Raw genomic sequence first — 57,671 nt, 5'->3', positions numbered from 1 at the left:
CCGCGCCCGCATCGCCGAACTCGAGGCCGGGATGAAGGCGATCGCGCCCGAGACGGGCATCGAGATGGAAGTCACCTCCTTCACGCCCGCGCTCGGACCGGAGCAGCGTGGCGAGGCGGAGGCCCTTTCACGCCGGCTGACCGGCGACAATGGCAGCCATGTCGTCGCCTATGGCACCGAGGGCGGGCTGTTCCAGGCGGCAGGCTGGTCGACGGTGGTCTGCGGCCCGGGCGATATCGCCCAGGCTCACCAGCCCGACGAGTTCATTACGGTAGCCCAGCTCGATGCCGGGGCGCGGTTCATCCGTGGCGTAATCGCCGAATTGGCACGCTGAGAGATATCCGACGCCATGAACGTCCGTTCCTGGCGTCGATTTTGATGGTTGCGTGTGAGCCTTGGGTTCGGTGCGCAAGAAAATGCAATCTGGAGCGTTTCTCATCAGCCGTACTGGACGCCGCTCACGAAGCGTCATTAATCTGCCATCTTCTTTCGCCGGGCGCTTGGGAGGCGCCCGGCGGGAGCCGCTCCCGGGAGGAGTGGGTAGCAAAAACGATTGGGAGCGATCGAATTATGTCATTCAAGACGAACTGCCTCGCCGCGGTTGCGGCTCTGGCGCTGATGTGCGGCGCCGCGCAGGCACAGACACTGCGCTATGCCAACCAAGGCGAGCTCAAGTCGCTCGATCCCTATACCGTCAACGAGACCACCACCAATGCCCATCTCGGCCACCCCTATGAGGGCCTGACGGCGCGCGGCAAGGACCTCAAGATCGAGCCCGCCCTCGCCGAGAAGTGGGAAGTCTCCGATGACGGCCTGAAATGGCGCTTCTTTCTGCGCAAGGGCGTGAAGTTCCACAATGGCGAGGATTTCACCGCCGATGACGTGATCTTCTCGGCCGAGCGCGTCCGCGCCCCCGGCTCGAACTTCACCACGCGCATTCCGACCGACGCCAAGTTCACCAAGGTCGATGATTACACGATCGACGTGACGCTGAGCTCCCCGAACCCGATCCTGAATGCCCAGTGGGACACCTGGTACATCATGTCGAAGAAGTGGGCGGAGGCGAATAACGCCGTCGCTCCGACACCGGCAGCGGCGACGACGCCGAGCCACGCCTCGCTCAATGCCAATGGCACCGGCCCGTTCAAGATCGAGAGCCATCAGCCCGGCGTGAAGACCGTCTTCAAGGTCAACGAGAACTGGTGGAACAAGAAGGTCGAGCACAATCTCAAGGAGATCGTGTTTACGCCGATCGCTTCTGATGCGACCCGGGTCGCGGCCCTGCTCTCGGGCGAGGTCGACGTGATCGAGCCGGTTCCGATCCAGGACATCCAGCGTGTCAACAGCGCCGGCAATGTCCAGGTCATGACCGGGCCGGAACTGCGCACGATCTTCCTCGGCATGGACCAGACCCGCGACGAACTGCTCGAATCCAACGTCAAGGGCAAGAACCCCTTCAAGGACCCGAAGGTTCGTCAGGCTTTCTACCAGGCGATCGACATCGAAACGATCAAGAGCCGCGTCATGCGCGGCCTGTCGACTCCGTCGCCGCTGATGATCGCGCCGGAACTTTTCCCGCACGCCGGCTTCACGCGGGCCAAGTTCGACACCGAGGCCTCCAAGAAGCTCCTGGCCGAGGCCGGCTATCCCAACGGCTTCGAAGTCGGCATGGATTGCCCGAACGACCGCTATGTCAATGACGGCCAGATCTGCCAGGCCGTGGTCGGCATGCTGGCTCGCGCCGGCATCAAGGTGAACCTGAACGCTCAGCCGAAGGGCCAGTACTTCGCCAAGGTGCTGAAGTCGGGCGGCTACAAGACCTCGTTCTACCTGCTCGGCTGGACCCCCGGGACCTTCGACAGCCACAACGTGCTCAACGACATCCTGGGTTGCCGCGATGTCGCCGGCTCGTCGCGCGGAGAGTCGAATCTCGGCGGCTACTGCAACAAGAAGGTCGACGCGCTGACCGACAAGATCCTGGTCGAGCCCGATACCGCCAAGCGCGACGCCATGATCAAGGAAGCCTTCAAGATCACGGTGGACGAGTTCGCCTATATCCCTCTGCATCAGCAGGCTCTCGCCTGGGGTGTCTCGAAGAAGGTCAAGCTGACCCAGCGCGCCGACAACTCGGTCCTGCTCTATTACGCCACCAAGGAGTGACGTGAGAGGCGCGCGGAGCGATCCGCGTGCCTTCCTTCATCCTCATCGTCATCCCGGACAGACGGTGCAGCCGCGCTGAACCAGGATCCGTTGCAGCGCATGGCGCTCCTGCTGGATTCTGGATCTCCGCGTCCCCCCAGCCCGGGATGGCCGCGCGTTTTCCGACCTCGGCAAACCGGGGATTCAAGGCGGCCATGTTAGCTTTCATTCTGCGTCGGCTGTTTCAGTCGCTTCTCGTCATGCTGAGCGTGGCGCTGATCGCCTTCGCGATGTTCCGTTTCGTCGGCGATCCGGTGAACCAGCTCGTCAGCCTCGACACGCCGCAGGCGCAGGTCGAGCAGATCCGGCGCTCGCTCGGCCTCGACGACCCCGTCATCGTCCAGTTCTTCCGCTATATCTACAACGCCGCCCGGCTCGAATTCGGCGTGTCCTACCAGTTCCGGCTTCCGGTGATTTCGCTGCTGGGTGACCGCGCGCCGGCGACGCTCGAACTCGCCTTCATGTCGGCCCTGTTCTCGCTCCTCGTCGGCATCCCGATGGGTGTCTACACCGCGCTGAAGCGCGACAGCTGGCTCGCCAAGATCTTCCAGGCAGTGTCGCTGATCGGTATCAGTCTGCCGACCTTCCTGATCGGCATCCTCCTGATCTACCTGTTCTCGGTCACGCTTGGCCTGCTGCCATCCTTCGGGCGCGGCGAGGTCGTGAAGATCGGCAGCTGGTGGACGACAGGCCTGCTGACCGTGTCCGGCCTCAAGGCACTGATCCTGCCCTCGATCACGCTCGGCCTGTTCCAGATGACGCTGATCATGCGCCTCGTCCGCGCCGAGATGCTCGAAGTGCTGCGGGCAGATTACATCAAGTTCGCCCGGGCGCGTGGGTTGCGCACCCGGACGGTCAATTTCGGCCATGCGCTCAAGAACACGCTGGTTCCGGTCATCACCATCGCCGGACTGCAGCTCGGCTCGATCATCGCCTTCGCCATCATTACCGAGACGGTGTTCCAGTGGCCGGGTATGGGCCTGCTCTTCCTGCGGGCCGTCCAGAACGTCGATATCCCGATCATGGCTGCCTATCTGATGCTGATCTCCTTCCTGTTCGTCAGCATCAACCTGGTCGTCGACCTGCTTTATGCCGCCGTCGATCCGCGCCTGCGCGCGACGATCGGTGCGCACTGAGCTGGCGGAGAGTTGAAACCATGAGCATGACCACTCAGCCGCCCGCTTCGCCCGAGAAGATCCCGACCCGCTGGGAACGCTTCCTCGACAGCGACATTCTGGCCAGCTTCCTGCGCTCCAAGGTGACGATGGTCGCTGCCTTCGTCGTGCTGCTGCTGTTCATCGGCGCGGCCTTCTCCCCCTGGATCGCACCGACCAATCCCTTCGACCCTGCCTCCGTCTTCCTCGCCGACGCCAACATCCCGCCGGCCTGGCAGCAGGGCGGGGAGGCCCGCTTCATCTTCGGCACCGACGACCAGGGGCGGGATCTCTATTCGGCCATTCTCTACGGCCTGCGCGTCTCGCTGGTGGTGGGCGGCCTCGGAGTGATCCTCGCCGCCTCGATCGGCATCACGCTCGGCCTGCTCGCGGGCTATCTCGGCGGACGTGTCGATTCGCTGATCATGCGCATCGCCGATGTCCAGCTCACCTTCCCGGCGATCCTGATCGCGCTTCTGATCGATGGCGTCGTCCGCGGTATCTTCAAGAGTGCCGCGCGCGAGGACACCGCGATCTATGTTCTGGTCATCTCGATCGGCCTGTCCTTCTGGGTGCAATATGCCCGCACCGTGCGGGGCTCGACGCTGGTCGAGCGCAATAAGGATTATGTTCAGGCGGCACGCCTCGTCGGCCTGCCGGCGCCGCTGATCATGCTGCGCCATGTCCTGCCCAACGTGATCGGCCCGGTTCTCGTCATCCTGACGATCAATCTGGCGCTCGCCRTCATCACCGAGGCGACGCTTTCCTTCCTGGGTGTCGGCCTGCCGCCGACGCAGCCCTCGCTCGGCACTCTGATCAGCATAGGCAACCGCTACCTGTTCTCCGGCGACTGGTGGATCGTCGCCTTTCCCGGCGTGACCCTGGCGATCCTGGTGCTGGCGGTGAACCTGCTCGGCGACTGGCTGCGCGATGCGCTCAATCCGCGGCTGAGGTGACCCGATGACCGTCCCCGTTCTTTCCGTCCGTGACCTGACCGTCGAGTTCGTGACGCGGCGCGGTACCTTGCGCGCGCTCGACAAGATCTCCTTCGATATCGCACGCGGCGAAGTGCTCGGTGTCGTCGGCGAATCCGGCGCGGGCAAGTCCGTCACCGGTTCCGCGATCATCGGCCTGATCGATCCGCCGGGGCGCATCGCCGGCGGGGAGGTCGTGCTGTCGGGCGAGCGCGTCGACAATCTGCCGCCCGAGGCGATGCGCAGGATCCGCGGCAAGCGGATCGGCATGATCTTCCAGGATCCGCTGACCAGCCTGAACCCGCTCTACCGGGTCGGCGAGCAGTTGATCGAGACGATCCGGACTCATACCAGCCTGAGCGCAGCGGATGCCCGCGCGCGCGCCATCGCCCTGCTCGACGAGGTCGGCATCCCGGCGCCGGAGCGGCGGATCGACGGCTATCCGCACGAATTCTCCGGCGGCATGCGCCAGCGTGTCGTGATCGCGCTCGCGCTCTGCGCCGAGCCCGAGTTCATTATCGCCGACGAGCCGACGACTGCGCTCGACGTCTCGGTCCAGGCCCAGATCATCGCGCTGATCAAACGCCTCTGCAGTGAGCGCGGCACTTCGGTGATGCTGGTGACCCATGATATGGGCGTCATCGCCGAAACGGCCGACCGGGTCGCGGTGATGTATGCCGGCCGGATCGCCGAGATCGGCCCGGTCCGCGATGTCGTCAAGGACCCGCTCCACCCCTATGCGAAGGGGCTGATGGGCGCGATCCCGTCGATCGAGGGTGATGCCGACCGCCTCGTGCAGATTCCCGGCGCGATGCCCCGGCTTTCGGCCATTCCGCGGGGATGTGCCTTCAATCCGCGCTGCGCTCATGCCTTCGCCCGCTGCCATGTCGAGCGGCCCGAGCTGACCAGGGTCGGCGACCGGCAGGTCGCCTGCCATCTCTACGACCAGCCCAATGCGGAGATCGCAGCGTGAGCCAGCTCCCTCCGCCTAACGCCGCCTTCGTCCAGGTCCGCGACCTGAAGCGCGTCTTCGACGTGTCGAAGCCCTGGCTCAACCGCATGCTCGAACGCGCGCCGAAGCAGTATCTGAAGGCCGTCGCCGGGGTTTCCTTCGATATCCGCAAGGGCGAGACCTTCGCGCTCGTCGGTGAATCCGGCTCGGGCAAGTCCACCGTCGCGCGCATGGTGGTCGGCCTGCTGCCACCCTCGGGCGGTACTGTCAGCATCGCCGGCATCTCGATGAACGACGTTGCGGTCGCGCAGGAGCGTCAGCGGATGCGTCGGCGCATCCAGATGATCTTCCAGGATCCCTATGCCAGCCTGAATCCGCGCTGGCGTGTCGGCCGGATCATCGCCGAGCCGATCCGCGCCTTCGACATCATCGAGGGCGAAGGCGACATCAATGCCCGCATCGGCGAATTGCTGACGCTGGTCGGCCTGCATCCCGATGACGCCAAGAAGTTCCCGCACGAGTTCTCCGGGGGGCAGCGCCAGCGCATCGCGATCGCACGCGCGCTCGCCTCGAATGCCGAGTTCATCGTCTGCGACGAGCCGACATCGGCGCTTGATGTCTCCGTGCAGGCGCAAATCCTCAACCTGATGCGCGATCTGCAGCAGAAATTCGGGCTGACCTATCTCTTCATCTCGCACAACCTCGCCGTGGTCCGGCATATGGCGACGCGCATCGGCGTGATGTATCTCGGCCGGCTTGTGGAAGTTTCGGAGGGCAAGCAGCTCTTCTCGGCCCCGCGCCATCCCTATACCCGCATGCTGCTCGATGCGGTTCCGGATCTCGCCATGGTCGGCAAGGCGCGCGAGGGCGTGAAGGGGGAAATCCCGAACCCGATCAACCCGCCCTCCGGCTGCACCTTCCATCCGCGCTGTCCGCTGGCGTTCGACCGCTGCAAGATCGAGAATCCGCCGGTGATCGACGGTGTCGCCTGCCATGCCGTGAACGGCGACCGGGCGGCGGCGGCCTGAGCCGCGCCGCTCAGGGGGCGATCAGGAGGAAGCAGGCCCGCCGGCCTTTGGCCTGCTGTTCGCTGCAGGCTGCGGCATCAATGGCGCGAGCGGTCGCTCGGTCCGGTATTGCCCGCGGGCAATCGCCGTGAACATCAGGGCGACGGAGGCGAGCGTCATCAGCCACCAGGTCTGGAAGGTGGCAAAGCCCAGAACGGCAAGCGCGAAGGCCGTGACATAGGCAGCAGTGACGCCGGCGGCGAGCGCTCCCGCCATCTGGCCCGCGGCCTTGATCGCAAAGTACAGGCAGATCGCGGCCGAAGCGGCTCCGACAAGGCCGAGCTCGAACCAGAACTCGAACAGAATGGTCGTCGGCGTGTCTTGAGGCAGGCCACCCGTCAGGCGGCCGCGCAGCACGGTGTCGAGGCCGTGCCCGGTGATCAGCTGAACCGGTTCGCGGCTGACGATGTCGGCCCAGATGCCGAGGGTGAGGGCGAGATCGTCGGGCAAGCGCGATGCGATCGGCATCAGCAGGAAGGGCAGGAGCGGCGCCAGCAACATCAGCCCGGCAACGATAATGGCGATGGCGCGAGCGGCGACGACCCGATTGGCGCTGATCGCTCCGAAGGCCACCGTGCCGCAGATCATCGCCACCGCCTCGCCATCCTCGAAGCGGGTCATGGCAAGCAGGCCGACGGCGAGAGCGAGGCCCAGTGCGCTCAAGCCGCGCGCACGCGAGAGGAGCCAGGCGAAGGCGGGCCACGACATGATCAGCACGACGCTGACGCCGCGTTCGACGCCCGGAGAGACGCCAGCGGCGCTCATGTTCCCGGCGACCAGCAGCGCGAGAGCAAACAGCGCGGCGATGCCGGTGCCGAGCGGCACGAGATTGAGGTTCGAGGCGCGCATGCGTTCCGGGAGCGCCGCGGCACCGCAAAAGCCGAGCGCGACGGCAAGAACCAGATTGGTGGCCTTCTCGGTCGCCGAAAGCGTGTAGGGGCTCCAGACCAGCGAGAGCAGGGCCCAGGCCACGAGCCCCATCAGGATCATGCCTGGCCGGCTCAGCAGGGAATCCCTCAGATTCCTGCCGAACTGGCCACGCTCCTCGATCAGCGAGGAAATGATGAGCAACGCAACCCCGATCGGCGCGAGCACGACGGCCGCGCGACGCGACACCAGCGACGCTATCGGTAGCGCCAGCGCAAGCGTGGCGAAGCCGATGCGACGCAGCAGCAAGGCTGCGTCCGCGGCGGGGTCAATCGGGGCATTGGCGTTGTGGCGGATCATGGACGGCAACCGAACAAACGGCTTTGACCGGAGAACACGCCGGACGTCAGCCCCGCAGCACCCTAGCTTGTGGCGGCCCGCGCGACTGTAGGTGCGCTGCAACAGTGAGCCGGCATCTGACGCAGGGCCATGACGCCATCATAGCACCTTGCGGTCACGGTTCTGGCTGCGGATGATATTTCGTGGGATGGAGGGACGATGAACACGCTTGCCGCAATCGTCTATTCCTCCGGTTTCCAGATCGATGCATTCATGGTTGGCCTTGCCAGCCAGATGAAGCGGCAGGGGTTGAAGCTCGGCGGTGTCGTCCAGCACAACGGCGATGATTGCGGGGATGGCTGTCACGCCATGGCGCTGGAGGACCTCGCGAATGGCCGGCGCTTTCCGATCAGCGAGGATCGTGGTGCGGGCGCGTCGGGTTGCCGGCTCGACGTCGCCGGCCTTGCGGCAGCGGGAGGAGCGGTCGCGGMCGCTCTGACGGGAAACATCGATCTCGTGATCGTCAACAAGTTCGGGCGGCAGGAGCAGCTTGGTCAGGGCCTGCGCCAGGAGATCGCGGCCGCGGCGCTATCGGGCCTGCCCGTGCTGATCGCCGTTCGCGAGGATTTCGTTTCGGCCTGGCGTGAGTTTGCCGGCGATGACTGGACCCCATTGCCGCCTGAGGGCCGAGCGGTGGAGACCTGGGCTGCGGATCGGCTCGGTGTGCCGGCGTGAGGCCCGGCGCCGCCGATCGCGAACGCGAGATGCGACGCTTGCGGGCCATGGCATGACCATCCCTCCAACGCTTGGTCTCCTCCTCGCCGGCGGGCTCGCGCGCCGCATGGGCGGTGGCGACAAGCCGCTTCGGCTGATCGCCGGGCGCAGCATTCTCGCCCATGTCGTCGATCGCCTGGGGCCGCAATGCGACGGACTTCTGATCAATGCCAATGGCGACCTGTCGCGCTTCGCTGAATTCGGCCTGCCGGTGGTCGCCGACAGCGTGCCCGGTTTCGCCGGGCCGCTGGCCGGCATCCTGGCCGGGCTCGACTGGATGGCCGCGAACCGCCCCGGACATGCCTGGATGGTCAGCGTTGCGGCAGACACCCCCTTCATCCCGCGTGATCTTGTGCAACGGCTCCATGTGGCGCGCGCAGCGGGCAATGTTCCGCTGGCCTGCGCTGCATCGGGCGGCTGGGACCATCCGGTGATCGGGCTGTGGCCGGTCGCGCTGCGTGACGACTTGCGGCATGCACTCACGGTCGAGGATGAGCGAAAGATCGGCCGCTGGACGGCGCGCCATGGTGTTGCGGCGGCGGAGTGGCCGGTCGATCCGGTCGACCCGTTCTTCAATGCCAATCGCCCTGATGACCTGGTCGAGGCCGAGCAGCTTCACGCGCGGCTGAGCGATGCGTGATGGTGGGTTGGGGCGCCCGCTGCACCAGCTTGCCGCAGAGCCCGGCTCTGAGGGCGCGTGCCGGCTTCGCTACGGAAGCGCGAAGGTGCATTGGAAACCATCGAACAGCGTCAAACAGGCGCGCCGAGGCATGGATCTCAGGTTTCTGCGCCCGATGGCGTCAGCACGGGCCAATCGCTCTCGTCAGCCTTCCAGCAGCGCTTTGAGACGCCTCAGATCGCTCGTGACCCAGTCGGCATCGCGGGCGAAATCGTCGTCGCTCATCTCGGCCCGCTTGTAGAGAGTGAAGATCACCTCGCTGCCATCGCCATTGGCGAGGGCGCGCATCGGGTTGTGCATCGGCTCCCCGTGATCGGGGATCACGGCATGGTCGAGCACACCGTAAGGATTGGGTTCGCTGAACAGGATGCGCATCAGGCCCAATGGGGTCTCGGCAGCCCAGGTCATGCCTTCGATATGCCTGAAACTATGGCCCAGCCCTTCGGCCCATTTCGGGAAGTTACGGGGCTCTGCCAGAAAGCCGTAGACCTGCTCAATCGGCCTGCCGATCGAGATGCTGATATGGCGCGCGGGCTGAACGGGCATGGAACGACCTCCTTTCGGTCAACCTAGAACAAAAGAAGAACATTGGCAAATGCCTGGAGCCGCCCCGGTATCCGGCCGGGGCGGCTGGGCGCCGGTGCGGAGGGCCGATTGATTACGCCAGCCGGGGTGGGCATGCGATCCGCGCCCGCACCTGGGGTGAGGCGAGGCAGGTGGCGACGGCCTCGTAGCCGGGAGTGCCGGGGTAGGGGGAGACACGGACCGGTGGGCTGTGATTGGCAGGGCAGAGGATGATCGCCTCGTCGGACCCAACGGCTGCCAGATCCAGAATCGCGCAGGAGCGCGTGAGCATGAAGAGCGGCCGTCCATGCGGCCCGCGGCCGCGCAGATGGGCGATCAAGGCTTGCTGGGTGGCCTGATCCAACCCGTCCTCGATCATGTCGACGACCAGGACCGCGGGACCCTCCGCTTCCAGTTCGGCGACCAGGGCGGCCAGCGCACCAGACATCCGGGCGCCGTCGTCGACGAGCCGGGCCAGGGTCCTGGCGACCCGAGACTTCAATGCCGGATCGGAATCCATGTCTGCCCGGCCGATTGCGCCGTCAGCCGCGATCCGATCGAGCCCGAGGAAGGCCGCATCGGGCAAGACCTCGGCCAGGCGCCGGGCCAGCCGCGTCTTGCCGCTGCCGAGCGGGCCGACAATGTAGGTCAGCGGCAGGATTTCGCGCAGCTCAAACCGTTCGCCGCCCCAGGGCCAGGGCAGATCGAAGGCGACGCCGCGTTCGATTGCGGGCTCCAGCAGGCGCACCAGTTCTCCGGCCGCGGGTGCCTGACCTCTGGCAAGGTCAGTCCGCAGGCTGCGGACCTTCTCCAGCGTTCCTGCGAGCTGACGGGCACGCTCCTCGAGCGAAGCCTGGTGAGCCGCCAGGGCCGGTTCCAGCTCCTGGGCATCGCCTCCAAGCACGCGCGCCACCTGGACGAGGCTCAGCCCAAGCGCGCGCAATGCGGCAATCTCGGCGGCACGAGCCATCTCGGCGGGGCCATAGGCGCGCCACCCGGCCATGGTGCGGACCGGGGCGACCAGTCCGCGCTGCTCGTAGATGCGCAACGCCTTGGCGGAAACACCAAGCCGCCTGGCCGCCTCGGCCGGGTTCAGGAAAGGAGTGCAAGAGCTCACGAATCACCTCGTTACCGGCTGACCGCTGCCCTTATCGGGGCGGTCCCAGGGGCCGGGTCAACAACGCGCTCGCGATGTCTGGCCGCCTCCACGCTCGCGGCATGAGGCCGGAGGCGAGTGTCCGCTCGCCGCCGAGTTCTGATTTCGGGCCGGGGGGCGGTGCCTCTATTCGATGACGATGCGGGGCGCGGCCCGGGTCTTGCCACTCAGGCCCGCCTGAACCTGCCTCGCAATGGCCAGATAGGCCTTGGCATGGGCGCTTTCTGGGTCGCTTGCCACGATCGGCCGGCCGGCGTCCGAGGTCTCGCGGATCGGCATGGCAAGCGGGATCTCGCCAAGGAAGGGCACGCCCAGCCGCTCTGCCTCGTGCCGCGCCCCGCCATGGGCGAAGATGTCGGAGCGGTGGCCGCATTCCGGGCAGACGAAATAGCTCATGTTCTCAACGATACCGAGGATCGGCACCTCGACGCGCTTGAACATGGCGACGCCGCGACGGGCATCGAGCAGAGCCAGATCCTGAGGCGTCGAGACGATCACTGCGCCCGCGAGCGGTGTCTGCTGCGCCATGGTGAGCTGCGCGTCACCCGTGCCGGGCGGCATGTCGACGACCAGCACGTCGAGTTCGCCCCAGGCGACCTCGCGCAACATCTGGGTGATGGCCGAGATCACCATCGGCCCACGCCAGATCATCGGCGTCTCCTCGTCGATCAGGAAGCCGATCGACATGATCTTCAGCCCATAGGCCTCCATCGGTGCCAGCGTCCGGCCGGAGACCAGGCGCGGCTTACCGGTGATGCCGAAGATCTTGGGCACGGAGGGACCGTAGATATCGGCGTCGAGTACGCCGACCTTGAGGCCGAGCATCGCGAGCGCGACCGCGAGATTGGCCGTGGTCGTCGACTTGCCGACGCCGCCCTTGCCGCTGGCCACCGCGATGATCTGCTTCACGCCGGGCACGCCGGCGGCCTTTGGCATCGGCCCGCCGGGACCTGGCTGGCCGTGCGCCTGCTGGCGTGCCTGCGCGGCGGCAGAGGGCGCCGGTCGCGACGGCGCCTTGTCTGCCGTGAGCCCGACCAGAACCTGGGTGACGCCCGGAATACCGCCGACCGCGCTTTCCGCGGCCCTTCGCACGGGTTCCATCGCTTCAGCCTCGGTCGGATCGATGCCGATCGCAAAGATCACCTTGCCGCCGTCGATCAGGATTTCCGCGATACGGCCGGAAGCGCGCAGCGATTGGCCGCTCGCGGGCAGTTTCACCAGCTCGAGCGCGCGCAGAATGTCGGATTCGGTCAGGGCCACGAAGGCGTACTCCGGCTGGCGCGGCGTCAGGCCGCAGCTTTGCGAATGTGGAAGACGAGAAGTTCGCCCTCGGAACGGCTGAGCTCGATTGCGTCGCCCGTCTCGCGCATCAGGTTGGGAATGTCGATCGCCGCCATGGGATCGGTGCACTCGACGACGAACAAGGCTCCGGCGTCGGCGCTCCTCAGCGCCTTGCGCACGCGCAGTGTCGGCAAGGGGCATTTCAAGCCGCGCAGATTGAGGGGGATCGAGATCATGGGCCGAGCCTGTCGAATACGCAGTGCTTCATATGATGGCTTCTTGCGCGGGAGCAACCACCGGCCCTTCGCCGCAGCGGAGCGCGAGAGGCCTTGCTGCCCTGTCGGCATCGCACGGGGCGCGATGATCGCGGGCATGAGCCGTGGCGGTCCCATCCACTTGGCTTGACCGGGGAGGGGGCGTGCCAGATGACAACAGGGTGCCTTTGTGCCCGATCGTGTTTTGGGGGATTCAGCTTTGATGCGTGTGATCGGCCTGGCAGGGTGGAGCGGTGCCGGCAAGACGACCTTGCTGACGCGCCTGATCCCGGAACTTGCACGCCGCGGTGTCTCGGTCTCCACGGTCAAGCACGCGCACCATGGCTTTGACCTCGATAAGCCCGGCAAGGATTCCTACGAACACCGTCAGGCGGGCGCGCATGAGGTGCTGATCTCGTCCGAGCGCCGCTGGGCGCTGATGCATGAACTGCGCGGCGAGCCGGAAGCGCATCTGCCGGATCTGCTCCGGCGACTATCCCCGGTCGATCTGGTGATCATCGAGGGGTTCAAGCGCGAGCCGCATCTCAAGATCGAGGTGCATCGCGCAGCCAACGGCAAGCCGCCGCTGCACCCGGGCGACCCCATGATCGTCGCGATCGCCTGCGACAGCGCATTTCCCGAGGCGGGCTGCCCTGTCGTGGATCTCGACGACATCGGCGCAATCGCAGAGATTGTGCTTTCTTGCGCCGAGCCGCTCACCGCCATTCTGGCTCGCGTGCAGCAACAGGGTTGAGGGCAGAATGGCGCAACTCAGCGAGGATACTTTCGCCTTCGGTGGCCCCTTGATGAGCATCGAGCAAGCGGCTGACCTTGCGGGCCAGCGGATTCGGCCGGTGGAGGGCACGGAGCAGGTCGCCTTGGCCGACGCCGATGGTCGGGTTCTCGCCAGCGATGTCGTGGCCGGCCTCGATCTCCCGCCCTTCGCCAATTCTGCCGTGGATGGCTATGCGGTCCGCTTCGTCGATCTGGCGTCGGCAGGAGAGACCCGCCTCGCGCTCTCAGGCCGGCTTGCCGCCGGCACTGACGCGGCGGGCATTGCAACTGCAGGCGTGGCCGTCCGGGTCTTTACGGGCGCGCCGATACCGGAAGGAGCCGATACCGTCTTCATGCAGGAGGATGTGACAGCGGAAGAAGGCTTCGTCCGTCTGCCCGGAGGCCTCAAACGCGGTGCCAATGCCCGACCGGCCGGCGAGGATATCGCGCGTGGAGAGACCGCCCTGTCGGCAGGCCGGCGCCTGCGGCCGCAGGATCTCGCGCTGCTGGCTGCGCTCGGTCATGCCTCTGTCGACGTTCGCCGCCGGCCGCGTGTCGCGATCTTTTCGACGGGCGATGAGCTGGCGGAGCCGGGCCTGCCCCTGCCGCCGGCCGCGATCTACGACGCCAACCGCGCTGCGCTGCGTGCCATGGTGGCGCGGGCGGGGGCGGATGTGGTCGATCTCGGCATCCTGCGTGACGAGCCGGGCAGCCTGGCTGCGCGCCTGAGCGGCGCGGCCCGGAGTTGCGACCTGATCCTGACTTCCGGCGGCGTCTCGATCGGAGAGGAGGATCACGTCAAGGCGGCGGTCGAACAGGTCGGCGCGCTGGTCTTCTGGCGTATCGGCATCAAGCCGGGCCGGCCGGTGGCCATGGGCGTCATCGAAGGCGTGCCGTTTATTGGCCTGCCGGGAAATCCGGTTGCCGTGTTCGTCACCTTCGCCTTTGTCGCACGCCCGGTCCTGGCACGGCTTGCCGGCTCGGCCCATGTTGCCCCGGTGCCGCTGCCTGTAAGGCTCGGCTTCCCCTATCGGAAGAAGCCCGGGCGGCGTGAGTATGTCGGTGTTTCGCTCGCTCCTGGAGCGGACGGTGTCATGATCGCGTCCAAGCATCCTCTGGACGGGGCCGGGGTCATGACCTCGCTGACGCGCACGCACGGGCTGGTAGAGCTCGCGGAGGACCTGACATACCTCGAGTCCGGAACCCTCGTGCCGTTCCTCGCCTATGATCTCCTGGTCGCGTAGCGCCGGGTTTAGATCATCGGACCGGAAATCGTATCCGGTCCGATGGCCTAGCTTTTCGGGCCAATGCTCAGTCGCGCCGGAAAATGACGCTGGAGAGCCAGCCCAGAAGCAGCGCCATGGCCGCCGTGGCCAGTCCGTAGAGGAGCGGATGGTCATGTGCGCCGGTCGCCAGCCGCTGCTCGATGCCGGTCTTGATCACCTCGAAATTGGTGGTCTGGCGCGCCAGCATGGCGCCGCCTGAATAGAGCGCGATCTCGATCTCGTAGGAGCCGGTCGGTGCGGTGGCGGGCACATCGATCGGCGCGCTGAACAATGTTTCCGACAGGAAGGTGACGCCGCGCTCGTCCTGCGCATAGAGACCCTTGTCTTCGAGGATTCGGATCAGCGCCTGGCGAAAGCGCACAGTGCTCTCCTCATAATAGAGCTCCGGCGGCAAGTTGCGCTGGGTGTTGGCCAGCCCGATCCTGTCGCGCCGCGCCGCATCCTCGTTGACGATCTCGTTCAGGGGCCGGTTGCTCGACACCATCAGGAATATCGGGCGATCGACGAAGCGCCGCTGCGTCCGGTTGATCCAGATCGGCCCGAGCCGTTCCTTCTCGCGGACGATCAGCATGCGCTGTGGCCCACGCACCGTCACCACGATGTCGTAAGGGTCGCCGCGCGCCACCGTCCGCCCGCCGCGTTCGACCAGGCCGAAGACCGTCAGTTGATCGCCGGTATAGTTCGAGGAGATCTGGATCTGATGGCTAGACACGGATGCGATCAGCGTTTCGGCACGCGGGGCAGTGGCCGCGATGGAGGTCAGCAGCAACGCAGCGGCCAGGGACCTGAAGCCCTTCATCGCGCGCTCTCCGGCAGGACTACCGAGAAGGGGTCGCTGGGCGGGATGAACAGCTCGATCGCGAAGCGCAGGCCCACCGACAGGATCAGCAGCGCAAGCAGCAGACGGAAGGAGTCGACATTCAGGTTGCGCGCCGCGCGGCCGCCGAACTGGGCCCCGATCACGCCGCCGACCAGGAGCAGTGCCGCCAGGATCAGGTCGACCGACTGGTTTGTGAGGGCGTGCAGCATGGTTGCGCCCGTCATCGTCACCAGGATCTGGAACAAGGAGGTGCCGACGACGACCGCCGGCGGGATGCGGAAGAAGTAAATCAGCGCCGGCACCAGGATGAAACCACCGCCCACGCCGAGCACGGCGCCGATGAAGCCGATGACGATGGCGAGCGCGGCGATCGGGATGACGCTGGCGTAGAGCTGCGAACTGTGAAAACGCATGCGCCAGGGCAGCTTCATCCATTGCGGATGTGTGCCGGCCTGACGGCGCCGGCGTGCCGGCTTGCCCGCCTTGGCGCGCAGCGCCGAGCGCAGCGCGTCATAGAGCATCAATCCGCCAATGATGGTGAACAGCGTCACATAGGACAGGGTGATGACCAGATCGAGCTGACCGAGCCGGCGCATCGAGTTGAAGAACAGAACGCCGAAAATGGTGCCGATGATGCCCCCGCCGACCAGGACGCTGCCGAGCTTGAGGTCGAGCGCCTTGCGGCGCCAGTAGGTCAGGACGCCGGTCATCGACGAGCCGGCGACCTGGGCGGCCACGGTCGCCACGGCAACTGCCGGAGGGATATCGAGGAAGATCAGAAGAGGGGTCAGCAGGAAGCCACCGCCGACCCCGAACAGGCCGGAGATGAAGCCGACGGCACCGCTCAGACCCAGCACCATCAGGATGCTGATCGGCAGTTCCGCGATCGGGAGATAAATCTGCACCTTTGCCCTCGTGTGCCGGCGCGGCATGAGATTCGGCGCCGGCTCGTCCCAGATTGCACCAATCCGGTTAGGCAAATCCTTATCGTGGACGAAGAAGGTGTTGCGGCCGGATCGGCTGAAGTCGCGATCAACCTCTGATGGCTGCGTAACGCGTCGAAACCATGACAGGCAGGCCAGGGGCCTGCCTGTCATGCATTAGCTGCGAGCTGGCTTTGCGGGCTTCCTGACGGCCGCGCTTGTATTGTCTTCCCAACCCTGTGCCGGTGCCGCAACCTCGTTGGCGCCAGGCTCGAGCACCTTTGCCTTCCAGGAATCGACAGCGAGCTTCGCCGCTGCCAGGTCGTTGGGGTTGAGGCGTCCGGCGACTTCGTCACGCTTGCGGGCCGCATCGTCGTCGCCCTGCTTGGCGGCGATGGCGAACCAGAGATAGGACTGGCTGAGATCGGCTGGCACGCCGAGGCCGCGGCCCAGCAGAACGGCGAGATTGTATTGGCTGTCGCGCACGCCTGCGTCCGCGGCGCGGCGGAACCATTCCGTCGCCGTCGCATAGTCCGCCTTGCCGTCGACGCCCTCGGCATAAAGCACGGCGAGATTGTGCATGGCCTTGGCATTCCCGCGCTCTGCGGCACGGGAGTACCAGACCCGCGCCAGTGCGATGTCGCGCTGGGTGCCCACGCCCTTCTCGAACATGTTGGCCAGTCGGAACTGCGCTGGCGCCAGCCCGGCGACCGCGGCGCGTTCGAACAGGCGCAAGGCCAGTTTCGGATCGCGTGTCGCGTTGCTGCCATCGGCCGCGCGGCTGGCGAGCTCGTAGACGGCACGGGCATCACCTGCCTGGGCGGCCTTGCGCAGGCCTGGCGTTCCAAATCCGGCAGGCAGGTCGCCGAGCCCGGTGACGGCCTGAACCGGGTCGGGCGCGGTCGCTGGCGGCAGCGCGGCGGTTGCCGTCGGTTGGGTGGTCGAGCTGGTGGTTTCGGGAGAGCCGAGAATCGGGGCTGCCGGTCCCGCGAAGGCGGCGGCCGGGCCGAGTTCGACCGGCGAAAGCACCGAGCTCTGATCCTTCGTGGGCTTGGCTGGAGCTTCCGGGGCGGCGGGTTCCGGGGCAGCGACGGCGGGAGCGGAGGCAGGAGTCTGAACGGTTTCGTTGCCGGCGGCCTTCGTCTTCGGGCTTTGCAGTGCGCCGGTGACGACATGGGCGGTGCCCATGGCAAGAACGACAGCGGCCAGCCCGAGCAGGAGCGGGCGGCGACGCTTCTCCATGATCTCCTTGAGCTTGCCGCCCTTGGAGGTGCTGGTGCCGCTGCGCTCGGCTTCCGCCGCGGGCACAGAGGCTGCGGCTTCGGAGGCCGCCTTTGCCGAACGCCGTGCCGCAGCGATCAGGTTCTGGCGGACCGATTGAGGATCCTGGGCTGCCGCGGCCGGAGCGGCCGGTGTGTCCTGGCGCGGCCGGCCCGAGCCCGGTTCGAGCGGCAGGTCATGGGACCTGGCGGCAGGCGCTTCTGCTGCGCGTTCCGCCGGCCGGGTCGTCTCCAGCCGGGCGCCAAAGCGATCCTCGATCGCGGCGCTCATGCTGGCAGGAAGTGCAAGGCCACGCGTCGACGGCATGGTGGAGGGGCGCGCCGCGGCCGCCGGGGCCGGTGCGAGCGCGACCTCCTTCCGCTCGAGGCCGAGCTCGGCTTCGAGGCTGGCGAGGCGCGAGATGATCGTCTCGAGGGTCTGATGGACGGCGCCGATCGCGTCCTGCGTCTCCCGGCCGGAGGCGGCGTTGCTCTCGCGCAGTCCGGAAACCAGGGTGCTCAGCTCAGCAAAGCCTCCCGCCTGAGCGGGGGGCTTGCTCGCCATATCGGCCATGGCGGTGCGTGCGGCACGTTCGGCCGCGGCTGCGGTGTCCTCGCGCACGGTCTGGAGGTGTCGCACGAGGTCCTGCAGCGTGCGCTCGATCCCGGTCTCGGCCGAACGCGTCGCGACGGCCTCGTCGAGCCGGCTGGCGAGGCCGGCGATCTGCTGTTCGAGTGCATCGAAGGAATCGGATTCGGCGCCAGGGCGTCCCGCCTCGTCGATCTTCTCGGCGAGGCTGCGCAACATGTCCTCAACCGGGCGCATGTCGACGCGCGCGACCTGTACGTTGCCGCCGTCATGGACCATCTGGGTCAGGTTGCTGGAGGCTGCGAGACTCTCGATCCGGGCAGCCAACCCTTCGATCTGCTTCATGACTGCTGCCGGGCCGTGATCCGCCAGCGTCTCGATCTGGTGCTGCAGGCTGTCGATCCGGTCCGCGAGCTGGTTCGGCTGCCGATCGGAGACATCCTCGAGCTTGATGATGAGGGCCTCAATCCGGCGCGACAGCTCGTTCGATGCCGGAGAGCCGGAGGCGCCGATCTCGTTGAGCCGCGCGAAGAGTTGCTCGGTCTGAGACGTGATCACCTCGGGGCGCATCACGGGCAGCGAATCGACCTTGTCAGCTAGCGCCTCGACCTGCCGCGACAGCGAAAGCAGCGGGGCGGGATCGCCGAAACGGTCGGTGAGCAGGGCGTCGCGCACGTCCTCGATCGCCTGGGACAGGCCACGCATCGAGAGTGCATCAGGCTGCCCGTCGCGCAGCCGGGCGACTTCGCCCGCCAGAGCCGAAACCTGATGCGAAAGATCGCCGAGGCGGTTATCGCCGGTGCTCGTGGCGAGCAGTTCACGCAATTCTGCGATGTCGCGAAGCACAGGGGTCAGTGCAGCGCGGTCGCTGCCGCGCGCCGCGAGTGCGTCGACCTTGGCGGCGAGATGCGCGAGCTCCAGCTCGAAACGGGCATAGCTCTCGCCGGAATTCTCGCGGGCGAGGCGGGCGACTTCGGTTTCGATCCGCGCCAGAGGCTTCAGGATAGGCTCGATACGGTCGTTCCGGTCCAGCCGCTCCAGCTTCGAACCGAGATCGGCAATCAGCCTTTCCAGTGCGGGCGTTTCGACCTGGCGTGACGCCGCAGCCGGGGAGAGGCGCTCGGACATGAGAGAGGGATGGTCGCCCCTGGCGCCGACCCTCTCGCCCAACGATCGGAGATCCTGCCGCAAGGCCGCGACCCGGCTCTCGCTCAGGCCTGTCCGGCCCGAGGCGGCGGCTTCGGGATCGGTATCCAGCATGCGCTGGCGCGTGCGGATATCCGTCACCGCTGCGGCCAGGCCATCGCGATTCAGGGCCGGGCGGGCGGCGGCAGCCTTGCTCTGGGCATCAACCGCCTTGCGCTCGATCTCGGCAATGCGCTCGCCCATGGTCTTGATCGCGTCGGCGATGACGTTGGTGGCGCGTTCCTGACGCTCGGCGTTACTGCGCTCGCCGCTGACGAGACGGTTCTCGGTCTTCTCGATCCAGCGCGCGATCGAATCCAGGGCGCCGGCCGTCTTGGCGCTCGATTCCCGGGTCATGCGCTCGGCGAGGGCGGCCTGCGACAACGCGGCCTCGATCTGGCCCCGCGACATCTCGGGAGCAAACTGCGGCGCCGCAGCGCTTGCTGCGGCCTGCGAGGAGGTTTCCATCTGCCCTTGGGAGAGCTTGGCGAGGCGCTCGGACAGCGCTGCGATGTCGAGCTGCTCCAGAGGGGCGGCTGTCGGCTCGCTCTCTTCCGCCTCGACGCGAATCTTGTGGTCCAGCCATTCACCCAGGGTCATTCCGGCGCGCCGCGCCGCGGCCTTTGCGGCATCGCGGGTGCGCGGATCAACGCCCTTGACGCTCCAGGGCAAGCTATTGGCCATGATCTCGCTCGCCTAAGGGGACCGGTCTTCAGTCGGGATGCGCAGCCCCCTGGCGCCGCAGCTTCCCCGCGCGAAACAGGCGATCGTGAAGATTCAGTTGCCGCTGACGACGGCCTGGCTCGCAGACCCGACTTTTGGCCGTCACGGTAAACGGACGGTTAATATCCGGGGGCCGGCCGTTAATTTTTTGCAAACGCCCGGACAGGGGCAGCACGAATGCCGGGCTCGTAACCGTAATTTACCCCCAATTGGCCGATATTACCTGACGCTAGGAGATGGGGCGAGCTATTCCCCCTACCCAACGGAACTTCGTCGCCACCGATGCCGGCGGTTCCCTGCGTCCAAACTTTTTAAGGAACTCCATGTCGCGCCACAGCAATGCTATGGCGGCCGGCTCTTCAGATACCGGCCGCACATCGTCGACGCCTACTTCCAGTGAAGCCGACTCGGCTGGTGGTTTCACCATCAGCGACCTTGCCCGCGATTTCGCGGTGACCCTGCGCACGCTTCGCTTCTATGAATCGCGCGGTCTCCTTGCTCCGGCCCGCTCGGGCATGACGCGCATCTATTCCGGCCGCGATCGCTCGCGGCTTGCGCTGATCCTCAAGGGCAAGCAGCTCGGTTTCACGCTGGTTGAAATCCGCGCCATGCTCGCCAATGAGGAAAAGAAGGGCGAGGCCGGCGCAGAGAAGTCGGCTTCGGTCGGCGGGCTGCAGCTCACCCGCGGGCAGATTGCCGAGCAGCTCGAATTGCTGCGCTCGCAGCAGGTCGAGATCGAAGGCGCGATCGCCGAGCTCGAAGCGACGCTTGCGGGCCTCGACAAGGCCTGAGCGCCTCACGGCACGGATTATCGATCATTTGATCGGGATTGACGGCTCCGGACTTGTGTCCGGGGCCGTTTTGTCATGCGCTGCGGATGGGAAACGCGACAGGGTGCGGCAACAAAATGGCCCAGCCCTCTTCACAAGTCACCCATAGATTGTTTATATATAAACTATCTGATGAATGGCTGCCCCGGATCGCATTCTGCAGGCGGCCGCGCTGCGCGAGAGGGAGGACACCATGCCGGTCTACAAGGCGCCCGTCGAAGACACCCTGTTCCTGCTCAACGACGTCTTCAACATCGAACGCTACAACAACCTGCCGGGTTTCGCGGATGCGACGCCCGATGTGGTCGCGGCGGTGCTGGGCGAGGGTGCCAAGCTCTGCGAGGAAGTGCTCCAGCCGTTGAACCATTCCGGCGACCAGGAGGGCTGCAAGCGCAACCCTGACGGATCCGTGACGACGCCAAAGGGCTTCAAGGAGGCGCACAAGGCCTATGCCGAGGGCGGCTGGATCGGACTTGCCATGGATCCCGAATATGGCGGCCAGGGCCTGCCCTATACGCTCGGCGCCGTGATGAACGAATATGCCTCGGCGGCGAACATGGCGTTCTCGATGTATCCCGGCCTGACCATGGGCGCGATCGCCGCACTCTACGTGCACGGCACTGAGGAGCAGAAGCGCACCTATATCCCGAAGATGGTCGAGGGTGTCTGGTCGGGCACGATGAACCTGACGGAGCCGCATTGCGGCACCGATCTCGGCCTGATCAAGACCAAGGCCGTGCCGAATGGCGATGGTTCCTATGCGATCTCCGGCACCAAGATCTTCATCTCGGCCGGCGAGCAGGACATCACCGAGAACATCATCCATCTCGTGCTCGCCCGCATCGAGGGGGCTCCCGCCGGCGTCAAGGGCATCTCGCTCTTCGTGGTGCCGCGCAACGTGGTCGGCGCCGACGGCGCGGTCGGCGAGCGCAACGGCGTCTCCTGCGGCTCGATCGAGCACAAGATGGGCATCCACGGCAATTCGACCTGCGTCATGAACTATGACGGTGCCAGGGGCTGGCTCATCGGCACCGAGAACAAGGGCCTCAACGTCATGTTCGTGATGATGAACGAGGCCCGCCTCGGCGTCGCGATCCAGGGGCTCGCCCAGTCCGAGGTCGCCTATCAGAACGCTGTTGCCTATGCCAAGGACCGCCTCCAGGGACGGGCGCTGACCGGCGCCAAGGAGCCGGACAAGGCTGCCGATCCGATCATCGTCCATCCCGATGTCCGTCGCACGCTGATGTCGATCAAGGCCTTCAACGAGGCTGCGCGCGCCTTCGTGCTGTGGAACGCGCTGAAATCCGATGTCGCCCACCGTTCTGCCGATGCCGCCGAACGCCAGGCCGCCGACGATCAGCTTGGACTGATGACCCCCGTGCTCAAGGGTGTCCTGACCGATGTCGGTTTCGACAACGCGGTGAAGGCCCAGCAGATGTATGGCGGCCATGGCTACATCGCCGAATGGGGCATGGAGCAGTTCGTGCGCGACGCGCGCATCGCCATGATCTACGAGGGCGCCAATGGCGTGCAGGCCATGGACCTGATCGGCCGCAAGCTCGGCCGAGACGGCGGCCGCGCCATCATGGCCTTCTTCAACGAGGTCGGCGGCTTCATCAAGGAACATGGCGAGGACGAGGGGCTGAAGCCGCTGCTCGCTCCCCTGCTGGCCTCGCTCGGTCATCTCCAGCAGGCGACGATGTGGTTCATGAACAACGCCCTCGCCAAGCCTGACAATGCCGGTGCCGGCGCAACCGACTACATGCACCTGCTCGGCCTCGTCTCGCTCGGCTATATGTGGGTGAAGATCGCCAAGGCTGCGCAGGACAAGCTCAAAGCCGGTGCCAATGGCGCGACCGAGCGGATGAACACCAAGCTCGTCACCGCGCGCTTCTTCATGGAGCGCACCCTGCCGGAGACGGCCGCGCATCTGGCACGGATCACGGCCGGCGCCGATTCCACCATGGCGCTCTCGGCAGAGCAGTTCTGAGCAGACCAAAGGTCATGCCCGGGCTTGACCCGGGCATCGCTTGCAGATTGCCTTCGCTTCCAGATGGCCGGGACATGCCCGGCCATGTTGGCGAAGTCCCAACAACGAGCCGCCATTGCGGCGAGCCCCGGGAGGCCTTGATGGCTGACGCATTCATCTACGATCACGTTCGGACGCCGCGCGGCAAGGGCAAGGCCGACGGCTCGCTGCACGAGGTCACGGCGATCGAACTCGGCACGCAGGTGCTGCGTGCGATCAAGGACCGCAACAAGCTCGAGCCCAAGCTGGTCGAGGATGTCGTCTTTGGCTGCGTCGATCCGGTCGGCGAGGCCGGCGCCGATATCGCGCGGACCGTCGCGCTCAAGGCGGGGTACGGCAAGGAAGTGCCGGGCGTGCAGATCAACCGCTTCTGCGCCTCGGGCCTCGACGCGGTGAACCTTGCCGCGGCGCAGGTCATGGCCGGCCAGAAGGAGATGGCGATCGGTGGCGGCGTCGAGAGCATGAGCCGCGTCGGCATGGGCGCCTCGGGCTTCGGCATTGCGGTCGATCCGTCCGTCGCGATCGACACCTATTTCATGCCGCAAGGCGTCTCGGCCGATCTGATCGCCACGAAATACGGCTTCTCGCGTGACGATGTCGACGCCTTTGCCGTGCGCTCGCACAAGAAGGCCGCCGCCGCCTGGGCTGAAGGCCGCTTCAGGAATTCGGTCATCCCGGTCACCGACGTTAACGGGCTGATTCTCCTCGACCGCGACGAGACCATTCGTCCGAATACGGACATGCAGGCCTTGGCAGCGCTCAAGGCATCCTTCGTCCAGATGGGCGAGATGGGTGGTTTCGATGCCGTCGCGACGGCGGCTCACCCCGATGTGGAGTTCGTCAATCACGTGCATCACGCCGGCAATTCCTCCGGTATCGTCGATGGTGCGGCTGCCGTGCTCGTCGGCTCGAAGAAGGGCGGCAAGGCGGCTGGCCTGAAGCCGCGCGCCCGCATCCGGGCCTTCGCCACTGTCGGTTCCGATCTGGCGCTGATGCTGACCGGGCCGGTCGACGTCACGGAGCTGGTTCTGAAAAAGGCCGGCATGACCACAGGGGATATCGACCTGTTCGAGCTGAACGAGGCCTTCTCCTCGGTGGTGCTGCGCTATCAGCAGGCCTTCGACATCGACGACGCCATCCTCAACGTCAATGGCGGCGCCATTGCGATGGGCCATCCGCTCGGCGCCACGGGCGCGATGATCCTCGGCACTGTGCTCGACGAACTCGAGCGCACGAACAAGCAGACCGCACTCGTCACGCTTTGCGTCGCCGCCGGCATGGGCGTCGCGACCATCATCGAACGCGTCTGATCGGCACGAAGGGGAGAGAACCTATGAACCTCACCAATTTCCGCTTCGAGACCGACGCCGACGGCATTGCGACCCTGATCTGGGACATGCCCGGCCGTTCGATGAACGTCATCACCCCCGAGGTCATGGCCGAGTTGAACCAGGTCATCGACCATGTCGTCTCGAGCGAGGCGATCAAGGGCTGCGTCATTACCTCCGGCAAGGAAGCCTTCTCGGGCGGTGCGGACCTGACCATGCTCCAGGGGCTGCGCGACCTCTATGTCGGGCTTGCCAGGGAGAAGGGCGAAGCGGCTGCGATGCAGACCTTCTTCGACGAAAGCCGCAAGCTCTCGCTGCTCTATCGCAAGCTCGAAACCTGCGGGAAGCCGTTCGCAGCCGCCATCCATGGCGTCTGCCTCGGTGGTGCCTTCGAACTTGCGCTCGCCTGCCAGTATCGTGTCGCCTCGGACGATGCCTCAACCCGCGTCGGCCTGCCCGAGATCAAGGTCGGGCTCTTCCCCGGCGCCGGCGGTACGCAGCGTGTCTCGCGCCTGATGCAGACCGGCGACGCGCTGCAGATGATGTTCAAGGGCGAGCAGATCAAGGCGCTGCCGGCCCGAAACAGCGGCCTCGTCCATGCGGCCGTGCCGCGGGATCAGATGCTTCAGAACGCCCGGGAGTGGCTGAAGGCCAATCCGCAGGCCAAGGCGCCCTGGGACGATCCCAAGTTCAAGCTGCCTTCCAACAAGGTCTATTCGCCCGCCGGCATGCAGATCTGGCCACCGGCCAACGCGATCTATCGCCGCGAGACGAATGACAACTACCCGGCCGCACGCGCCATCCTGAGCGCAGTCTATGAGGGCCTGCAGTTGCCGATCGATCTCGGCCTCAGGGTCGAGAGCCGCTATTTCGCAAAAATTCTGCGGACGAAGGAGGCGGCCTCGATGATCCGCACGCTCTTCGTCTCGATGCAGGAGCTGAACAAGGGGGCTCGCCGCCCGGCCGATGTCCCGGCGAGCAGGCTGAAGAAGGTCGGCGTTGTCGGCGCAGGCTTCATGGGCGCGGGCATCGCCTATGTCACCGCCCAGGCAGGCCTGGACGTCATCCTGATCGACCGCGACATCGAGGCGGCCGAGAAGGGCAAGGCCTATTCGCATAAGCTGGTTTCCGACCAGATCATGAAGGGGCGCGCCAAGACGGCCGACCGCGACGCGCTGCTCGGCCGGATCATCGCCTCGGCGGACTATGCCGATCTCAAGGGCTGCGATCTCGTCATCGAGGCCGTGTTCGAGGATCCGAAGGTCAAGGCCGAGGTCATCGCCAAGGTCGAGGCGGTGGTCGGACCAAGGACGATCTTCGGCTCCAATACATCGACGCTTCCGATCACCGGGCTCGCCCAGCACTCGCAGCGCCCGAAGAATTTCATCGGCGTGCATTTCTTCTCGCCGGTCGAGAAGATGCTCCTGGTCGAGATCATCATGGCCAAGAAGACCGGCAAGAAGGCGCTCGCCATGGCGCTCGATTTCGTCCGCGCCATCAGGAAGACGCCGATCGTCGTCAACGACACGCGCGGCTTCTATGCCAACCGCTGTGTCGGCAACTACATCCGCGAAGGCCATCTGATGCTGATGGAGGGCGTGCCCCCGGCGATGATCGAGGCCGCCGGCAAGCAGGCCGGCATGCCGGTCGGTCCGCTGTCCCTCAATGACGAGGTCGCGGTCGATCTCGCCTACAAGGTGCTGAAGGCGACCAAGGCCCAACTCGGCGAACAGGCGGTCGATCCGGCGCAGGAAAGACTGCTCACCGAGATGGTCGAGACGCATGGCCGCCTCGGCCGCAAGAACAGGAAAGGCTTCTACGACTATCCGGAAGCCGGCCCGAAGCGGCTTTGGCCGGGGCTTGCCGAGCTGACGAAGAACCGGCTCGACCCCGAGCTCATCGACATGCAGGAGCTCAAGGAACGCCTGCTCGTCACCCAGGCCCTGGAAGCTGCCCGCACCTATGAGGAAGGTGTCGTGACCGATCCTCGCGAGGCGGATGTCGGCTCGATCATCGGCTTCGGTTTCGCGCCCTATTCGGGCGGCACGCTCTCCTACATCGACAACATGGGCGCGGCCGTCTTCGTGAAGCTCTGCGAGAAGCTCGCCAGGACCCATGGAGAGCGCTTCAGGCCGAACCGGCAGCTCAAGCGCATGGCGAAGACGGGCGAGAGCTACTATGGCAATGCGGAGAAGAAGGCTGCCGCATAATCCCCTGAGGCCACCGCGTGACGATTCGGCCGATCATTGGCTTTCCCGATTCTCGGCTGCGCATGGCAGCCGAGCCGGTGACGCGTTTCGATGCGGTGCTTCGCTCGCTCGCGGCCGATTTGCTGGAAACGATGCGGGCGGCTCCCGGCATCGGCATAACGGCGCCGCATATCGGTCTTCTCCAGCGGCTGGTCGTGCTGGAGCTGTCGCCGGGTGAGGTTCGGACCTATGTGAACCCGGCGATCGCCTGGGCTTCACCTGACATGATCCGCCACCACGAGGGCAGCGTTTCGATGGCGGGGGTTGCAGACGAGATCGAGCGTCATGCCCGCGTCCATGTCACCTATCGGGACCTGGACGGTGCGGAACAGTTCGAAGAGGCAGATGGCCTGCTCGCCGTTTGCCACCAGCACGAGATCGATCAGCTCGACGGCATTTTCTGGGTCGATCGCCTGTCACGCCTGAAGCGCGACAGGCTGATCGCCCGCTACAACAAGCTGCGGCGTGCGTGATCTTGCCGCTCGCCGGCCCTTGGCAGAACCGGAGCCTGGCGCAGCCTCTCGCAGGCGCCTGCGGCAGCCTTTGGGCGGTGATGGGTCGGCCGAACCCCTGACTGGCCCGGAACCGGACACGACGACCGAAACGTGACGATTCGCTCAAGCGCGCGAAACGCGCGCGACATTCCGATTCGCCCTTCGCAAGTGCCTGCTTTTCGCGAGCGCGGCTGCGACGGGGATGGCCGGAATCTGAGAGCAATCCACCGAAAAATGGGTGCTTGCGGACGATGCCGCTGACCGAAATCCCGCCAGATCCGACGCCGCGATGGCCGAGCCTGCAGCCGCTCAGGTGCGTCCCAGCTCCCTCCCGGGAGACGTTCCGGCGGGGCCGCGCGCTCTTCATCAGGGTGTCTACCCCTTCGGTAGGCTGGCCTGCGAAGAAGACGTGGTCGAGACCTCCTGGAGGCAGCACAGCGAGCAGGGCTCCGCGGCAAAGACCTCGAGGCGATCGAACGGAACGGAAGGGGTGTAGTCCGGCTGGTCGGCAGGGGCTTGAACGCCGGGATGATCGGCCTGCCTGCAGGCTTCGCATTGAGCGCCGCCATCTGGCCGGGCCACCCATTACCGGCTTACCTACGCGGCCCTAGTAAAACACGCTTCGGCACGCGACCATGCGCCGGGTCTGCTTGACGAGCCGGCACACGCCGAATGGCATGCAGAATGCTTCGAAATCACGGGGGTTTTCGCCCGGCTGCGAGACGAAGGCTGTCGGCCGCATCCTGTACAATTAAGCTTCTCTCAACCTAACAGCGCAAAGCGGGCTGTAAATTGCGGGCGAGGCGGGGCACCACTGCGCGCCGCGGTCGCCCGGTCGCTTCGACGTTGCGAATGACGTAACGTCGGTTTTGGCGTAGTTTGGATGAAGGGGGGAACAAACTGGACCAAACCCCAATGGTCGAGAGCAGTCAGGATACCGACCGGCTCGCAGACCCGGAGGCTCTCGCTGTCCGTGAGGCCCTTGAACGCATCCTGACATCGGATGCGTTTCGCAGTGCACCGCAGCTCTCCGCATTTCTGAACTTCATCGTGGAGCGCCGCATCGAAGGGCGCAGCTCGGAACTCAAGGGTTACACCATTGCGGTTGAGGCCTTCGGCCGACCGGCAGATTTCGACCCGCAGTCCGACCCCATCGTCAGGGTCGAGGCCGGTCGTCTGCGCAGGGCGCTAGGCCAGTATTATCAGGGCGATGGCGCCGACGACACGATCCGCATTTCCATGCCGGTCGGCGCTTACGTCCCTGTCTTTGAACATCTTGGGGCTGCCGGGATGCCGGCCGAGCCGGCGCAGGAGCGCATGGCGCCCGGCGACGCCAGGGCGGCCCAGCTGCCGGTCCCTGAGCGGCCGAGCAGGCACGGTTTCAGGCTCGGGCACTGGCTCGCCGTGTTAGCGCTGGTCCTCGTGATCGTGCCTCTCGCCACTTGGCACTACCTCCCGCCGCTCGAGACGACACCGCAACCCGACCCGCTGGTGCGCCAGGCTCAACTGATCGAGGAGGCAGCGCGTCGCGCGGGATCGAGCGCGTCGGCTCATTTGCCGATGGTCGTCGTATCGCTGAGCGGCGCGGCCGACGATCCGGAGCTGGCCGGGCTGGTGCAGGCCTTCACGCGGCTCCTGGTCGATGCCCTGGCTCGATTCGACGATCTCGTTACCGTTCGTACGCCGGCCGCCGGCGCGGACCTCTATAGCGGCGCCGACTATGTCTTCGAGATGAATGCGACGCGGCAAGGCGGGGCGACGGAAGGCTTCGGCCGGTTGCGCTCCGTCAAGGACGGTCGTGTGGTCTGGACGACGTCTGCCATCCGGACATTGCCGAAGGGCGAGGACGCTCCGGAATTGCGCGAGATCGCCCGACGGCTCGCAGTCAGGCTTGCCGAGCCCTTCGGCATCATTCACGCCGACTATCGCCAGACGATGACGGCGTCGCCGATGCGCTGTGTCTTCCAGGCGCTGAATATCCGCCGCACCATGCGCGCCGAAGATCACCTGGCCGCCCGCAACTGCCTGGAGGCGGTTCTGGAGCGCGACCCTGCCTTCCATCCCGCCTGGTCGCAGCTCGCCCTGCTGACGGTCGACGAATACACCGCCGGACTCAATCCACTGCCTGGTTCGCCGCTCGATCGCGCCTTGAGCGCCGCGTTGACGGCGGTCAGGCTGGCGCCGTCCAGCGCACGCGCGCAGCAGGCCATGATGGACGTTTACTTCGCACGTGGCGCCTATGAAGATGCCTTCAGGGCGGGCCGGGCCGCGCTCGTCCGCAATCCCTACGATCCCGACATCATGGCCGATCTCGGCGCGCGCTATGTTCAGATCGGTCAGCCTGCGGAAGGCCTGCCGCTGCTGCAGCGGGCTGTGGCATCCAGCAGCGGCCGTCCTGCCTGGTACGATTTCTACGCCTTCCTGGCCGAGCATCTGATGGGCAATGACAAGCTCGCGGATGCGCATGCCGCCATTTTCGTCGCCGATGACAGTCCGCTCAGCTTGCTTGGCCGAGCCCTCCACTTTGCGGGAAAGCATGATGAGCCGGGCGTTTCAGCGGCCCTGCGACGGCTGGCGCAGGCGGCTCCGCTCTTCGCGATCGACGCCAGGCTTTACCTGTCGCGGATGGGGTTCAGCGAAGCCGTCATCGACCGGATCATGTCGGATCTCGGGCCGCGTCGGCTTGAAGCCAGCGGCGTTCACTAAGCGAATTCCCGACCGTCGCCGCTTTTCGTCCATGGCCCTCGCATGCGCGTGAACAGACGGTTAATGTCGGGTAGCAGAGTGATTCGTCGCTTTCATTCCCCAGCAACCTCTTTCGCGCGGTCGTCGCCTTGGCCCCTGTCCGCCTTACCGCCTTGCATCCTCTCGCCAGTGCCGTGACCGGCGTGGCGGCTGGCGCAATCGCGGTTCTCGCCTTGCCGGGAGCGCTGGCCAACGCCGCCGGCCTCCTGCTGGCGGGGGCAGGGTTGGCGGCATCCGCGATCTTCTACGAGCGACGTGTCCTTGCGCAGCGCGAGCAGATCTTCGCGGCGATCGGCGAGGTCAAGGTTCGCCTGGCTACCAATGCCATCAGGCTTGACAGTTTGGCGCAGCGTGTCGAGCAACTGCCGATGAGCGAGGCCGATGCCGCGCCCGCACGTGCTGCGATCAATGAACTGACGGCCGAGGTCGGATTGCTCGGCGACCTGTTGCAGCAAGTCGCAACGACGCTGGCAGATCACGACACGCAACTCTCGGCTGCGCAGGCCCGGCGCAATGCCGAAGCCGCTCCCCCGCCGCCGCCGGCGCCTGCTCCCGAGCTTGCCCGCATTGCGCATCGCGAGGCGCTTGCTGCAGCGCGTGCGGAGGCCATTCAGGCCGAGCAGCTGCGCGCTGCCGATGAACGAGCCGCGATCATCAGCACCGCGCTGGCCGAGGGCAAGGTCGAGGTCCATCTCCAGCCGATCGTGCAGTTGCCGCACCGCCGGACACGTGGCTACGAGGCGCTGGTCCGTCTGCGTCTCGACGAGAGCACCTTGCTGCTCCCCGCCGAATTCCTGGCGATCGTCGAGGAGCGGGGTTTCGGCCCGACGCTCGATGCACTGGTGCTGACACGTACGCTGGCGATCGCGCGCCATCTGGGATCCAAGGACGGCGGCCTGTTCGTGGCCTGTAATTTCAGCGCCGCAACCTGGGCCTCGTCGCAGGCTCTGGTGACCCTCTCCCGTATCCTCGAGAAATATCGCGAGCACGCCGGCCATCTGGTGATCGAGATGCCGCAGCGCGTCTTCCGCGCTCTGGAGCCGACCAGCCTTGGCCTGCTGGGGGCGATGTCCGCCAATGGCGTGCGCTTCGCGCTCGACCATGTCGGCGATCTTCGGTTCGACCCGGCATCGCTGCATGATCGTGGCATTCGCTTCGTGAAAGTGCCGGCCGCCCTGCTGCAGGCTGAAGCCGAGCGTTCCTCGATCGATATCGCCGCCGCCGATCTCGCGGCTCAGCTCGCGCGGGCCTCGATCATCCTCGTCGCCGAGAAGATCGAGGATGATCCGACTGTCGCGGACATGATCGAGCTTGGCGTGACCTATGCCCAGGGGCTGGTGATTTCACCGCCGCGGCCGGTCAAGCCGGAGGTCTTTGCCGATCCCGAGCCGGCGAAACCCGCCGCTCCAGTGCCCGAGCCCGAGCGGCCCGCCGCGCGGATCTCGGCCGAGATTCTGGGCTATCCCACCGTCGGCACATCGCCTGCGGCAGCGCTGCCAGCCCCGCCGAGCGGGCCTGCGCAGAAAGGCCCGGCGCCGGAGCGCCTGCCGTTCCGCGCCGTGCTACGCCGCGCCAGCGCCTGACAAAACCCTATCGCTGCCCGTTGCGACGGCCTAAACCGGCACCGTGCCGCGCTGCCGTCGCGCCGCATAGCCCAACTGGTTTCAGGGGAGTTGACCGCTTTGCAGCCTGCCAAGACCGCGCCCACCGTCGCATTGAGCGGATTCTCGGAAATCACCGACCGGTTCGATCTCTGCCTGTGCGATATCTGGGGTGTCGTTCACAACGGCGTGGCAGCTCATCAGGACGCCTGCGATGCGCTGGTTGCGATGCGGGAACGCGGTGTTTCCGTCGTGCTGGTGACCAACGCTCCCCGTCCCCGCCGTGAAATCGAGGTCCAGCTCGCGCGTTTTGCCGTGCCGGAGGCTGCCTATGATGCGATCGTGACCTCCGGCGATGTCTGCCGGGCGCTGATCGAGGAACGGTCCGGCGAGCCGGTCTTCATGCTCGGCCCTGACCGCGACCTGCCCCTGATCGCCGGGCTGGATGCGCCGCGCGTCTCACCCGCGGACGCGCGCTACGTGCTCTGCACGGGATTGTTCGACGACGAGACCGAGACGGCCGAGACCTATGCCGGCCTCTTTGCCGATCTCGTCGCACGGGATCTCGTGATGATCTGCGCCAATCCCGATCTGGTGGTCGATCGCGGTGGCAAGATCGTGCCCTGCGCCGGCTCGCTCGCGCTGGCGTACGAGCAGATCGGCGGCAGGGTGATCTATGCCGGCAAGCCGCATCGCCCGATCTACGAAATGGCGCTGCATATCGCCGAAGCGCGGCGTGGCAAGCCCGTTCCGCCAGACCGGATTTGCGCAATTGGTGATGCCATTCGAACCGACATCGCCGGGGCGAACGCCTTCGGCGCGGCGAGCGTCATGGTGCTGGCGGGCATTCACGCCCAGGATCTTGTCGAGAAATCGTGGGAAGAGCGCCACGGCTGGTTCGCAGGGCAGCATGCCCGCCCGGATTACGCGATTCCGCAGCTCGTCTGGTGACGTTCGGCCACGCTCAGGCGTGGCAGACCGCTTCCATCTTGACCTTCAGGGTCTGGGCGTTGAACGGCTTGACGATATAGTTGTTCACGCCGGCCTTCTTGGCGGCGATGACGTTCTCGGTCTTGGATTCGGCCGTGACCATGATGAACGGCGTCGTCGCGAGGGCATCTTCCTCGCGCACGCGCTGGAGCAGCTCGAAGCCGGTCATCGGCTCCATGTTCCAGTCGGAGATGACGAGGCCGTATTTCTTGTCGCGCATCTTGGCGATGGCGGTCGAGCCGTCCGACGCATCGTCGACATTCTCGAATCCGAGCTGCTTGAGCAGGTTCCGAATGATCCGGACCATCGTCTGGTAGTCGTCGACCACGAGGATGGGCATGGACGGATCGAGAGCCATTCTGGTGCTCCAAGCGTAACGACTGCAGCGCGGGGCAATACCCGCGCGCGGACCGCCTTCAGTGAGTGGCGACCATGCCGGGAGTGATAGGGCACTGGCGTTTCGAAGCGGTTAATTTGAACGAAAACTGACGTACGGGAAGTATCGCTCCGGCCGCGGCACCAAAGTCGCATGGCCGAGGCGCCGGGGCTGTGGCATTCTATGTTGCGCCGCAACAAGGGCGGCGCATCGAAATTGCATCGGCAGCCGGACCAATGAACGCAGTCTCCTATCAGGTTCATGCTTTCGAAGACCTCGCGATCGGCCAAAGCGAAAGCCTGATGCGCACGGTGATGGAGCGGGATGTCTCGCTCTTCGCCGATCTCTCGGGGGACGCCAATCCGATCCATCTTTGCGAGCGCTACGCGGCGGGCACGAAGTTCGGCCAGCGCATCGCGCACGGGATGCTGACCGCGAGCCTCGTGTCCGCGCTGCTCGGCACGAAATTGCCAGGGCCGGGCGCCGTCTACCTGTCGCAGACGCTCACCTTCCTCGCTCCAGTCAAGATCGGAGATGTCGTCACGGCGCGGGTCGAAGTGGTCGAACTCGTTGCCGAGCGTCGGCGCGCGCGCCTGTTCTGCGACTGTGTCGTCGACGGCAAGGCCGTGCTCGAGGGAGAGGCCTGGGTCGCCTTGCCGCCGGCAAAGCCAAAGGGCTGAAGCAGGGGGCTTGCGTCCGGTGTCCTTGACCCTGCTGCCCTGAACCGCCATTGACTGCCGCGCGCGGGCGTGCCCCGCCGAGGCGGAACCCTTCGTGCCATGACCCGTCCTGCCGCCGCGCCTTCTTCAGGCCGGCCTCATGTTTTCGTCCTCGATGGCGACAGCCCGGTTCCGGACAGCTTGCGCGGAGCGGTGCTGGCGCTGGGCAATTTCGACGGTGTCCATCGCGGCCATGCCGAACTCGCTCATGTCGCGGTCGCCATGGCGGCCAAGCAGGGCCGCGAGGCTGCCGCTTTCACCTTCGAGCCGCATCCCCGATCGGTCTTCAGCCCCGAGCAGCCGGTCTTTCGGCTGACGCCGCCCGACGTCAAGGGGGAGCTGCTCGCCCAGGCCGGGCTGAAGCAAAGCTTCGTGTTGCCCTTCGATCGCGCCATTGCGGCCGTGAGCGCCGAGAGTTTCGTCGATGACCTGCTGCTCGAGCGGCTCGGCGTCGGGGGGCTCGTCTGCGGCTACGACTTCCATTTCGGCAAGGGCCGCGCCGGCTCGCCCGAGATGCTGCAGGCGAGGGCGGGCGCGCGCGGTGTCCCGGTCACGGTGGTCCCGCCCTATTCCTGGGCGGGGGAGCCGGTCTCCTCGACCTTGATCCGCACCGCGCTGGAAGCCGGAGATGTCGGCCGCGCAGCGGAGTTCCTTGGGCGGCCCTGGTTCGTGCGCGGCGAGATCGCCCATGGCGACAAGCGTGGGCGCGACCTCGGTTACCCCACCGCCAACATGCATCTCGCCCGTGATTGCCGCCTGAAATTCGGCATCTATGCCGTCAGGATGAAGGTCGACGGCATCTGGCGCGACGGCGTGGCGAGCTTCGGCAGTCGCCCGACCTTCGATGACGGTGCGCCGCGGCTCGAGACCTTCCTCTTCGATTTCGCAGGCGATCTCTATGGCAAGATCGTCGATGTCGCACTGATCGCCTGGCTGCGGGGCGAGGAAAAATTCGACTCGCTCGAAGCCCTCATCATGCAGATGGACAAGGACAGTGCCCGGGCCCGCGCCATTCTGGCGCAAACACCGCCCTTCCTTCCTTAACCTGCCCCTGTTAGAAGCCGTTCATGCTCGCTCATTGCGCCCAGATCATAGAATTGCTCCGGCGAATTACGGGCCCGGCTGACGCTGCCCTGCGCTGATCGCAGGCGTCCGCGCAAGCCGGGATGACCGCCGCTTTCCCTTGTCCTTAAGGACCGGTGACGCGCCAGCCATGCATGGCCCGCCAGTCCAGCTGCCCGAGCCGGATCATGAACGACCAATCCAATTCCGCCCCATCGAAAAGCGTTGATTATTCGCAGACGCTGTTCCTGCCTCAGACCGAATTCCCGATGCGCGCCGGCTTGCCGCAACGCGAGCCGGAACTGCTCGCCCGCTGGCAGACGATCGAGCTCTATCGCAAGCTGCGCGAGAGCGCGAAGGGCCGCGACCGGTTCATCCTGCATGATGGCCCGCCCTATGCGAACGGCCATCTCCATATCGGCCATGCGCTCAACAAGGTGCTGAAGGACCTCGTCGTCCGCTCGCAGCAGATGCTCGGCCATGATGCCAACTATGTCCCGGGCTGGGATTGTCACGGCCTGCCGATCGAGTGGAAGATCGAGGAGCAATACCGGGCCAAGGGCCTGAACAAGGACGATGTGCCGGTCGTTGAATTCCGCAAGGAATGCCGTGCCTTTGCCGAGCACTGGGTCAACGTTCAGCGCGAGGAGTTCAAACGCCTCGGTGTCGAGGGCGACTGGGCCGATCCCTACCTGACCATGGCGTTCCCGGCCGAGGCGCAGATCGCCCGCGAGATCATGAAGTTCGCCGAAACGGGCCAGCTCTATCGCGGCTCCAAGCCGGTGATGTGGTCGGTGGTCGAGAAGACCGCGCTGGCCGAGGCGGAGGTCGAGTACGAGGAGCATACGAGCGATACGGTGTTCGTGGCCTTTCCCGTCGCGTCGGGAGCGGATGCTCTGGCCGGCGCCTCGGTCGTGATCTGGACGACGACCCCCTGGACGATCCCAGGCAACAGGGCGATCTCCTTCCACCACAAGATCGCCTATGGGCTCTATCGGGTGACCGCGGCGGCCGAGGGCAACTGGGCGAAGGTCGGCGCGACCTATGTGCTGGCGAAGGCTCTCGCCGAGAGCGTGTTCAAGGCGGCCAAGGTCGACGCCTTCGAACTGGTGCGCGATGTCGATGCCGCCGAGCTGAATGGCCTGACCGCCGCCCATCCGCTGCGCGGCCACGGCTACGATTTCGATGTGCCGTTGCTCGACGGTGACCATGTCACCGACGATGCCGGTACGGGCTTCGTCCACACCGCTCCCGGCCATGGTCGCGAGGATTTCGATATCTGGATGGCGAGTGGCCGCAAGCTCGCCGAGCGCGGAATCGATACGCATATCCCCTACACCGTGGATGCCGATGGTCGCTTCACCAAGGATGCGCCGGGCTTCGAGGGCCGGCAGGTCATCACCGACAAGGGCGAGAAGGGCGACGCCAACGACGCCGTGATCAAGGCGCTGGCGGCGAGCGGCACCATCATCGCGCGCGGCCGGTTGAAGCATCAGTACCCGCATAGCTGGCGCTCGAAGAAGCCGGTCATCTTCCGCAACACGCCGCAATGGTTCATCGCCATGGACAAGCCGCTCGGCGAAGCGCTGGGTGGCCCCGATGTCCCGTCCACGCCGGGTGGCAATGTCGATACGTTGCGCAACCGCGCTCTGAGGGCGATCAAGGAAACCGAATGGGTTCCCGCGGCTGGCGAGAACCGCATCACCGGCATGATCGCCAACCGCCCTGACTGGGTTGTCTCGCGCCAGCGCGCCTGGGGCGTGCCGATCACCGTCTTCGTCGAGAAGGACAGCGGCACGATCCTCGTCGATCCGAGGGTCAACGCTGCCATCGCCGATGCCTTCGAGAGCGAGGGGGCCGATGCCTGGTTCACCGATGTCGACGGCGCGCGCTTCCTGAAGCCCTTCGGCTACGAGCCGCAGATGTATGAGCGCGTCACCGACGTGCTCGATGTCTGGTTTGATTCAGGCTCGACCCACGCCTTCACGCTGGAGAAGCGGCCGGACCTGCGGGCTCGCCGGCGCGGCGAGGGCGGCAATGACCGGGTGATGTATCTGGAAGGGTCTGACCAGCACCGCGGCTGGTTCCATTCTAGCCTGCTCGAAAGCTGCGGCACGCGCGGCCGGGCGCCCTATGACATCGTGCTGACCCACGGCTTCTGTCTCGACGAGAAGGGCGAGAAGATGTCGAAGTCGAAGGGCAATGTCACGGCGCCGCAGGACGTCATCAAGGAATCCGGCGCCGACATCCTGCGCCTCTGGGTCGCGGCGGCGGACTATTCCGACGATCTGCGCATCGGCAAGGAAATCCTCAAGACCTTCGTCGAGACCTACCGCAAGCTGCGCAACACCATGCGCTGGATGCTCGGCACGCTCGCGCATTTCAGCGAGGACATCCGCGTCGCCTCGCCTGCGTCGATGCCCGAGCTCGAGCGTTTGATGCTGCACCGCCTTGCGGAGCTCGGGCCGCAGGTCGAGGAGGCCTATCGGACCTATGATTACAAGCGGGTCGTGACGCTGCTCTCGCAGTTCATGAACACGGAGCTGTCCGCCTTCTATTTCGACGTCCGCAAGGACGCGCTCTATTGCGACCCGCTCTCGAGCCATGTCCGCAAGAGTGCGCTGACAGTGGTCGACCATCTCCTGCGCTGTCTCGCAACCTGGCTGGCGCCGATCCTGGTCTTCACCACCGAGGAAGCCTGGCTCGAGCGCTATCCGGAGCAGAAGGCGCTGGGTGGCTCCGTGCATCTCGAAGCCTTTGCCGAGGCTCCGCAGAGCTGGCTCGATCCGGAGCTGGCCGAGCGCTGGAGCAAGATCCGCCGCGTTCGGCGTGTCGTCACCGGCGCACTCGAACTGGAACGTGCGGCCAAGCGCATCGGCTCGTCGCTCGAAGCCGCGCCGGAGGTTCACATCGCCGATCCCGACCTGCTGGCGGCGCTGTCGGGGGTCGATCTCGCCGAGATCTGCATCACGTCGGGTGTCAAGATTGTTGCGGGCGAGGGGCCCGAGGATGGCTTCCGGCTTCCGGAGGTGCCCGGCGTCGCGGTCGTCCCGGTCCGGGCCAGCGGCGTGAAATGCGCCCGTTCCTGGAAGTATTTCGATTCGGCGACCGCCGAGCGCGACCATCCCGATGTCACTCCGCGCGACGCCAGGGCCTTGCGGGAGCTCGGCAAGGCGGCCGGGCGATGACGTCGCTGCGCCGCTTCGGGATCTGGATCGTCGCGCTGGTCTTCGTGCTGGACCAGGCGTTGAAGCTCTGGCTGGTCTTCGGTTTGCATCTCGGTGAAACCGGTCCCTATGACCTAACGTCCTTCATGACCATCGTGCTGGCCTGGAACCGCGGCATTTCCTATGGGCTGTTCCAGCAGGAGGGGAATCTCGGGCCCTGGCTGCTGGTGCTGCTTTCCGTCGTCGCGGCGATCTGGCTTAGCCGCTGGATGTGGCGGGCAACGGACCGGCTGACGGTCGCAAGTCTCGCACTCATCGTCGGCGGCGCGCTTGGTAACGGCGTCGACCGGGCTGTGTACGGTGCCGTCGTCGACTTCGTTCACCTGCATTATGGCAGCTTCAGTTGGTACATCTTCAACATTGCCGATGCGGCTATCGTTGTCGGTGTGCTCGGTCTCCTGTATGAGTCCTTCCGCCCTGACGCCTCAAAGTCTGCACAGGCTTGAGGCGCGTCGCCATGCTTTTGCCCTTCCCTTGGTGCAACACGGCGAAACACGGACAGGAACGCAGGTTCCTTCACGGAGGTTTTGAGATGGCCAATCGCGCTCGCGCAATCCGCATCCTGCTCGCTGGGAGCATGATCGCGGCCGCGCTTCCCGCCTCGGCTCAGGAAGGCATGTTTTTCCAGAACGCCATGCGGACCTTTGGACTGATGCCGGGGGAGGGGCCCGATATCGAGTATCGCCAGCGCCCGCCGCTGGTGGTGCCGCCGTCTTCCGCCTTGCCGCGTCCGCAAGATCCGGCCTCGCAGCGTACGGCTGCATGGCCGAATGATCCCGATGTTGCAGCCCGCCGTGCGGACGCCAAGGACGCCCTGATTCCGGCGACCGAGCGCGAGAAATACAAGCTGAACCAGACCCCGCTGCTCAGCCAGCAGGAACTGCGTCGCGGTCGCGTGACCGGCGGACAGGTTCAGGCACCACCGGAAACCCAGAGCAAGACCTTCGAGGAGAATATTGGCCCGATCCGTGCCGGTCGTGAATTGGCGGCGCGCCAGGCTGCCACCGACACCTCGAACCTGGTTCATGGCCAGGAGCCGCAGCGCCGCTTGCTGAGCGATCCGCCGACCGGCTACCGCAAGCCGGCTGGTACGGCGCCGCTCGGACCCGGTCGGGGCGGGCCGCGTGAAGACACCAACAGCACGGGCCAGAAGGAATTCGTGCAGGGTCTGCCGTCGCCGAGCACGCCCTGACCCTTCGCTGAAAAACCGTGATGGCGAGCGCCGCGCGCTGGCGCGGCGCGTAATCGCGCCTATATCGAAGGTCACTCCTGCCGCGAAGGTGCCACCCTGAAATGACGGTTCATACTCCGACTGCACGCTTGTCGGTTCCAGTCGAAGCCTTCAGGCTCGCCAACGGGCTTGACGTCGTGGTCGTCCCGGACAGGCGCGCGCCGGTCGTCACTCATATGGTCTGGTACCGCAACGGCTCGGCCGATGATCCGGCCGGCAAGTCCGGCATCGCGCATTTTCTCGAGCACCTGATGTTCAAGGGCACGGCGCGCTGGCCGGCCGGCGAGTTCTCCAAGATCGTCGCGGGCTATGGCGGCCAGGAGAACGCCTTCACCTCCTTCGATTACACCGCCTATTTCCAGCGCGTGCCGAAGGAACATCTGCGCGCCATGATGGACTACGAGGCGGACCGGATGACCGGGCTCGCCTTCGATGAGAGCGTGGTCGCGCCCGAGCGCGATGTCGTGCTCGAAGAGCGACGCATGCGCGTCGATGCCGACCCGGCTGCACAGCTGGGGGAGGAGTTCTCTTCCGCGCTCTTCGTGCATCATCCCTATGGCACGCCGATCATCGGCTGGGAGCACGAGATCGAGGGCCTGACGCGCGACGACGCCTTCACCTACTATCAGCGCTTCTACACGCCGGAGAACGCGATCCTGGTCGTCGCCGGCGACACCGATCTCGACGAGGTGCGCACGCTTGCCGAGGCGACCTATGGCCAGATCGCGCCGCGTGGACAGGCCCCGGTGCRCAAGCGCCCGGCCGAGCCCGCTCCGCGCGCAGCGCGCCGGGTCTCGCTCAGCGACCCGCGTGTGCGCCAGCCGTCCCTGCGGCGGGGCTGGCTCACGCCGACCTATCTCAGCGGCGATCGCAGCGAGGCATTCGCGCTCGAACTGGTGGCCGATATCCTCGGCGGCGGCACCACGTCGCGGCTTTATCGCCAGCTTTGCGTCGAGCAGGAGCTCGCGGCCGGTGCCAGCGCCTATTTCATGGGCTCGATGGTCGATCGCGCTGCCTTTCAGATGTCGACCAGCCCACGCCCGGGCATCGACATGGCTGCGCTCGAAGCTGGCCTGGATGCGGCGCTCGCGACCTTCCTTGCCGATGGGCCGAGCGAGATCGAGTTGAGCCGCGCCCGCACGCGGCTGGTGGCGGAGACCATCTTCGCCCGGGACAGCCAATCTTCGCTCGCTCGTATCTTCGGTGCCTCGCTGGCCGTCGGCGAAACCGTCGAGGACGTCCTGGCCTGGCCGGAACGGATCGAAGCCGTGACGCGCGAGGCCGTCATCGAGGCCGCGCGCCGCTATCTGCGGCCCGACCGTTCGGTCACCGGGCTGCTCTTGCCGGCAGCTTGAGTCCGCGCCCCCTTTCTCATGCGGGTGGGATGACATCGTCCCACCGTCAGGAAGCGACATGAACGCGCCCATCCCCACCCCGGGTTCCACGCTTGCCGGCCCCTCGGTGGCGGTCCAGCAGGTCCGCTCGACCTCCGGTATCGAGGCCTGGCTGGTCGAGGAGCACAGCCTGCCGTTGATCGCGATCGATTTCGCCTTCGACGGTGGTGCGACACGCGATCCCGACAATGCCGCCGGCAGCGCCTACCTCGTCTCGGGTCTGCTCGATGAGGGGGCCGGCGATCTCGACGCGGAAGCGTTCCACGGCCGGCTTGCCGACCACGCCATCAGCCTCGGCTTCGATGCCCGTCGCGACGATTTCCACGGCCATTTGCAGACCCTGTCGCGCCATCGCGACGAGGCGTTCTCGCTGCTGGCTTTGGCGCTGAACGCGCCGCGCTTCGATGCTGATGCCGTGGAGCGCGTGAAGTCGCAGGTCGTCGCTGGCCTGCAGCGTCAGGCGCAGAATCCGGAGACGCTCTGCCGCAATGCACTCTATGCGGCGGCCTATCCCGGTCACGCCTATGGCCGTCCGGAGAAGGGCGATATCGACAGCGTCTCGCGCACGGAGCCCGCCGGATTGAAGGCGCTCTCGCGCGAGTTGCTGACCCGCGCCGGCCTCAAGATCGTCGTGGTCGGTGACATCACGGCGGAAGAACTGGCGCAGCGGCTCGATCAGCTCTTTGCCGCGCTCCCGATCGGCACGGCTCGACCGGTCCCGACCGACCCCGTTCCCGTGCAGGGGCTTGGCGAGACGCATGTCATCGATCTCGATGTGCCGCAGACCGTGCTGCGCTTCGTCGGCCCGGGCCTGATGCGCCGCGATCCGGATTTCATCACCGCCAGCGTGTTGAACCATATCCTGGGTGGCTCCGCTTTCACCTCGCGCCTGTTCCTTGAAGTGCGCGAGAAGCGCGGCCTTGCCTATGGCGTGTCGTCGAGCCTGCTGCCGCTGCGCGAGAGCGCGATGCTGGTCGGCGGCACTGCGACGCGCAACGATCGCGCGGCCGAATCGCTTGCCGTCATTCGCGAGGAGATGATGAAGCTTGCCTCCGAGGGGCCGACCGAGCACGAGGTCGAAGAGGCCAAGCGCTACATCATCGGCTCGTATCCCCTGCGCTTCGATACCTCGCCGAAGATCGCTGCCGAGCTGCTGGGCCTGGCGGTGAACGGCTTCGGCCCGGAATTCCTCGCCGAGCGCAACCAGCTCTTCGCCGCCGTGACGCTCGCCGACATCAAGCGCGTTGCGCAACGGCTCTTCGGCGACCCGCGCCTGCTGGTGCAGGCCGTCGGCCGGCCGGTCGGCCTCGTTTGACGGCGCGCCGCCCACCCGCTTTTCCACCGACCCCATACGGATACCAGGCCATGCTGCAGCAAAGCTTCGACCTCGCGCTCGAATCCGGTGTCGGCGCCGGTGGCATCCCCGATGCTGCCTTCGAGAAGGCATTGGCCGCTCTCGCGCCCGCGCTGGCGCGGCTGAAGGGCGAGGCGGACGCGAAGTCGCTGCCCCTGCTGGGATTGCCGGCCGATACGGCCGATCTGGCACCGGTCCATGCTGCCGCAAAACGCCTGCGCGAAGGCGCGACCGATATCCTGATCCTCGGCACGGGCGGCTCCAGCCTCGGTGGCCAGACGCTGGCCCAGCTCGCCGGCTCCGGCATTGCCGGCCTGTCGAGCTTCGCGCCCACGCCGCGCGTGCATTTCATCGACAATCTCGATCCTGAGACATTTGCCTCCCTGCTCACGAAACTGCCGCTCAAGTCGACCAGGTTCGTGGCCATCTCCAAATCAGGCGGCACCGGAGAAACCCTGCTGCAGAGCATCGCGGCGATCACCGCGCTGCGCGCCGCCGGTATCCCCGATGGTGAGATTGGCCGGCACTTCCAGGGGCTCTCCGAGCCGGCCAAGCCCGGCAAGCTGCACCCGCTGCGTGCCCTGCTGGAGCCGTTCGGTACGCCCTTCCTCGACCATCATACCGGCGTGGGTGGGCGCTACTCGGTCCTGACCAATTGCGGTCTGCTGCCGGCCGCGATCCTCGGCCTCGATATCGAAGCCCTGCGCAACGGTGCGGCAAAGGCACTTGCTCCCCTGCTGGCGGGCAAGGGCGTCCGCGAGGTCCCGGCTGCGCTGGGTGCGGCCCTGCACCTCGCCGCCATGCGCTCTGGCAAGGGCATCGCAGTGCTGATGCCCTATGCCGACAAGCTCGCCCTGTTGACGCGCTGGTGGGTCCAGCTCTGGGCCGAGAGCCTCGGCAAGGACGGACAGGGCACCCAGCCGGTCGCGGCGCTCGGGCCCGTCGACCAGCATTCGCAGCAGCAACTCTATCTCGCCGGGCCGAAGGACAAGTTCTTCACCGTTCTGACCCTCAGCACCAAGGGCAGGGGCCCGGGGATCGATGCTGCTCTGGCGAAGAAGATCGGCGAGGACGGTTTCGCCGGCAAGACGATCGGCGATCTCGTCGCGGCGCAGGGCGTCGCCATGATCGATACCTTCGCCAAGAACGGCCGCGCGGTGCGCCGCCTCCATGTCGATCATGTCGACGAGACGGTGCATGGCGAGATCCTGATGCACTTCATGCTGGAAACGATCCTGACGGGCTACGCCATGGGCGTCGATCCGTTCGATCAGCCGGCGGTCGAAGAGGCGAAACTCCTCGCCAAGCGCTATCTTGCCGAAGGGCGCGGCTGACGATTCGGGTTTCCGCGCTCGCTCCCTTTTTGCCGGGCTCAGCATGACCGTTCGCCGTCTCGATCCCATCCTGGTCGATCGCATCGCCGCCGGCGAGGTGATCGAACGGCCGGCTGCTGCCGTGAAGGAGTTGGTCGAGAACGCCATCGATGCCGGTGCGCGCGCGATCGCCGTGACCATTGCGGCCGGCGGCCGCGAGCTGATCCGCGTCGTCGATGACGGCTCCGGCATGTCGCCCGAGGATCTGGCGCTGTCGGTCGAGCGCCACGCCACCTCGAAGCTGCCGGATGGCGATCTCTTCGCGATCCAGTCTCTCGGTTTCCGCGGCGAGGCGCTGCCGTCGATCGGCTCGGTGGCGCGGCTTGCGATCACCACGCGCCAACGCGAGGCTTCGCAGGGCCACGGCCTCGTCGTCGAGGCCGGTGAGAAGGGCGTGGTTCGTCCGGCCGCTGCTGCGCCCGGCACGCGCATCGAGGTCAGCGATCTGTTCATCTTCACCCCGGCCCGCCTCAAGTTCCTGAAGAGCGATCGGGCGGAGGCGCAGGCCGTCTCCGAGATGTTGCGGCGACATGCCATCGCCCATCCGACCATCCGCTTCTCCCTCGAAGGTGACCATGTCACCGGCTTCGACTGGCCAGCCGAGGCGATCGGCGAGGAAGGGCTGCTGCGCCGGTTGTCGCGGGCGCTCGGCCGTGATTTTCCCGAGAATGCGCTGCGGCTCGACGTGGCGCGCGAGGGCATTCGGGTCATCGGTTTCGCCGGGCTGCCCACCTTCCATCGAGGGACCTCGGCCGGCGTGCATCTGGCGGTCAATGGCCGGCCGGTGCGGGACAAGCTGCTGCTGTCGGCGGTGCGCGGCGCCTATGCCGATGTGGTGCCCTCCGACCGGCACCCGATGCTGTTTCTCGATGTGATCTGCGATCCGCGCTTCGTCGACGTCAACGTCCATCCGGCCAAGAGCGAAGTCCGCTTCCGCGATCCGGCCCTGGTCCGCGGCCTCGTGGTATCCGGCCTGAAGGCCGCCTTGGCCGAGGCCGGGCACCGCGCCACGACGACAGGTGGCGCCCGGACGCTGGAAGCCTTCCGCGCGGTCTTCTCTGGGGCCGGGCAGCAGCCGTCAGTGCAGCGTCCAATGCTGCCGTCCGCACCTGCCTGGGCGTCGCCATCGGCCGGGTTCGGCGAGGCGCGGCAGGCCGATTTCACGGGTTTCGTGACGCCATCGGCCGATGCGCGAGCCCATGTCGCCGAGCCGGCGCAGGATGCCCTCGACCGCCCGCTTGGCGCCGCGCGGGCGCAGGTCCATGAAACCTATATCCTCGCCCAGACACGTGACGGCATGGTCATCGTCGACCAGCACGCGGCGCATGAGCGGTTGATCTATGAACGGCTGAAGGCCGAGAGGGCCAGGACGGGTATTGCCCGCCAGGCTCTGCTGCTGCCGGAAGTGGTCGAGCTCGATCCGGTCGACGCCGACCGCCTGATCGCTGTCGCCGGTGACCTTGCTTCGCTCGGCCTGACCATCGAATCCTTTGGATCCGGTGCCGTGCTGGTGCGCGAGGCGCCGAGCGCGTTGGCTGGCGGCAATCTGCAGAAGCTAGTTCGCGACGTCGCCGATACGCTCGCCGAGCATGGCGATTCAGGGTCGCTCGAACGGCGCCTCGACCATGTGCTGGCGACGATGGCCTGCCACAACTCGGTGCGTGCCGGCCGGCGCCTGCGGCCCGAGGAGATGGATGCGCTCCTGCGCGAGATGGAAGTCACGCCCAATTCCGGCCAGTGCAACCATGGCCGCCCGACCTATGTCGAGCTCAAGCTGAACGATATCGAGAAGCTGTTCGGGCGGCGGTGAAGCCCTCAGGGCGCCCGCAGGATCCAGACCTGGGTTTCACCATAGTCGCGTCGCTCCAGCTCCTCGAAGTCGCCGGGCAGGGCGATCTCGACCCCCGCCGCTTCCTCAAGCACGATCAGCGCACCAGCGGCCAGCCAGCCGCCATCGCGTGCCGAGATGAGCGCCTTCTCGCCAAGATTCTTGCGATAGGGCGGATCGCAAAAGACGAGCTGGAAAGGCGCCATCGGCCCGATCGGGCCGAGCTTGGTCGCATCGCGGCGGAAGATACGGCTCAGGCCGGCGAGCCCGAGCGTCATCTGGTTCTCGCGGATCAGGCCGCGTGCCTCGGTGCCGTCATCGACCAGCAGTGCAAAGCCGGCACCGCGCGAGAGCGCTTCGAACGCCATCGCGCCGGTTCCGGCGAAGAGATCGAGCACGCGCGCGCCCTCGACCACGTCGTCATAGGCATGGGCGAGCACGTTGAAGAGCGATTCGCGCAACCGGTCGGAGGTCGGGCGGATCGTGCCGATACCCGGCTTGGGGCCGGCCAGGGGCCGGCCGCCGAAGCGGCCGCCGACGATTCTCATCAGGCGCTACTCTCAGTCACGCTTGCCGCGGCCGCCGCCACCGGGACGCGGTCCCTTGCCGCCGGGCTTGCCGCCAAAGGGACGTCCGCCGCCGGGCTTGCCGCCAGCGCCGCGCCCGTGCGGGCGGTCGCCGGACGGTCTGCCGCCGCTTGGCCTGTCGCCGAAGCTGCGACCGCGCGGACGGTCATCGCCCTGACGCTCGGCAAAAGGTCGGGCGGGTCGCTCGCGTCCCTCACGAGGGGCGCGCTCAGGGCGTTCGCCGCGTGGCGCGCGCTCCTGCCATGGACGCTCGTCGCTGCGATCCTGTCCGCCGGCCCCCTCATCGCGTGGACGGCGCTGAGGCCGGTCACCAAGGCCGCGAGGTGACGCGCCGCGCTCCTGCGGGCGCGCTCCGCGGGCTCCCGGCCCGGTACGCTCGGCACGAGCCGGGCGGGCGGGCGCTTCTTCTCGTGCCGGCGCGCTGACGCGCTCGACCAGCACGCGGCGTCCCTTCGGATCGGCAATCGCCTTGTCGCGTTTGCGTTCGATCTGGCCGGTCGCCTCGCGGGCCTGCCGCGCCTCCTTCGGATCGGCGCCACGCCTTGGGGCCGAGCGGCGCTCACGTTGCGGCTCGGCCTCCTCATCGCGCCAGACGGTGCGCTTCCAAGGCTTCTCGCTGCGGGTGTCCTGCGAAACCGGACGTCCACTGCCGCGCGCCCCACGCTCCTCGCCACCCTCGCGGCGGCGCGGGCGATCCTCGCCCGCAGGCGCGCGCTTGGGCGCCGCCGGCAGCTCATCGCGGCGCGGTGCCTCGAAATCGACGCCGGCCTTGGCCATTAGCTCTTCGCCGAGCTGGTCCTTGATCACGCGGGAGCGGATCTCGTCGATCTCACCCTCCGGCAGATCGCCGAGCTGGAACGGCCCGAAGGAGACCCGGATCAGCCGGTTCACGGCAAGGCCGAGATGCTCGAGGACGGTCTTGACCTCGCGGTTCTTGCCCTCTCTCAGGTCGACCACGAGCCAGGTGTTCGAGCCCTGCTCGCGTTCGAAACGTGCCAGGACGGGCCCGTAGCTGATGCCGTCGATGGTGACGCCATCGCGCAGTGTGTCGAGCTTGTCCTGCGTGATGCTGCCGAAGGCGCGCACACGATAGCGCCGGAGCCAGCCGGTTTCCGGCAGCTCGAGCACGCGTGCCAGTCCGCCGTCATTGGTCAGCAGCAGCAACCCCTCGGTGTTGATGTCGAGGCGGCCGATCGAGAGAACGCGCGGCAGGTCCTCGGGCAGGGCCTCGAATACGGTCGGGCGGCCTTCGGGATCATGGTTCGTCGTCACCAGCCCGCGCGGCTTGTGATAGAGCCAGAGCCGAGTGCGCTCGCGCGCCGGCAATGGCTCGCCATCGACGAGGATCACGTCGCTCGGTCCGACATCGAGTGCCGGGCTTTCGATCACCTTGCCGTTCACGCTGACGCGGCCTTCGGCGATCATCGCCTCGCAATCGCGGCGCGAGGCGACGCCGGCGCGCGCCATCACCTTGGCGATGCGCTCCGGCTCGATCGAGGGCAGGAGGACTGCGCCCGGTGCCTGGGGCTCGGCATCCTCGCGGCGCGGACGATGAACCCGGTCGTCGCCGCGCGGACGGTCGTGCCGCTCGGCGCGTGGCCTGTCGAAGCGCGGTGCGCCAGCATCCCGGTCGCCGAAGCTCCTGCCGCGGGGGGCCGCACCTTCGCGGGGCGGACGGCTCGTGCTGCGCTCGCCCTCGGAGCGGGCTCGGAACGGCCTTTCACCACCCTCGCGCGGTGGGCGCGGGGCGTCGTCGCGTCGGCCAGCCGGCTTGTCGAAGCGCCGGGCGGGGCGTTCGCCGCCTTCGGATGTCCTGTGGGAAGGGCGATCATCTCCCGAGCGACCACGAAACGGGGCGCGTTCGCCTTCGGTCCTGCTGCGGAACGGTCTTTCGCCGCCCTCGCGCGGCGGGCGCGGGGCGTCGTCGCGTCGGCCGGCCGGCTTGTCGAAGCGCCGGGCGGGGCGTTCGCCGCCTTCGGATGTCCTGTGCGAAGGGCGATCATCTCCCGAACGCGCACGAAACGGAGCGCGTTCGCCCTCGGTCCTGCTGCGGAACGGCCGTTCGCCGCCCTCGCGCGGCGGGCGCGGTGCGCCGTCACGCTGGCCTGCGGGCCTGTCGAAGCGACGGGCGGGGCGTTCGCCCTCGCTCCCGGCATCGCGGCGCGGCCTGTCATCGCCCGAACGGCCACGGAATGGCGGGCGATCTCCGCCCGAAGGTGGGCGGCCGCGTGACGGGCCACGGCCTTTGCCGTCGCCTCCGCCAAACCCGCCGCCTTTGCCGCCAGCTCCACCGCCCTTGCGTGGACCACGGCTTTTCTGGTTGTTGTCGTCGCTCATCATCGCTCCTGCACAGCCGGCGCTTGTAGCAGAGCGTATCATGCCTCGCGAGCGCCAAAGCAGAGGTTTCATGCTGCAATCGAAGCGTGCCGAGCTGGAGGGGATGGATCTCGCCCTCGCGGAGGCCCGGGCGGCAGGTGCCAGGGGCGAGGTGCCGGTCGGAGCCGTGGTCGTCAGGGACGGAACCATCCTGGCCAGTGCCGGCAACCGCACGCTCGAGCTGAAGGATCCGACCGCACACGCCGAGATGCTGGCCTTGCGGCGCGCCTGCGAAGAAATCGGCAGCGAACGGCTGATCGGCTGCGATCTCTACGTCACGCTCGAACCCTGCCCGATGTGCGCTGCCGCGATTTCCTTCGCCCGGATCAGGCGGCTCTATTTCGGCGCCTCCGATCCCAAGGGAGGCGCGGTCGAGAACGGTGTCAGGCTTTATGCCAGCCCGACATGCCACCATGCGCCGGATGTCTATGGCGGCATCGCTGAAAGCGAGGCGGCGGATCTGTTGCGCGGGTTCTTCAAGGCGCGGCGTTAGGGGGGATTATGCGCTCGTCCCGCCCTGGGGATTGCGGATGCATCCAGCGTCGCTACGGTTCCGCTCCCGACAAATGAACATCGCGAGGCGCAATGTCCTTTCAGGCCTATCTCGACACCATCAAGCAGAAAACCGGCAAGGGGCCTGAGGAGCTGCAGGCGCTTGCCGACGCGAAGGGCCTCTCGGAAGCGGGCAGGCTCAGGCCGGGCGTCAAGGCAGGGCAGGTCGTGGATTGGCTGAAATCGGATTTCGATCTCGGCCATGGCCACGCCATGGCGATCTATGCCCTGCTCACGGGCAAGAAGAAGCCGGGTGATTGAGCTAACGCGCTGCTTCCGCAATCAGCCAGTCGCGAACCGCGTGCACAAGCGCCTCCTTGGAGCGGCTCGGCAGGGTCACCACGGAATACGTCAGTCCCTGTAGCGTTGGGCCGAATGGCTGGATGAGCCGGCCTGCATCGAGTTCCTCCCTCACGAGCGCCAGGCTGAGCAGCGCCGCTCCCTGGCCGGCGACTGCAGCCTGGATCGCCTGGCTTTCATCGGTGAAGCGCAAGGCCGATTTCGCATCGGGCCGCATATCTGTCCGCTCGAACCAGATCGGCCAGGTCGGATGATCGGGATCTGCGCTGCGCCATTCGAAATGGATGAGCGGCACCTTCGCGAGATCGGCGGGCTGGTGGACGTCCAGCACCGGATTGACCACCGGGGCGAACCGGTCTGCGATGAGTTGGCGCGCGTCGAGATTGGGATAGCTGCCATGGCCATATCGGATCGCCAGGTCGACCTGGCCCGAGTGCAGATCGACAACATCGTCTGATGCGTGCAGCCGCAGATCGACGCCGGGGTGGGCTTTCTGGAAGCCGGCGACGCGCGGCACCAGCCATTTCGCAGAGAAGGCTACGGTCGCCGAGATCGTGATGACCGGCCGTTTCCGCTCTGACCGAATGCGCTCGATCGCTGCGGCGAAGGCGTCGAAGCCATCGCGCAGCACGAGATAGAGCGCCCGGCCTTGTTCGGTCAGACTGACACGCCGCGTCTGGCGGTCGAACAGGCGCACATCGAGGTGCTCCTCGAGCGTCCGGATCTGGTGGCTGACCGCAGTGGCCGTGACCAGCAGCTCGGAGGCGGCTCGTTTGAAGCTGCCATGACGCGCCGCAGCTTCGAATGCCCGCAGCGAGGATAAGGGCGGCAGGCGTCGCATCACGGAGGTCCAATGATTGAGCTCACAACTTGCCTGATTATGAGTGAGTTTGATTCAGTTATCGAGTGAGGATTTCGCGTTTGTTGTCCTGGGCGTGAACGCACACATTCATCTCATCGCCGGACGGGCACACCGATTGGATGAATGAAATTCATCTCGCGACGCGGCCAGTCCATTCACAGATGAGATGAAAAGATGTTCGAGCAAGTTGTCACGCGGCCCGACCCCTACGAGCCGTATCTGTTGTCGCAGGCCATCAAGGTCGGCAACCTTCTCTTCGTATCGGGCCAGGCCGGCTATGATGACGAGGGCAAGGTCGTGGAGGGCGGATTCCTAGCCCAGGGCGAGCAGGCCTTCTCCAATTTGCGGCGTGCCCTCGAAGCGGGCGGTGCCAGCCTGAAGGATGTCGTCAAGGTGACGATTTTCGTCACCGACATGCAGGCTCAGTTCAAGGACGTGGTCGAGCTTCGCCGCAGGTTCTGGAGCGCGCCTTATCCCGCCGACACGATCGCTGAGGTCAAGGGCCTCTACGATTCCAGGGTGATGATCGAGATCGAGGCGATTGCGGCAGTGCCAGGGGAGGGCCGGTAAGATGACTGGCAACCCCGCTTCCGGCCTGCCTCGCCAGAGGGCGGAGGAGAGTCTCTTCTCCCCCGTCCGGATCGGCAGGCTCGCTCTATCCAACCGGCTTGTCGTTGCGCCCATGACGCGCGTGAGTGCAACCGTCGATGGCCGTGCCACCGAAGGTATGGCCGCCTATTACCGTTCATTCGCGGAAGGCGGCTTCGGCCTGATCGTGACGGAGGGCATCTACACCGACAAGGCATTCTCGCAGGGCTACCAGTACCAGCCCGGCCTCGCTGATGCCGAACAGGTCGAGGCGTGGCGACAGGTCGTCAGCACGGTTCATGACGCAGGCGGGCGGATTGTTGCGCAGCTGATGCACGCCGGAGCCCTGGCGCAAGGCAACATCCATCGGGACCATAGCATCGGCCCTTCCGCCCTGCGTCCCAAGGGCGAGCAAATGGCGTTCTATCGCGGCAATGGCCCCTACCGCATTCCTCGTGCGATGTCGGAGGTGGATCTCGGTGAAGCGGTGGCAGGCTTTGCCAGCGCGGCCGCGCTCGCAAGGGAGACTGGCTTCGACGGTGTCGAGATCCACGGAGCCAACGGCTACCTCCTCGACCAGTTCCTGACCGAGGGCATCAATCGACGCCAGGATCGCTATGGCGGGAGCATTGCGGGCCGCCTTCAGCTCCTCGTCGAAGTTGCCGAAGCCGTTCGCTCGGCCGTGGGAGCGGATCATGTCGTCGGCATGCGAATCTCGCAGGCCAAGGTGAATGACTTCCTCCACAAATGGGTCGGAGGTGTCCGCGAAGCGGAGATGGTGTTCAGCGCATTGGGCACGCTTCCCCTCGACTACATCCATACGACCGAATTCGAGGGGTGGCGCCCGGCCTTCGGCGATACCGGGCCAAGTCTGGCGGCCTTGGCGCGGATGCATGCCCGGCTTCCGGTTCTGGCGAATGGGTCGCTGCACGATCCGCAACGTGCTGCGGCCATGATCGAGGGCGACGAGGCGGACTTCGTGTCGCTCGGGCGTGGCGCGCTGACCCATGCCGACTGGCCGACGCGTTTCCGCGAGGGGCGGGCGCTGGAGCCGTTCGACAAATGCATCCTGTCGCCGATCGCGGATCTGGCGAACGCCGAACGGCGCCGTTCAGCGCTGCTCGACTTTGCAAGCTGAGGGCGCGCCCAAACGAATTGGCGCCGTACCCCCAAGGTGCTGGCAGGACGTTCAGGCGAGCGTCCTGATCACCAGATAGCATCCCAGCATCAGCAGCCCCGCGAAGAAGCTGAGCTTGAAGGTGGCCGCGGAGATGCGCGTGCGGATCGCCTGGCCGACCGACATGCCGGCAAGCGCAGGCAGCAGCGCCAGCAGCGAGGATTGCGCCACGCCGACATCCAGGGCGCCTGCTCCGATCAGGCCGACCGACAAGGCCAGCGTCGAAGTGATGAAGGAGACGCCCAGCGCCTGCACCAGCTCGTCCTTGTCCAGGCCGAGCGCCTGCAGATAGGGCACGGCCGGCAATACGAAGACACCGGTCGCAGCGGTGGCGATGCCCGTAGTGATGCCGATGACGGGGCCGAGCCAACCCTCAGCACTGGAAGGGACGCGCAGCTTCGCCGCCTTCAGCCCGACCAGTGCATAGAGCACCAGCGCACAGCCGAGCCAGAAGGTGGCCGAGCCGCCCTTGCTCTGTTGCAGCAACCCGGCGCCCGCCCAAGTCCCCGCGCAGATGCCGGCAAGCATCGGCCAGAGCCTGATCATGATCGCCTTCAGCCCCGGGCCGGTTGCGACCTGCCAGCTGTTGGTGACGATATTGGGCACGACGAGCAACGCCGCGGCCTGCGCCGGTGCCATCACCACGCCGAGGATGCCGACTGCGATGGTCGGGAGGCCGAGCCCTATGACGCCCTTGACGAAGCCGGCCAGAAGAAAGGTGGCGGCGATGAAGAGGATGAGATCTGCGTTTTCCATGAGGCTGTTTGTGGCAGTGTCGATGCGGACTGTCGCGCCCGAACGCTACGGTGGGGAGCGTACTGTTCCAGGTTGCCTCGGCTGAGCAAGGGAGCAAGATGGCTGCATGAGCACGCATGGCCCCTATCTCGCCGAGATCGCCCATCTGATGGGGGATCCAGCCCGCGCCAACATGCTGCACGCCCTGATGGACGGGCGCGCGCTGACCGCCAAGGAACTCGCCTATATTGCCGGCGTCGCGCCGCAGACGGCGAGCGGCCATCTCGCCCGCCTGATGGCGGGCGGCCTGCTCGCGGTCGCCGTCCAGGGGCGCCACCGCTATTACAGGCTCGCCGGGCCTGAGGTCGCCACGGCGCTCGAAGGGCTGATGGTCCTCGCCGGAAGCCAGTCCTCCAGTCGCCGCTTGCCGTCCCGGGTCGGCGCCGACCTCAGCCGGGCCCGCACCTGCTACGATCATTTCGCCGGGCGCCTCGGCATCGGCCTGCATGATGCGCTGGTCGCGGGCGGGCACCTGACGGTTGCCGATGGCGGCTACGGCCTGGCGACATCGGGGGAAGGCGTTTTCGCGGCGCTCGGCATCGACATCGCTCAGGCGGCCAGGAGCCGGCGCGCGTCGTTGCGGCCATGCCTCGACTGGAGCGAGCGCCGTCCGCATCTGGCGGGAAGCCTGGCCGCAGCCCTCGCATGCCGCTGCTTCGAGACGGGCTGGGTCCTGCGCAAGAAGGACAGTCGTGCCGTAATCCTGACCGATGAGGGGCGTGACGCGTTGATCTCGGTATTGCCGGGTTTTCGCTGCGACGAACCGGAGGCGCTCAGCCCTGCCGGAGTGCCTGAGACAGCCTTCGCTTGACCTCGTCCTTGAGCGGCTCGGAGGCGTCGAGGATGGCTTGCGCCCGGAAGAAGTCGAGCCCGCCATAGCCGTCGATGCCGGCCCTGATCAGGATATCTGGCGGGTGGCGCTCGATCATGCGCTGTACGATGGTGCGCGTCAGGATTTGCGAGACGCCGACCATCGCTTCGAGCGGCTCGGGCACGCGCGTGTCGCTGATCGTTGCCGGCGCGCTGGTGTCGACCGCCATGACGATGCGCCCCGGCGCCAGCAACCTGTCATAGGGCAGGGGGTTGATCGCTCCGCCATCGATCAGCACGCGGCCGCCGAGCACCACCGGGCGTACGAGACCCGGAATAGCCAGCGAGGCGGCGACGGCCGGCGTCAGCGGCCCGCTCGTCAACGAGACCTCTGCATGGAGATGGTAGTCGGTCGCAATCGCGGCGAAGGGAAATCTGAGCTCCTCGAACCGGTCGGGCACGGCTTGCGGCCAGAACAGGTCGAGCAGCCGCTCGCCGTCGATCAGCACGGGATTGCCGAGCCCGCGCATGAGATCGGTGAATTTGCCGACGCGGGCGTCGAGCAGCCGCGCGATCACCTTGGCCCGGTCACGGAATGTCAGTGACACATGCTCCCGCAGCTCGCTGCCAGAGAGGCCGGCCGCATAGGCCGCGCCGATGATCGCCCCGATCGAGCAACCGACGATGAGGCCGGGCCTCACGCCGAGTTCGTCCAGCGCCTCCAGTACCGCGATATGGCTCAGGCCCCGTGCCCCTCCGGCCCCCAGCACGAGCGCGAGCCTGGGCTCGGCGCTGTCGGATCGTTGCTCGGCAGGCGTCGTGAAGCTTGGCATGGTGCGATGCTGCGGCCTGAACCCTGCTCAGGCAACCGAGCCAGCAAGGAACGGCTTCAAGGCCTCCAGCGTTGCTGCAGGGTTTTCCTCCGGCAGGAAATGGCCGCTGATGATCGCTTTCCCCTCGGCCTTGGGCGCGAAGGTCGAGCGCCAGATCGCGAGCGGGCTTTCGCCCTTGGCGGGTATTCCGGCTTCGCCCCAGAGTGCCAGCACCGGGCAGAGGATGGTCTTTCCCGCCGCGAGATCGGCCCTGTCCTGGGCGAGATCCGTGGTGGCGCCAGCGCGATAGTCCTCGCAGGCCGCATGGATGCGATGCGGGTCGTCGAATGATTCCCCATAGGATCGGAGCGCGAGCGGGTTGAATACGTCGAGCGCCTTGGCCCGTGTCCAGCTCGCGATCGTATGATCGAGCCAGGCCTGGGGATTGGCCTTGATCAGGTTTTCCGGCACGGGTTCGGGCTGGGCCAGGAAGGTCCAGTGATAGACCTGCATGGCGCGGGCGGCGTCCATGCCGTCCCACATCGAGAGCGTCGGCAGGATGTCGAGCACGGCAAGCCGCTCGACCCTGCCGGGATGGTCGAGAGCGAGGCGATAGGCGACACGCGCGCCGCGGTCATGGCCGATCACGGCAAAGCGGATATGGCCGAGCGCTTCCATGACGGCGACGACGTCCTCGCCCATGGCGCGCTTGGTGTAGGTCTCCTTGCCGCCATCGCCATGGGGAGCCGCCGACCAGCCATAGCCGCGCAAGTCCAGGCAGACGACACGATGGGTCTTCGCCAGTTCGGGCGCGATCTTGTGCCATTCGGCGTGGGTCTGCGGGAAACCGTGAATGAGCACGAGCGGCGGCCCTTCACCGCCGGAACGCGCAAAGATCTTGCCGACGGGCCCGTCGACCCAATGGGCTGTGAAGCCGGGAAAGAGTGAATCGAGATTGCTCATGGAGGAGCGCTCCTGGCGTAACCGCTGGCCTGATATCAGTCTGGCTGAAATCCTAACCCCCGACGAGCGCGGATGTTCAGCCTTCCTGCTCCCGTTTGACCGCCTGCCATCCGATGTCGCGGCGGCAGAACCCCTCCGGCCAGTCGATCGCGTCGACGGCGGCATAGGCGCGTTGCTGGGCCTCGCTGACAGTCTTGCCGAGGCCAACGACATTGAGCACGCGACCACCATCGGCAACGATGTCGGTCCCGGACTGCTTCGTCCCGGCATGGAAGACGAGGACATTGTCCATAGCCTCGGCCTTCTCGATGCCGCGAATGATGCTGCCCTTCTCGGGCGTGGCGGGATAACCCCGCGCCGCCAGAACGACGGTCAGCGCGGCTTCGTCCAGCCAGCGCAGGTCGAACGAGCTGAGCACACCGTCGCAGGCGGCGAGGAAGGCCGGCACGATATCGCTCTTCAGGCGCGGCATCAGCACCTCGCATTCCGGGTCGCCGAAGCGGACATTGTACTCGATCAGCTTCGGCCCCTGCGCCGTGATCATCAATCCGGCGAAAAGCACGCCCTTGAACGGTGCGCCCCGCTTCTGCATTCCCGCGAGCGTCGGTGCGATGATCTCCGCCATGACCCGGTCTTCCAGGGCCTTGGTCATCACCGGGGCGGGCGAATAGGCGCCCATGCCGCCGGTATTCGGGCCGGTGTCGCCGTCGCCGACGCGCTTATGGTCCTGAGCCGAGGCAAGCGGCAGGGCATGGCTACCGTCGCAGAGTGCGAAGAAACTCGCCTCCTCGCCGATCATCCATTCCTCGATCACCACCTCGGCGCCTGCTGCGCCGAAGCCGCCCGAGAACATCATCTCGATGGCGGCATCGGCCTCGTCGAGGGTCTGTGCCATCACCACGCCCTTGCCGGCGGCGAGCSCGTCGGCCTTGATCACGATCGGCGCGCCCTGAGCCCTGACATAGGCCTTGGCCGATGCTGCATCCCCGAAGCGTCCGAAGGCGGCCGTCGGGATGTTGAACTCGGCACAGAGTTCCTTGGTGAAGCCTTTCGAGCCCTCGAGCTGGGCTGCCGTCTTCGAGGGGCCGAAGGTCTTGATGCCGGCCGCGACGAGATCATCGGCGATGCCGGCGACGAGCGGCCCTTCCGGCCCGACCACGACGAGGTCGACCTTCTCCCGCTTGCAGAAGGCGACGACTGCGGCGTGATCGGCGATGTCGAGCGCGACGTTCTCGCCGCATTGCGCGGTGCCGGGATTGCCGGGTGCGACAAGGAGCCGGTCGCAGAGCGGCGAGCCGGATATCGCCCAGGCGAGCGCATGTTCGCGTCCGCCGGAACCGATCAGAAGGATGTTCATCGCGCCGTCTCCGCTTGCTCCGCGCGCAATAGCCTTCGCAGCGGCGCGGGGCAACGCTTCTGCTCCGTCGCTGCGACCGTTATGGTCGCGCAATGGATATCGAATCGCCCGACACCAAGCCCTCCAATGCGCCGGAATGGTCGGTTTCCGACCTGTCTGGTGCGCTCAAACGTACGCTGGAGGACGCCTTCGGCTTTGTCAGGGTGCGTGGCGAGATTTCGGGCTATCGCGGCCCGGTCGCCTCGGGCCATGTCTATTTCTCGCTGAAGGACCAGAACGCCAAGATCGACGCGGTGATCTGGAAGGGCGTCTTCGGGCGGTTGAAGACACGGCCTCAGGAAGGGCTGGAGGTCATCGCCACCGGCAAGATCACCACCTTCCCCGGCAAATCGAGCTACCAGATCGTCATCGATTCGCTCGAGCCGGCCGGTGTCGGCGCGCTGATGGCGTTGCTTGAGGAGCGTCGCAAGAGGCTCGCTGCCGAAGGCCTGTTCGACGAGGGGCGCAAGCAGCTCATTCCCTATCTGCCGCGCGTCGTCGGCGTGGTGACCTCGCCGACCGGTGCTGTCATCCGCGACATCCTGCACCGTCTCGAGGACCGCTTTCCTCGCCATGTCCTGGTCTGGCCGGTCCGCGTCCAGGGCGAGACCAGTGCGGCCGAGGTGGCGGCCGCCATTGCCGGTTTCAACGCATTGCCGGAAGGCGGACGAATCCCGCGCCCCGACGTGATCATCGTCGCGCGCGGTGGCGGTTCGCTCGAGGATCTGATGGGCTTCAACGAGGAGGTCGTGGTGCGCGCCGCTGCCGCCTCGCTGATCCCGCTCGTCTCGGCAGTCGGCCACGAAACCGACTGGACCCTGATCGACCACGCCGCCGACCTGCGTGCGCCGACTCCGACCGGCGCCGCCGAGAAGGTCGTGCCGGTCCGCGCCGATCTGATGGCGCTGATCGCCGATCTCTCCCGTCGGCAGGCGGGGGCGATGCGCCGTCTCTCGGATCGCCGTCGCAGCGATCTGCGTGCGCTTGCGCGGGCCTTGCCGGGGCCGGAGGCTGTCCTTTCCGGCCCGCGGCAGCGGCTCGATCTGGCCGCGGCGCGTCTTGCTCCGGCATTGGCGCGCAACGCGCGGGCTTACGAGCAACGGCTTGCAGCTTTGTCGCAGAGGCTCGTGCGGCAATCTCCATCAGTCCGGCTCGCGACCTATGTGGCAAGGCTTGATGGGCTCTCAAGCCGCCTGCGGGCTGGGCGGGATGCTTTGCTCAGGGCAGAACGGCTGCGCCTCCAACGGGCGCATGAGCGCACCGACGAGCTGTCGCTGAGGGCGAGCCGCGCCTTTGTCCAGGGTCTGGGGCGCCGTCGCGACAGGCTCGAATCGGCCTGGAGCCTGGTCCGCTCGCTGGGCCCCCAGGCTGTTCTGGCGCGTGGCTATGCGCTGGTGCGCGATGGTTCGGGAGCGCTCGTTCGCGGCGTGGAGCAGGCAAAGCCCGGCCTGGCGCTCAGCGTTCAGGTCAGCGACGGCAGCTTCGATGTCACCGTCACCGCGGGCGGGGAAGGGCTGTCGCCACGGCCGGCTCGTGCGCCGCGCCGGGACGTTCCGCGCAGCGGGCAGGGCGACCTCTTCTAGGTGTGTAGTCCCGAAATCTGATGGTGCATCATCGATCCTGAGTCGTCAGGAGGAGGATGCATTATGGGAAGCGTTCTTCATGGCAGCGCCCKCACGACGGCGCGTGTTCGAGCCGAGCTCCAAGGGTCGAAAGAGAGCAGCCGGGCCCTTGCCGTCCGCTACGGCTTGAATCCGAAGACTGTGCTCAAGTGGCGCAAAAGGACCACCACATCCGATGCGCC

At 66.5% G+C, this 57,671-nt stretch carries 49 protein-coding genes and 1 pseudogene (1 of these 50 running past the window's edge); 34 read left to right on the top strand and 16 right to left on the bottom strand.

The window, feature by feature from the left end; genetic code table 11:
- From argE to AC1DW9_RS18825, 6 genes are all read left to right on the top strand, one after another.
- Positions 1-334 carry the final stretch of an acetylornithine deacetylase gene (argE, locus tag AC1DW9_RS18850; protein WP_441506104.1) on the top strand. The gene continues 818 nt to the left of window position 1, outside the view, so the window shows 334 of its 1,152 coding nt (coding positions 819-1,152); its start codon lies beyond the left edge, outside the window; the stop codon is at positions 332-334.
- A gap of 236 nt (positions 335-570) precedes the next feature.
- Positions 571-2,160, top strand: a complete 1,590-nt coding sequence (locus AC1DW9_RS18845) for an ABC transporter substrate-binding protein (RefSeq protein ID WP_441506105.1) — start codon at positions 571-573, stop codon at positions 2,158-2,160.
- A gap of 194 nt (positions 2,161-2,354) precedes the next feature.
- On the top strand, positions 2,355-3,335 hold the full coding sequence (locus tag AC1DW9_RS18840) for an ABC transporter permease (protein WP_069882170.1): 981 nt from the start codon (positions 2,355-2,357) through the stop codon (positions 3,333-3,335).
- A 20-nt stretch (positions 3,336-3,355) separates the two neighbouring features.
- On the top strand, positions 3,356-4,309 hold the full coding sequence (locus AC1DW9_RS18835) for an ABC transporter permease (RefSeq protein WP_476855155.1): 954 nt from the start codon (positions 3,356-3,358) through the stop codon (positions 4,307-4,309).
- Between the two features lie 4 nt (positions 4,310-4,313).
- The gene (locus tag AC1DW9_RS18830; RefSeq protein ID WP_441493544.1) at positions 4,314-5,300 is read left to right on the top strand and encodes an ABC transporter ATP-binding protein; all 987 of its coding nucleotides are present in this window, start codon (positions 4,314-4,316) and stop codon (positions 5,298-5,300) included.
- 86 nt (positions 5,301-5,386) lie between these two features.
- Complete coding sequence (locus tag AC1DW9_RS18825) at positions 5,387-6,307, top strand: ABC transporter ATP-binding protein (protein ID WP_476775472.1); 921 nt, start codon at positions 5,387-5,389, stop codon at positions 6,305-6,307.
- A 21-nt stretch (positions 6,308-6,328) separates the two neighbouring features.
- On the opposite strand, the gene AC1DW9_RS18820 is transcribed toward AC1DW9_RS18825, so the two are convergent.
- On the bottom strand, positions 6,329-7,573 hold the full coding sequence (locus AC1DW9_RS18820; RefSeq protein ID WP_441506107.1) for a peptide ABC transporter permease: 1,245 nt from the start codon (positions 7,571-7,573) through the stop codon (positions 6,329-6,331).
- Between the two features lie 198 nt (positions 7,574-7,771).
- On the opposite strand from AC1DW9_RS18820, the gene AC1DW9_RS18815 reads away from it, so the two are divergent.
- Together AC1DW9_RS18815 and mobA are read left to right on the top strand one after the other, a co-directional pair.
- The gene (locus AC1DW9_RS18815; RefSeq protein ID WP_476855154.1) at positions 7,772-8,287 is read left to right on the top strand and encodes a DUF2478 domain-containing protein; all 516 of its coding nucleotides are present in this window, start codon (positions 7,772-7,774) and stop codon (positions 8,285-8,287) included.
- 52 nt (positions 8,288-8,339) lie between these two features.
- Positions 8,340-8,966, top strand: coding sequence for a molybdenum cofactor guanylyltransferase MobA (gene mobA, locus AC1DW9_RS18810; protein ID WP_441493547.1), 627 nt, complete (start codon positions 8,340-8,342; stop codon positions 8,964-8,966).
- Positions 8,967-9,149: 183 nt separating this feature from the next.
- Here the strand turns inward: mobA and AC1DW9_RS18805 are convergent, their stop codons facing one another.
- The 4 genes from AC1DW9_RS18805 to AC1DW9_RS18790 all read right to left on the bottom strand — a co-directional run bounded on the left by AC1DW9_RS18805 (position 9,150) and on the right by AC1DW9_RS18790 (position 12,242).
- Positions 9,150-9,551 carry an SRPBCC family protein gene (locus AC1DW9_RS18805; RefSeq protein WP_441506109.1) on the bottom strand — a complete coding sequence of 134 codons (402 nt, stop codon included), beginning with the start codon at positions 9,549-9,551 and terminating at the stop codon, positions 9,150-9,152.
- A gap of 112 nt (positions 9,552-9,663) precedes the next feature.
- On the bottom strand, positions 9,664-10,686 hold the full coding sequence (locus AC1DW9_RS18800) for a MerR family transcriptional regulator (protein ID WP_441506110.1): 1,023 nt from the start codon (positions 10,684-10,686) through the stop codon (positions 9,664-9,666).
- A gap of 165 nt (positions 10,687-10,851) precedes the next feature.
- The gene (locus AC1DW9_RS18795) at positions 10,852-11,985 is read right to left on the bottom strand and encodes an Mrp/NBP35 family ATP-binding protein (protein ID WP_441493550.1); all 1,134 of its coding nucleotides are present in this window, start codon (positions 11,983-11,985) and stop codon (positions 10,852-10,854) included.
- 26 nt (positions 11,986-12,011) lie between these two features.
- Positions 12,012-12,242 carry a sulfurtransferase TusA family protein gene (locus AC1DW9_RS18790; protein WP_441493551.1) on the bottom strand — a complete coding sequence of 77 codons (231 nt, stop codon included), beginning with the start codon at positions 12,240-12,242 and terminating at the stop codon, positions 12,012-12,014.
- Between the two features lie 241 nt (positions 12,243-12,483).
- Between AC1DW9_RS18790 and mobB the strand changes: the two genes are divergently transcribed.
- Together mobB and AC1DW9_RS18780 are read left to right on the top strand one after the other, a co-directional pair.
- Positions 12,484-13,014, top strand: a complete 531-nt coding sequence (mobB, locus tag AC1DW9_RS18785) for a molybdopterin-guanine dinucleotide biosynthesis protein B (RefSeq protein WP_441493552.1) — start codon at positions 12,484-12,486, stop codon at positions 13,012-13,014.
- 7 nt (positions 13,015-13,021) lie between these two features.
- Positions 13,022-14,278: a molybdopterin molybdotransferase MoeA gene (locus tag AC1DW9_RS18780; protein WP_441506111.1), complete on the top strand. Its 1,257-nt coding sequence runs from the start codon at positions 13,022-13,024 to the stop codon at positions 14,276-14,278.
- Positions 14,279-14,345: 67 nt separating this feature from the next.
- Here AC1DW9_RS18780 and AC1DW9_RS18775 read toward each other — a convergent pair whose 3' ends face one another.
- The 3 genes from AC1DW9_RS18775 to AC1DW9_RS18765 form a co-directional block, all read right to left on the bottom strand.
- Positions 14,346-15,119 carry a TIGR02186 family protein gene (locus AC1DW9_RS18775; protein ID WP_441488850.1) on the bottom strand — a complete coding sequence of 258 codons (774 nt, stop codon included), beginning with the start codon at positions 15,117-15,119 and terminating at the stop codon, positions 14,346-14,348.
- Positions 15,116-16,045, bottom strand: coding sequence for a sulfite exporter TauE/SafE family protein (locus AC1DW9_RS18770; RefSeq protein ID WP_441506112.1), 930 nt, complete (start codon positions 16,043-16,045; stop codon positions 15,116-15,118). The genes AC1DW9_RS18775 and AC1DW9_RS18770 overlap by 4 nt, the downstream gene beginning before the upstream one ends.
- 195 nt (positions 16,046-16,240) lie before the next feature.
- A complete protein-coding gene (locus AC1DW9_RS18765; protein WP_441506113.1) occupies positions 16,241-19,780 on the bottom strand; it encodes an SEL1-like repeat protein in 3,540 nt (1,179 codons plus the stop codon).
- Between the two features lie 362 nt (positions 19,781-20,142).
- Between AC1DW9_RS18765 and AC1DW9_RS18760 the strand changes: the two genes are divergently transcribed.
- From AC1DW9_RS18760 to AC1DW9_RS18725, 8 genes are all read left to right on the top strand, one after another.
- Complete coding sequence (locus tag AC1DW9_RS18760) at positions 20,143-20,610, top strand: MerR family transcriptional regulator (protein ID WP_441488853.1); 468 nt, start codon at positions 20,143-20,145, stop codon at positions 20,608-20,610.
- 232 nt (positions 20,611-20,842) lie between these two features.
- Positions 20,843-22,639 carry an acyl-CoA dehydrogenase C-terminal domain-containing protein gene (locus tag AC1DW9_RS18755; protein ID WP_441506140.1) on the top strand — a complete coding sequence of 599 codons (1,797 nt, stop codon included), beginning with the start codon at positions 20,843-20,845 and terminating at the stop codon, positions 22,637-22,639.
- A gap of 140 nt (positions 22,640-22,779) precedes the next feature.
- Positions 22,780-23,988 (top strand): acetyl-CoA C-acetyltransferase, encoded by a 1,209-nt coding sequence (locus AC1DW9_RS18750; protein WP_441506114.1) that lies wholly within the window; start codon positions 22,780-22,782, stop codon positions 23,986-23,988.
- A gap of 23 nt (positions 23,989-24,011) precedes the next feature.
- Positions 24,012-26,216, top strand: coding sequence for a 3-hydroxyacyl-CoA dehydrogenase NAD-binding domain-containing protein (locus AC1DW9_RS18745; RefSeq protein ID WP_441506115.1), 2,205 nt, complete (start codon positions 24,012-24,014; stop codon positions 26,214-26,216).
- A gap of 17 nt (positions 26,217-26,233) precedes the next feature.
- On the top strand, positions 26,234-26,728 hold the full coding sequence (locus AC1DW9_RS18740; RefSeq protein ID WP_441506116.1) for a peptide deformylase: 495 nt from the start codon (positions 26,234-26,236) through the stop codon (positions 26,726-26,728).
- Between the two features lie 936 nt (positions 26,729-27,664).
- Positions 27,665-29,455: a hypothetical protein gene (locus tag AC1DW9_RS18735; protein ID WP_476768392.1), complete on the top strand. Its 1,791-nt coding sequence runs from the start codon at positions 27,665-27,667 to the stop codon at positions 29,453-29,455.
- A 128-nt stretch (positions 29,456-29,583) separates the two neighbouring features.
- A complete protein-coding gene (locus AC1DW9_RS18730; RefSeq protein ID WP_441506118.1) occupies positions 29,584-31,077 on the top strand; it encodes an EAL domain-containing protein in 1,494 nt (497 codons plus the stop codon).
- A gap of 99 nt (positions 31,078-31,176) precedes the next feature.
- A complete protein-coding gene (locus tag AC1DW9_RS18725; RefSeq protein WP_441488860.1) occupies positions 31,177-32,046 on the top strand; it encodes a TIGR01459 family HAD-type hydrolase in 870 nt (289 codons plus the stop codon).
- Positions 32,047-32,059: 13 nt separating this feature from the next.
- Here the strand turns inward: AC1DW9_RS18725 and AC1DW9_RS18720 are convergent, their stop codons facing one another.
- Positions 32,060-32,443: a response regulator gene (locus AC1DW9_RS18720; protein WP_043231142.1), complete on the bottom strand. Its 384-nt coding sequence runs from the start codon at positions 32,441-32,443 to the stop codon at positions 32,060-32,062.
- Between the two features lie 254 nt (positions 32,444-32,697).
- Between AC1DW9_RS18720 and AC1DW9_RS18715 the strand changes: the two genes are divergently transcribed.
- The 9 genes from AC1DW9_RS18715 (at position 32,698) to mutL (ending at position 44,631) form a co-directional block, all read left to right on the top strand.
- Entirely contained in the window at positions 32,698-33,141 is a 444-nt protein-coding gene (locus AC1DW9_RS18715) for a MaoC family dehydratase (protein WP_441506119.1), read from the top strand.
- A 99-nt stretch (positions 33,142-33,240) separates the two neighbouring features.
- On the top strand, positions 33,241-34,224 hold the full coding sequence (locus tag AC1DW9_RS18710; protein ID WP_441506120.1) for a bifunctional riboflavin kinase/FAD synthetase: 984 nt from the start codon (positions 33,241-33,243) through the stop codon (positions 34,222-34,224).
- Positions 34,225-34,430: 206 nt separating this feature from the next.
- Positions 34,431-37,430 (top strand): isoleucine--tRNA ligase, encoded by a 3,000-nt coding sequence (gene ileS, locus AC1DW9_RS18705; RefSeq protein ID WP_441506121.1) that lies wholly within the window; start codon positions 34,431-34,433, stop codon positions 37,428-37,430.
- Positions 37,427-37,915 carry a signal peptidase II gene (gene lspA, locus AC1DW9_RS18700; protein WP_441488863.1) on the top strand — a complete coding sequence of 163 codons (489 nt, stop codon included), beginning with the start codon at positions 37,427-37,429 and terminating at the stop codon, positions 37,913-37,915. Before ileS ends, lspA begins: the two co-directional genes overlap by 4 nt.
- Before the next feature lie 86 nt (positions 37,916-38,001).
- The gene (locus AC1DW9_RS18695; RefSeq protein WP_441488864.1) at positions 38,002-38,661 is read left to right on the top strand and encodes a hypothetical protein; all 660 of its coding nucleotides are present in this window, start codon (positions 38,002-38,004) and stop codon (positions 38,659-38,661) included.
- A 101-nt stretch (positions 38,662-38,762) separates the two neighbouring features.
- Complete coding sequence (locus AC1DW9_RS18690) at positions 38,763-40,055, top strand: M16 family metallopeptidase (RefSeq protein WP_476855153.1); 1,293 nt, start codon at positions 38,763-38,765, stop codon at positions 40,053-40,055.
- Positions 40,056-40,113: 58 nt separating this feature from the next.
- Complete coding sequence (locus AC1DW9_RS18685; protein ID WP_441506122.1) at positions 40,114-41,409, top strand: M16 family metallopeptidase; 1,296 nt, start codon at positions 40,114-40,116, stop codon at positions 41,407-41,409.
- A gap of 50 nt (positions 41,410-41,459) precedes the next feature.
- On the top strand, positions 41,460-42,782 hold the full coding sequence (locus tag AC1DW9_RS18680; protein ID WP_441506123.1) for a glucose-6-phosphate isomerase: 1,323 nt from the start codon (positions 41,460-41,462) through the stop codon (positions 42,780-42,782).
- Positions 42,783-42,825: 43 nt separating this feature from the next.
- A complete protein-coding gene (gene mutL / locus AC1DW9_RS18675) occupies positions 42,826-44,631 on the top strand; it encodes a DNA mismatch repair endonuclease MutL (RefSeq protein ID WP_476775469.1) in 1,806 nt (601 codons plus the stop codon).
- A gap of 5 nt (positions 44,632-44,636) precedes the next feature.
- On the opposite strand, the gene AC1DW9_RS18670 is transcribed toward mutL, so the two are convergent.
- Positions 44,637-45,197 carry an RsmD family RNA methyltransferase gene (locus AC1DW9_RS18670; protein ID WP_441488869.1) on the bottom strand — a complete coding sequence of 187 codons (561 nt, stop codon included), beginning with the start codon at positions 45,195-45,197 and terminating at the stop codon, positions 44,637-44,639.
- Positions 45,198-45,209: 12 nt separating this feature from the next.
- Positions 45,210-47,573 (bottom strand): pseudouridine synthase, encoded by a 2,364-nt coding sequence (locus tag AC1DW9_RS18665; protein ID WP_441506125.1) that lies wholly within the window; start codon positions 47,571-47,573, stop codon positions 45,210-45,212.
- Between the two features lie 103 nt (positions 47,574-47,676).
- On the opposite strand from AC1DW9_RS18665, the gene AC1DW9_RS18660 reads away from it, so the two are divergent.
- Positions 47,677-48,105, top strand: coding sequence for a nucleoside deaminase (locus AC1DW9_RS18660; protein WP_441489224.1), 429 nt, complete (start codon positions 47,677-47,679; stop codon positions 48,103-48,105).
- Positions 48,106-48,197: 92 nt separating this feature from the next.
- A complete protein-coding gene (locus AC1DW9_RS18655; protein WP_441488871.1) occupies positions 48,198-48,425 on the top strand; it encodes a DUF4287 domain-containing protein in 228 nt (75 codons plus the stop codon).
- Position 48,426: 1 nt separating this feature from the next.
- Here AC1DW9_RS18655 and gcvA read toward each other — a convergent pair whose 3' ends face one another.
- Entirely contained in the window at positions 48,427-49,305 is an 879-nt protein-coding gene (gene gcvA / locus AC1DW9_RS18650) for a transcriptional regulator GcvA (protein ID WP_441506126.1), read from the bottom strand.
- Between the two features lie 195 nt (positions 49,306-49,500).
- Between gcvA and AC1DW9_RS18645 the strand changes: the two genes are divergently transcribed.
- Together AC1DW9_RS18645 and AC1DW9_RS18640 are read left to right on the top strand one after the other, a co-directional pair.
- Positions 49,501-49,896, top strand: coding sequence for a RidA family protein (locus tag AC1DW9_RS18645; protein ID WP_441488873.1), 396 nt, complete (start codon positions 49,501-49,503; stop codon positions 49,894-49,896).
- Between the two features lies 1 nt (position 49,897).
- On the top strand, positions 49,898-51,052 hold the full coding sequence (locus tag AC1DW9_RS18640) for an oxidoreductase (RefSeq protein WP_441506127.1): 1,155 nt from the start codon (positions 49,898-49,900) through the stop codon (positions 51,050-51,052).
- A gap of 51 nt (positions 51,053-51,103) precedes the next feature.
- On the opposite strand, the gene AC1DW9_RS18635 is transcribed toward AC1DW9_RS18640, so the two are convergent.
- Entirely contained in the window at positions 51,104-51,847 is a 744-nt protein-coding gene (locus tag AC1DW9_RS18635) for a sulfite exporter TauE/SafE family protein (RefSeq protein WP_441506128.1), read from the bottom strand.
- Between the two features lie 106 nt (positions 51,848-51,953).
- Between AC1DW9_RS18635 and AC1DW9_RS18630 the strand changes: the two genes are divergently transcribed.
- Complete coding sequence (locus AC1DW9_RS18630) at positions 51,954-52,697, top strand: ArsR/SmtB family transcription factor (protein WP_441506129.1); 744 nt, start codon at positions 51,954-51,956, stop codon at positions 52,695-52,697.
- Here the strand turns inward: AC1DW9_RS18630 and AC1DW9_RS18625 are convergent.
- The 3 genes from AC1DW9_RS18625 to purD form a co-directional block, all read right to left on the bottom strand.
- Positions 52,660-53,529, bottom strand: coding sequence for a patatin-like phospholipase family protein (locus AC1DW9_RS18625; RefSeq protein ID WP_441506130.1), 870 nt, complete (start codon positions 53,527-53,529; stop codon positions 52,660-52,662). The genes AC1DW9_RS18630 and AC1DW9_RS18625 overlap by 38 nt on opposite strands.
- A 27-nt stretch (positions 53,530-53,556) precedes the next feature.
- Positions 53,557-54,471, bottom strand: a complete 915-nt coding sequence (locus tag AC1DW9_RS18620) for an alpha/beta fold hydrolase (RefSeq protein ID WP_441506131.1) — start codon at positions 54,469-54,471, stop codon at positions 53,557-53,559.
- Positions 54,472-54,547: 76 nt separating this feature from the next.
- Positions 54,548-55,828 (bottom strand): phosphoribosylamine--glycine ligase, encoded by a 1,281-nt coding sequence (gene purD, locus AC1DW9_RS18615; RefSeq protein ID WP_476855152.1) that lies wholly within the window; start codon positions 55,826-55,828, stop codon positions 54,548-54,550.
- 92 nt (positions 55,829-55,920) lie between these two features.
- Here purD and xseA point away from each other — a divergent pair, with 92 nt between their 5' ends.
- Positions 55,921-57,450, top strand: a complete 1,530-nt coding sequence (xseA, locus tag AC1DW9_RS18610; protein ID WP_441506133.1) for an exodeoxyribonuclease VII large subunit — start codon at positions 55,921-55,923, stop codon at positions 57,448-57,450.
- A gap of 63 nt (positions 57,451-57,513) precedes the next feature.
- Positions 57,514-57,671: pseudogene (locus tag AC1DW9_RS18605) on the top strand (IS481 family transposase); the annotation flags it as partial.

This window comes from Allobosea sp. P4_E12 (genome assembly GCF_056401655.1).
The sequence above is the reverse complement of the archived record's forward strand: the minus strand, read 5'-3'. Positions and strand labels throughout refer to the sequence as shown.

Coding starts and splice junctions, on each gene's coding strand:
- AC1DW9_RS18735 (WP_476768392.1), top strand. CDS start 27,665: ATGGTCGAGAGCAGTCAGGATACCGACCGGCTCGCAGACCCGGAGGCT.
- AC1DW9_RS18760 (WP_441488853.1), top strand. CDS start 20,143: ATGTCGCGCCACAGCAATGCTATGGCGGCCGGCTCTTCAGATACCGGC.
- AC1DW9_RS18845 (WP_441506105.1), top strand. CDS start 571: ATGTCATTCAAGACGAACTGCCTCGCCGCGGTTGCGGCTCTGGCGCTG.
- AC1DW9_RS18625 (WP_441506130.1), bottom strand. CDS start 53,529: ATGCCAAGCTTCACGACGCCTGCCGAGCAACGATCCGACAGCGCCGAG.
- AC1DW9_RS18655 (WP_441488871.1), top strand. CDS start 48,198: ATGTCCTTTCAGGCCTATCTCGACACCATCAAGCAGAAAACCGGCAAG.
- AC1DW9_RS18775 (WP_441488850.1), bottom strand. CDS start 15,119: ATGAAGGGCTTCAGGTCCCTGGCCGCTGCGTTGCTGCTGACCTCCATC.
- AC1DW9_RS18750 (WP_441506114.1), top strand. CDS start 22,780: ATGGCTGACGCATTCATCTACGATCACGTTCGGACGCCGCGCGGCAAG.
- AC1DW9_RS18715 (WP_441506119.1), top strand. CDS start 32,698: ATGAACGCAGTCTCCTATCAGGTTCATGCTTTCGAAGACCTCGCGATC.
- AC1DW9_RS18695 (WP_441488864.1), top strand. CDS start 38,002: ATGGCCAATCGCGCTCGCGCAATCCGCATCCTGCTCGCTGGGAGCATG.
- AC1DW9_RS18805 (WP_441506109.1), bottom strand. CDS start 9,551: ATGCCCGTTCAGCCCGCGCGCCATATCAGCATCTCGATCGGCAGGCCG.
- AC1DW9_RS18670 (WP_441488869.1), bottom strand. CDS start 45,197: ATGAGAATCGTCGGCGGCCGCTTCGGCGGCCGGCCCCTGGCCGGCCCC.
- AC1DW9_RS18660 (WP_441489224.1), top strand. CDS start 47,677: ATGGATCTCGCCCTCGCGGAGGCCCGGGCGGCAGGTGCCAGGGGCGAG.
- mobB (WP_441493552.1), top strand. CDS start 12,484: ATGCGTGTGATCGGCCTGGCAGGGTGGAGCGGTGCCGGCAAGACGACC.
- AC1DW9_RS18665 (WP_441506125.1), bottom strand. CDS start 47,573: ATGAGCGACGACAACAACCAGAAAAGCCGTGGTCCACGCAAGGGCGGT.
- AC1DW9_RS18640 (WP_441506127.1), top strand. CDS start 49,898: ATGACTGGCAACCCCGCTTCCGGCCTGCCTCGCCAGAGGGCGGAGGAG.
- AC1DW9_RS18830 (WP_441493544.1), top strand. CDS start 4,314: ATGACCGTCCCCGTTCTTTCCGTCCGTGACCTGACCGTCGAGTTCGTG.
- AC1DW9_RS18745 (WP_441506115.1), top strand. CDS start 24,012: ATGAACCTCACCAATTTCCGCTTCGAGACCGACGCCGACGGCATTGCG.
- xseA (WP_441506133.1), top strand. CDS start 55,921: ATGGATATCGAATCGCCCGACACCAAGCCCTCCAATGCGCCGGAATGG.
- mutL (WP_476775469.1), top strand. CDS start 42,826: ATGACCGTTCGCCGTCTCGATCCCATCCTGGTCGATCGCATCGCCGCC.
- AC1DW9_RS18755 (WP_441506140.1), top strand. CDS start 20,843: ATGCCGGTCTACAAGGCGCCCGTCGAAGACACCCTGTTCCTGCTCAAC.
- AC1DW9_RS18790 (WP_441493551.1), bottom strand. CDS start 12,242: ATGATCTCGATCCCCCTCAATCTGCGCGGCTTGAAATGCCCCTTGCCG.
- mobA (WP_441493547.1), top strand. CDS start 8,340: ATGACCATCCCTCCAACGCTTGGTCTCCTCCTCGCCGGCGGGCTCGCG.
- AC1DW9_RS18720 (WP_043231142.1), bottom strand. CDS start 32,443: ATGGCTCTCGATCCGTCCATGCCCATCCTCGTGGTCGACGACTACCAG.
- AC1DW9_RS18685 (WP_441506122.1), top strand. CDS start 40,114: ATGAACGCGCCCATCCCCACCCCGGGTTCCACGCTTGCCGGCCCCTCG.
- AC1DW9_RS18620 (WP_441506131.1), bottom strand. CDS start 54,471: ATGAGCAATCTCGATTCACTCTTTCCCGGCTTCACAGCCCATTGGGTC.
- AC1DW9_RS18680 (WP_441506123.1), top strand. CDS start 41,460: ATGCTGCAGCAAAGCTTCGACCTCGCGCTCGAATCCGGTGTCGGCGCC.
- AC1DW9_RS18630 (WP_441506129.1), top strand. CDS start 51,954: ATGAGCACGCATGGCCCCTATCTCGCCGAGATCGCCCATCTGATGGGG.
- gcvA (WP_441506126.1), bottom strand. CDS start 49,305: ATGCGACGCCTGCCGCCCTTATCCTCGCTGCGGGCATTCGAAGCTGCG.
- AC1DW9_RS18635 (WP_441506128.1), bottom strand. CDS start 51,847: ATGGAAAACGCAGATCTCATCCTCTTCATCGCCGCCACCTTTCTTCTG.
- AC1DW9_RS18840 (WP_069882170.1), top strand. CDS start 2,355: ATGTTAGCTTTCATTCTGCGTCGGCTGTTTCAGTCGCTTCTCGTCATG.
- AC1DW9_RS18645 (WP_441488873.1), top strand. CDS start 49,501: ATGTTCGAGCAAGTTGTCACGCGGCCCGACCCCTACGAGCCGTATCTG.
- AC1DW9_RS18825 (WP_476775472.1), top strand. CDS start 5,387: ATGCTCGAACGCGCGCCGAAGCAGTATCTGAAGGCCGTCGCCGGGGTT.
- ileS (WP_441506121.1), top strand. CDS start 34,431: ATGAACGACCAATCCAATTCCGCCCCATCGAAAAGCGTTGATTATTCG.
- AC1DW9_RS18710 (WP_441506120.1), top strand. CDS start 33,241: ATGACCCGTCCTGCCGCCGCGCCTTCTTCAGGCCGGCCTCATGTTTTC.
- AC1DW9_RS18820 (WP_441506107.1), bottom strand. CDS start 7,573: ATGATCCGCCACAACGCCAATGCCCCGATTGACCCCGCCGCGGACGCA.
- AC1DW9_RS18780 (WP_441506111.1), top strand. CDS start 13,022: ATGGCGCAACTCAGCGAGGATACTTTCGCCTTCGGTGGCCCCTTGATG.
- lspA (WP_441488863.1), top strand. CDS start 37,427: ATGACGTCGCTGCGCCGCTTCGGGATCTGGATCGTCGCGCTGGTCTTC.
- AC1DW9_RS18765 (WP_441506113.1), bottom strand. CDS start 19,780: ATGGCCAATAGCTTGCCCTGGAGCGTCAAGGGCGTTGATCCGCGCACC.